General features: G+C 35.0%; 52 protein-coding genes and 1 pseudogene (1 of these 53 running past the window's edge). 33 read left to right on the forward strand and 20 right to left on the reverse strand.

The genetic code is table 11. The features are described from left to right. The 5 genes and pseudogenes from A8B35_RS12450 to A8B35_RS12465 form a co-directional block, all read right to left on the reverse strand. Nucleotides 1-6,435, reverse strand: partial view of a type I polyketide synthase gene (locus tag A8B35_RS12450; protein WP_075603095.1) — the 5' portion only. 792 nt of this gene lie to the left of the window's left edge; only the first 6,435 of its 7,227 coding nucleotides appear in the window; the start codon lies at nucleotides 6,433-6,435; its stop codon lies off the left edge, out of view. A 1,031-nt stretch (nucleotides 6,436-7,466) separates the two neighbouring features. Beyond that, entirely contained in the window at nucleotides 7,467-7,658 is a 192-nt protein-coding gene (locus tag A8B35_RS23895) for a helix-turn-helix domain-containing protein (protein WP_083634438.1), read from the reverse strand. A 389-nt stretch (nucleotides 7,659-8,047) separates the two neighbouring features. After that, nucleotides 8,048-8,221 (reverse strand): annotated as a pseudogene (locus A8B35_RS23900) (phage integrase SAM-like domain-containing protein); the annotation flags it as partial. A 174-nt stretch (nucleotides 8,222-8,395) separates the two neighbouring features. After that, the gene (locus A8B35_RS23015; RefSeq protein WP_317041864.1) at nucleotides 8,396-8,629 is read right to left on the reverse strand and encodes an Arm DNA-binding domain-containing protein; all 234 of its coding nucleotides are present in this window, start codon (nucleotides 8,627-8,629) and stop codon (nucleotides 8,396-8,398) included. Nucleotides 8,630-9,032: 403 nt separating this feature from the next. After that, nucleotides 9,033-9,380, reverse strand: coding sequence for a helix-turn-helix domain-containing protein (locus A8B35_RS12465; RefSeq protein WP_075603096.1), 348 nt, complete (start codon nucleotides 9,378-9,380; stop codon nucleotides 9,033-9,035). Nucleotides 9,381-9,785: 405 nt separating this feature from the next. Between A8B35_RS12465 and A8B35_RS12470 the strand changes: the two genes are divergently transcribed. The 7 genes from A8B35_RS12470 to A8B35_RS12505 all read left to right on the forward strand — a co-directional run bounded on the left by A8B35_RS12470 (nucleotide 9,786) and on the right by A8B35_RS12505 (nucleotide 13,932). Then, entirely contained in the window at nucleotides 9,786-9,998 is a 213-nt protein-coding gene (locus tag A8B35_RS12470) for a hypothetical protein (protein WP_139314884.1), read from the forward strand. Nucleotides 9,999-10,256: 258 nt separating this feature from the next. Beyond that, nucleotides 10,257-11,621, forward strand: coding sequence for a hypothetical protein (locus A8B35_RS12475; RefSeq protein ID WP_075603098.1), 1,365 nt, complete (start codon nucleotides 10,257-10,259; stop codon nucleotides 11,619-11,621). 12 nt (nucleotides 11,622-11,633) lie between these two features. Then, nucleotides 11,634-12,131, forward strand: a complete 498-nt coding sequence (locus A8B35_RS12480) for a hypothetical protein (protein ID WP_075603099.1) — start codon at nucleotides 11,634-11,636, stop codon at nucleotides 12,129-12,131. 115 nt (nucleotides 12,132-12,246) lie between these two features. Beyond that, nucleotides 12,247-12,639 (forward strand): hypothetical protein, encoded by a 393-nt coding sequence (locus tag A8B35_RS12485; RefSeq protein ID WP_075603100.1) that lies wholly within the window; start codon nucleotides 12,247-12,249, stop codon nucleotides 12,637-12,639. An 84-nt stretch (nucleotides 12,640-12,723) separates the two neighbouring features. After that, the gene (locus A8B35_RS12490; protein WP_075603101.1) at nucleotides 12,724-12,963 is read left to right on the forward strand and encodes a hypothetical protein; all 240 of its coding nucleotides are present in this window, start codon (nucleotides 12,724-12,726) and stop codon (nucleotides 12,961-12,963) included. Nucleotides 12,964-13,297: 334 nt separating this feature from the next. Then, on the forward strand, nucleotides 13,298-13,498 hold the full coding sequence (locus tag A8B35_RS12500) for a hypothetical protein (protein ID WP_075603103.1): 201 nt from the start codon (nucleotides 13,298-13,300) through the stop codon (nucleotides 13,496-13,498). A 2-nt stretch (nucleotides 13,499-13,500) separates the two neighbouring features. After that, nucleotides 13,501-13,932: a hypothetical protein gene (locus A8B35_RS12505; RefSeq protein ID WP_075603104.1), complete on the forward strand. Its 432-nt coding sequence runs from the start codon at nucleotides 13,501-13,503 to the stop codon at nucleotides 13,930-13,932. A gap of 193 nt (nucleotides 13,933-14,125) precedes the next feature. Here A8B35_RS12505 and A8B35_RS12510 read toward each other — a convergent pair whose 3' ends face one another. Further along, nucleotides 14,126-14,350, reverse strand: coding sequence for a hypothetical protein (locus A8B35_RS12510; protein ID WP_139314885.1), 225 nt, complete (start codon nucleotides 14,348-14,350; stop codon nucleotides 14,126-14,128). Nucleotides 14,351-14,570: 220 nt separating this feature from the next. On the opposite strand from A8B35_RS12510, the gene A8B35_RS12515 reads away from it, so the two are divergent. From A8B35_RS12515 to A8B35_RS12615, 22 genes are all read left to right on the forward strand, one after another. Further along, nucleotides 14,571-15,056 carry a hypothetical protein gene (locus tag A8B35_RS12515; RefSeq protein ID WP_075603106.1) on the forward strand — a complete coding sequence of 162 codons (486 nt, stop codon included), beginning with the start codon at nucleotides 14,571-14,573 and terminating at the stop codon, nucleotides 15,054-15,056. Further along, the gene (locus A8B35_RS12520) at nucleotides 15,043-16,446 is read left to right on the forward strand and encodes a hypothetical protein (protein ID WP_075603107.1); all 1,404 of its coding nucleotides are present in this window, start codon (nucleotides 15,043-15,045) and stop codon (nucleotides 16,444-16,446) included. Before A8B35_RS12515 ends, A8B35_RS12520 begins: the two co-directional genes overlap by 14 nt. 5 nt (nucleotides 16,447-16,451) lie before the next feature. Further along, the gene (locus A8B35_RS12525; RefSeq protein WP_075603108.1) at nucleotides 16,452-17,084 is read left to right on the forward strand and encodes a hypothetical protein; all 633 of its coding nucleotides are present in this window, start codon (nucleotides 16,452-16,454) and stop codon (nucleotides 17,082-17,084) included. Nucleotides 17,085-17,118: 34 nt separating this feature from the next. Continuing rightward, nucleotides 17,119-17,628, forward strand: a complete 510-nt coding sequence (locus A8B35_RS12530; protein WP_075603109.1) for a hypothetical protein — start codon at nucleotides 17,119-17,121, stop codon at nucleotides 17,626-17,628. Nucleotides 17,629-17,718: 90 nt separating this feature from the next. Then, nucleotides 17,719-18,318 carry a hypothetical protein gene (locus tag A8B35_RS12535; protein ID WP_075603110.1) on the forward strand — a complete coding sequence of 200 codons (600 nt, stop codon included), beginning with the start codon at nucleotides 17,719-17,721 and terminating at the stop codon, nucleotides 18,316-18,318. Nucleotides 18,319-18,405: 87 nt separating this feature from the next. After that, complete coding sequence (locus A8B35_RS12540) at nucleotides 18,406-18,792, forward strand: hypothetical protein (RefSeq protein WP_075603111.1); 387 nt, start codon at nucleotides 18,406-18,408, stop codon at nucleotides 18,790-18,792. A gap of 21 nt (nucleotides 18,793-18,813) precedes the next feature. Beyond that, on the forward strand, nucleotides 18,814-19,086 hold the full coding sequence (locus A8B35_RS12545; RefSeq protein ID WP_139314886.1) for a hypothetical protein: 273 nt from the start codon (nucleotides 18,814-18,816) through the stop codon (nucleotides 19,084-19,086). 1 nt (nucleotide 19,087) lies between these two features. Then, entirely contained in the window at nucleotides 19,088-20,368 is a 1,281-nt protein-coding gene (locus tag A8B35_RS12550) for a hypothetical protein (protein WP_075603113.1), read from the forward strand. Nucleotides 20,369-20,381: 13 nt separating this feature from the next. After that, nucleotides 20,382-21,494, forward strand: a complete 1,113-nt coding sequence (locus tag A8B35_RS12555; protein WP_075603114.1) for a hypothetical protein — start codon at nucleotides 20,382-20,384, stop codon at nucleotides 21,492-21,494. Between the two features lie 146 nt (nucleotides 21,495-21,640). After that, a complete protein-coding gene (locus A8B35_RS12560; protein WP_075603115.1) occupies nucleotides 21,641-22,234 on the forward strand; it encodes a hypothetical protein in 594 nt (197 codons plus the stop codon). Next, nucleotides 22,234-23,238: a hypothetical protein gene (locus tag A8B35_RS12565; protein ID WP_075603116.1), complete on the forward strand. Its 1,005-nt coding sequence runs from the start codon at nucleotides 22,234-22,236 to the stop codon at nucleotides 23,236-23,238. The genes A8B35_RS12560 and A8B35_RS12565 overlap by 1 nt, the downstream gene beginning before the upstream one ends. A gap of 36 nt (nucleotides 23,239-23,274) precedes the next feature. Further along, nucleotides 23,275-24,066, forward strand: a complete 792-nt coding sequence (locus A8B35_RS12570; protein WP_075603117.1) for a hypothetical protein — start codon at nucleotides 23,275-23,277, stop codon at nucleotides 24,064-24,066. Continuing rightward, complete coding sequence (locus A8B35_RS12575) at nucleotides 24,066-24,248, forward strand: hypothetical protein (protein ID WP_075603118.1); 183 nt, start codon at nucleotides 24,066-24,068, stop codon at nucleotides 24,246-24,248. Before A8B35_RS12570 ends, A8B35_RS12575 begins: the two co-directional genes overlap by 1 nt. Then, entirely contained in the window at nucleotides 24,248-24,745 is a 498-nt protein-coding gene (locus A8B35_RS12580; RefSeq protein WP_075603119.1) for a hypothetical protein, read from the forward strand. The genes A8B35_RS12575 and A8B35_RS12580 overlap by 1 nt, the downstream gene beginning before the upstream one ends. Before the next feature lie 4 nt (nucleotides 24,746-24,749). After that, nucleotides 24,750-25,391 carry a hypothetical protein gene (locus A8B35_RS12585; RefSeq protein ID WP_075603120.1) on the forward strand — a complete coding sequence of 214 codons (642 nt, stop codon included), beginning with the start codon at nucleotides 24,750-24,752 and terminating at the stop codon, nucleotides 25,389-25,391. Between the two features lie 4 nt (nucleotides 25,392-25,395). Continuing rightward, nucleotides 25,396-26,001: a glycoside hydrolase family 108 protein gene (locus tag A8B35_RS12590; protein ID WP_075603121.1), complete on the forward strand. Its 606-nt coding sequence runs from the start codon at nucleotides 25,396-25,398 to the stop codon at nucleotides 25,999-26,001. A gap of 18 nt (nucleotides 26,002-26,019) precedes the next feature. Then, a complete protein-coding gene (locus A8B35_RS12595; RefSeq protein ID WP_075603122.1) occupies nucleotides 26,020-26,460 on the forward strand; it encodes a 3TM-type holin in 441 nt (146 codons plus the stop codon). Further along, entirely contained in the window at nucleotides 26,444-26,599 is a 156-nt protein-coding gene (locus tag A8B35_RS23350) for a hypothetical protein (RefSeq protein WP_171973204.1), read from the forward strand. Before A8B35_RS12595 ends, A8B35_RS23350 begins: the two co-directional genes overlap by 17 nt. Continuing rightward, entirely contained in the window at nucleotides 26,596-26,787 is a 192-nt protein-coding gene (locus tag A8B35_RS12600; RefSeq protein WP_075603123.1) for a hypothetical protein, read from the forward strand. Before A8B35_RS23350 ends, A8B35_RS12600 begins: the two co-directional genes overlap by 4 nt. 60 nt (nucleotides 26,788-26,847) lie before the next feature. Continuing rightward, complete coding sequence (locus tag A8B35_RS12605) at nucleotides 26,848-27,927, forward strand: hypothetical protein (RefSeq protein ID WP_139314887.1); 1,080 nt, start codon at nucleotides 26,848-26,850, stop codon at nucleotides 27,925-27,927. Then, the gene (locus tag A8B35_RS12610) at nucleotides 27,927-32,291 is read left to right on the forward strand and encodes a strawberry notch-like NTP hydrolase domain-containing protein (protein WP_075603125.1); all 4,365 of its coding nucleotides are present in this window, start codon (nucleotides 27,927-27,929) and stop codon (nucleotides 32,289-32,291) included. The genes A8B35_RS12605 and A8B35_RS12610 overlap by 1 nt, the downstream gene beginning before the upstream one ends. Nucleotides 32,292-32,302: 11 nt before the next feature. Continuing rightward, the gene (locus A8B35_RS12615; RefSeq protein WP_075603126.1) at nucleotides 32,303-34,129 is read left to right on the forward strand and encodes a hypothetical protein; all 1,827 of its coding nucleotides are present in this window, start codon (nucleotides 32,303-32,305) and stop codon (nucleotides 34,127-34,129) included. A 15-nt stretch (nucleotides 34,130-34,144) separates the two neighbouring features. On the opposite strand, the gene A8B35_RS12620 is transcribed toward A8B35_RS12615, so the two are convergent. From A8B35_RS12620 to A8B35_RS12645, 6 genes are all read right to left on the reverse strand, one after another. Then, nucleotides 34,145-34,879: a DNA/RNA non-specific endonuclease gene (locus tag A8B35_RS12620; protein WP_083634440.1), complete on the reverse strand. Its 735-nt coding sequence runs from the start codon at nucleotides 34,877-34,879 to the stop codon at nucleotides 34,145-34,147. 275 nt (nucleotides 34,880-35,154) lie between these two features. Continuing rightward, nucleotides 35,155-35,538 (reverse strand): hypothetical protein, encoded by a 384-nt coding sequence (locus A8B35_RS12625; RefSeq protein WP_075603128.1) that lies wholly within the window; start codon nucleotides 35,536-35,538, stop codon nucleotides 35,155-35,157. Beyond that, nucleotides 35,516-37,033: a PIN domain-containing protein gene (locus tag A8B35_RS12630; protein ID WP_075603129.1), complete on the reverse strand. Its 1,518-nt coding sequence runs from the start codon at nucleotides 37,031-37,033 to the stop codon at nucleotides 35,516-35,518. Before A8B35_RS12630 ends, A8B35_RS12625 begins: the two co-directional genes overlap by 23 nt. Continuing rightward, a complete protein-coding gene (locus A8B35_RS12635) occupies nucleotides 37,030-38,097 on the reverse strand; it encodes a hypothetical protein (protein WP_075603130.1) in 1,068 nt (355 codons plus the stop codon). Before A8B35_RS12635 ends, A8B35_RS12630 begins: the two co-directional genes overlap by 4 nt. Before the next feature lie 117 nt (nucleotides 38,098-38,214). Beyond that, nucleotides 38,215-40,899, reverse strand: a complete 2,685-nt coding sequence (locus tag A8B35_RS12640) for an NB-ARC domain-containing protein (RefSeq protein ID WP_075603131.1) — start codon at nucleotides 40,897-40,899, stop codon at nucleotides 38,215-38,217. Between the two features lie 275 nt (nucleotides 40,900-41,174). After that, complete coding sequence (locus A8B35_RS12645; protein ID WP_075603132.1) at nucleotides 41,175-42,326, reverse strand: site-specific integrase; 1,152 nt, start codon at nucleotides 42,324-42,326, stop codon at nucleotides 41,175-41,177. A 654-nt stretch (nucleotides 42,327-42,980) separates the two neighbouring features. Between A8B35_RS12645 and A8B35_RS12650 the strand changes: the two genes are divergently transcribed. From A8B35_RS12650 to A8B35_RS12665, 4 genes are all read left to right on the forward strand, one after another. After that, nucleotides 42,981-44,453: a glycoside hydrolase family 130 protein gene (locus A8B35_RS12650; protein WP_075603133.1), complete on the forward strand. Its 1,473-nt coding sequence runs from the start codon at nucleotides 42,981-42,983 to the stop codon at nucleotides 44,451-44,453. 450 nt (nucleotides 44,454-44,903) lie between these two features. Then, the gene (locus A8B35_RS12655; RefSeq protein ID WP_075603134.1) at nucleotides 44,904-46,121 is read left to right on the forward strand and encodes a cation:proton antiporter; all 1,218 of its coding nucleotides are present in this window, start codon (nucleotides 44,904-44,906) and stop codon (nucleotides 46,119-46,121) included. Nucleotides 46,122-46,554: 433 nt separating this feature from the next. Beyond that, nucleotides 46,555-46,983 carry an Hsp20/alpha crystallin family protein gene (locus tag A8B35_RS12660; protein ID WP_075603135.1) on the forward strand — a complete coding sequence of 143 codons (429 nt, stop codon included), beginning with the start codon at nucleotides 46,555-46,557 and terminating at the stop codon, nucleotides 46,981-46,983. A gap of 122 nt (nucleotides 46,984-47,105) precedes the next feature. Continuing rightward, on the forward strand, nucleotides 47,106-48,092 hold the full coding sequence (locus A8B35_RS12665; protein ID WP_075603136.1) for a GTP pyrophosphokinase: 987 nt from the start codon (nucleotides 47,106-47,108) through the stop codon (nucleotides 48,090-48,092). A 29-nt stretch (nucleotides 48,093-48,121) separates the two neighbouring features. On the opposite strand, the gene A8B35_RS12670 is transcribed toward A8B35_RS12665, so the two are convergent. From A8B35_RS12670 to A8B35_RS12700, 8 genes are all read right to left on the reverse strand, one after another. After that, nucleotides 48,122-49,138, reverse strand: a complete 1,017-nt coding sequence (locus tag A8B35_RS12670) for a glycosyltransferase family 4 protein (protein ID WP_075603137.1) — start codon at nucleotides 49,136-49,138, stop codon at nucleotides 48,122-48,124. A gap of 152 nt (nucleotides 49,139-49,290) precedes the next feature. Further along, nucleotides 49,291-50,217 carry a glycoside hydrolase family 130 protein gene (locus tag A8B35_RS12675; protein ID WP_075603138.1) on the reverse strand — a complete coding sequence of 309 codons (927 nt, stop codon included), beginning with the start codon at nucleotides 50,215-50,217 and terminating at the stop codon, nucleotides 49,291-49,293. 12 nt (nucleotides 50,218-50,229) lie between these two features. Beyond that, nucleotides 50,230-52,512 carry a glycosyltransferase family 4 protein gene (locus A8B35_RS12680; protein ID WP_075603139.1) on the reverse strand — a complete coding sequence of 761 codons (2,283 nt, stop codon included), beginning with the start codon at nucleotides 52,510-52,512 and terminating at the stop codon, nucleotides 50,230-50,232. An 83-nt stretch (nucleotides 52,513-52,595) separates the two neighbouring features. After that, on the reverse strand, nucleotides 52,596-52,718 hold the full coding sequence (locus A8B35_RS23760; RefSeq protein WP_262506914.1) for a hypothetical protein: 123 nt from the start codon (nucleotides 52,716-52,718) through the stop codon (nucleotides 52,596-52,598). 30 nt (nucleotides 52,719-52,748) lie between these two features. Then, nucleotides 52,749-53,525: a sensor histidine kinase gene (locus A8B35_RS12685; protein ID WP_075603140.1), complete on the reverse strand. Its 777-nt coding sequence runs from the start codon at nucleotides 53,523-53,525 to the stop codon at nucleotides 52,749-52,751. Between the two features lie 46 nt (nucleotides 53,526-53,571). After that, nucleotides 53,572-53,916: a cupin domain-containing protein gene (locus A8B35_RS12690; protein ID WP_075603141.1), complete on the reverse strand. Its 345-nt coding sequence runs from the start codon at nucleotides 53,914-53,916 to the stop codon at nucleotides 53,572-53,574. A gap of 107 nt (nucleotides 53,917-54,023) precedes the next feature. Next, a complete protein-coding gene (locus tag A8B35_RS12695) occupies nucleotides 54,024-55,499 on the reverse strand; it encodes a B12-binding domain-containing radical SAM protein (protein ID WP_075603142.1) in 1,476 nt (491 codons plus the stop codon). A 90-nt stretch (nucleotides 55,500-55,589) separates the two neighbouring features. Beyond that, nucleotides 55,590-56,168, reverse strand: coding sequence for a helix-turn-helix domain-containing protein (locus tag A8B35_RS12700; protein WP_075603143.1), 579 nt, complete (start codon nucleotides 56,166-56,168; stop codon nucleotides 55,590-55,592). Between the last annotated feature and the right edge of the window lie 1,503 nt (nucleotides 56,169-57,671).

The raw sequence follows: 57,671 nt of genomic DNA on the forward strand, positions 1-57,671 counted from the left end.
GGCTACTTCTGGTACATTAGATGTTGACTCTTGTGCTTCATTAGCGAAACCTAAAAGTAAATCATTGGCTAATTCTATTAACGAAGGACCTTTTGCAATCTTCATTAACGGGTAGTTCACTTCTAATTTTTGTGAAATCCAGTTTCTAACCTGATTTTGCATTAACGAATCCAATCCCATTTTTGACATTGGTGTTGGTATATCAATTTTATCAGGAGAAGTTCCTAATATTTTTGCCAAAGCGTTACGCAATTGTTCTTGTAAAAATTCAGCTTGTGTATCAGCACTTGTTGCCAATACCTGATCTTTTAACGAACCACCTGCACCAGCGCTATCACTAGCATCAGAATTCATTAACTCAGCAAAGCGATTATCTGTTGCTAATTGTGGGAAGAAATCCTTAAAACGTTTAAAATCAAGATTAGCCACCATTCGTTGTGTACTTCTCTGAAGAATAATTTTAGAGAAGGTTTCTCTAATTTGTTTTAAGGTTAACATTGTCCAACCCTGTGCTTCTAACACGTCAATTACCTGACCACCATCTTTCGACATTCCTGCATATTCACCCAAAACACCTAAGTTTACTGAGTTACCAGCCATGCCTAATGATTGACGGTAAGTTGCTAATCGATCTAAGAAATTATTTGCCGATGAATAGTTTGCCTGTCCAGGTAAACCAAATACTGCAGATATTGAAGAGAACGATAAGAAGAAATCCATCTGATGATCTAACGATGCTTTATGAAGCGCCCAAGCACCCATTGCTTTAGGGTTATAAACACGCATAAACCTATCGGCATCTAAATTAGGCATTGTACAGTCATCTAAAACAGCAGCAGAATGTACCAAACCTTTTATAGGAAACTCAACGCTATCGAATATTGATTTTAGAGCCGTCTCGTCGGTAATATCTACTTTTGGTAGCTGAACTTTTACATTTAGCGATTCCATGTAAGCAATTACTTTACGGTCGTAATCTGATTTTGCTCCAGAACGGGATAATAAGATTAATTCTCCAGCCCCGTTTTCCGCCATCCATTTAGCTACTTGTAAGCCAAAACCAGAAGCACCTCCTGATATTACGTATGCTGCATTGTTCTTAAATTGCAACTCGTGAGAAGGCATAACATCTACCAACTCGTCGCCCATGGTTACAACTACTTTACCAATATGACCTACTTTTGATAGGTATTTTAATGCGGCACCAGCCTCAGCAACTGGGAATAACTGTAATGGGTGACCTGTTACTTTTTCCTCACTAAAAAGAGAAGTTACTTCAGCATATAAACGTTTCGCCAACTTTTTCTTTTGGGCCATTAAACGGTCTAAGTCGACTACGTGGAATGAGATATTCTCACCAAAGCGTTTTAATGGTAATTTGCTATTGTCGTAAATATCTGCTTTACCTACCTCAACAAAAGTTCCAAATGGTGCCAAACATTTAAACGATTGGGTAATGGCTTTACCCGTTAATGAGTTTAAGACGATATCAACACCTTCGCCATTGGTATCTGCCATTATTTGATCGGCAAATTCTAATGTTCGTGAGTTGTAAATATTTTTTATACCTAGTTCGCGTAAATATTCACGTTTCTCGTCGCTACCTGCTGTGGCATAAATCTCAGCCCCAGCTAACTGGGCCAGTTGAATGGCTGCAATTCCTAAGCCACCAGTTGCGGCATGAATTAAGACTTTATCGCCTTTTTCCATATGCGCTAAGTGATTTAATCCGTAGTGTGCAGTTAAGAAAACAACGGATAAACTTGAAGCCAATTCGTGTGAGATATTAGTTGGTTTCTTTACAACGCAATGTGCAGGAGCTGTTGTAAGACCTGCTAAACAATTCGCAGCCCAAGCAATAACCTCGTCGCCTACTTTTAGGTCAGTAACATTTTTGCCCAAAGCTGTAATAACACCCGAACATTCTAGGCCAAGTGCTGAACCAGCAACACCACCAGCTACCGCTTCTTCTGATAAAATGCCCATGCCATTTACTACATCCTTAAAGTTAAGGCCAGCAGCACGAACGGCAATTTGTACTTCACCTTCTTTAGGTGCTTCAGTATTAAATGCACGTAGTGCTAAACTATCCAACATTCCGTTTTCTTGCACTTCGGCACGATACGGTGTCCCGGATGCTTTTTGTTTTGTTGCAGCACGTGAATCTACAGTTTCACCATCTACAGCAACTAAACGACGCAATAATACGTCTTCGCCTCGGAATGCAAATTCTGTATCTTCTTCTTTGCTCTCTTGCGGTGTTAATATAGCAGAAACCAATTGCTTCGTTTCTTCAGATGTAGCATTTACACTTAAATCAGCAATGCGAACAGGTAAAAGAGGGAATTCATTTTTAGATACTCTTCCCATACCATAAATAGCAGCTTGTGCTAATTCAATACTTGTGTCGTTTGCTGTTACTTTTTCAGCACCACGTGTTACTAACCAAAGGTTATTGGTTAAATCGAGACCACCAGCAGTACGCAATAAATTTAAAGTACGCATGCAGAAGTCTTCTTGAGCCTTGCTAAATACTTCTAAACTATCAGAGGCATCAGTAGATAAATCGTTAGCCCATAAATATACTATTTGAGAGAAATCGCCTACGTGTTTAAATAACGTAGAGAAATCTTCTTGTAGTAAGGGGTTAATGCTGTAGTTATTGTTGTTCTGCTTTTCAAAAGAAGTACCTGCATGTACTTCTACAACCTCAGCTCCTGCAACTTCAAGTTGAGTTGCAATAGATTTGTACAATTCTGATTGATCAGCAAAAATAATGTACTTACCTGTAGCCTTTTCTGGTGCTACAAATGCTTCTTCAGGATTAATCCATTGATATTCGAAACATGGTTTGTAAATCTCATGTTTACTTTCGCCACGAGATCCTTCAATGTACTTACCTTTAAAGCCTTGAATTTCGGCTACTAATGTTCCATCTGTATTAAAAACTTGGAAATCGCCACACACATATGCATCCGATGCTTCTGTTACAGTAACATGTGTAAATACTTTTTTGCCAGGTTTGGCAAACACTTTAAAACGATCGATTCCTACAGGTAAGTAAATTCCTCGTTTGGCATCTTGTTCATTCTTTTTTGCTGCAAATATGGTATGTAAACAAGCATCCAATACAGCAGGATGAATATTATAGCGCTCTACGCCATACTCTATGGATTCGTGTAAAGTAACCTCTGAAAGAACTTCATCTTTACTGGTCCAAAGTCCGGTAATTGCACGGAAAGCATCACCGTATAATAAGCCTGCCCCTTTTAATTCATTATATAAAGGAACAATCGGCATACGACGATTTACACGAGCAATAACTTCTTCTAAGTTTGCTGTTTCAGAGTAGAATTGATCCCCTAAGGCATTTATCTTACCTCGCGAATGTTGTGTCCACTCAGCATCTTCTTGATTTCTAGGCTTAGTTGAAATAACGTAATCACCTTCTAATGAAGATATCTCTAAACGAACATGTGGCATCTCACCATCATCCGGAAGAAATAAGGCATTTTCAAAACGAATATCTTCTAGAAATCCAAAGTTATCAGCAAATGAAGCTTTACCTGCTGCTGTTGCAATTTCTAGGTGACCTGTTCCTGGAAAGATAATTACATCATCTACTTGATGATCTAAAATATAAGGTTCTTCATTTTTATCTAACTGTATATCCCAAATGAAATTCCCTTTGTCTACATTTGAGTCTACTACACCGTTTAACATTGGGTGTATTTTTGTGCCAATACGCTTTGCTTTGTGTTCTTCTGTTTCGAACCAGAAAACTTCTTTTTGCCAAGTATAAGTTGGAACTTCTACTTTATGAGTTGCACCAGGACAAGCTTTAGCCCAATTAATTGGGTAATTTAGTGTATACAGTAAACCTAAGTTTTGCATAAACACTTGTTTCTCGGCCTCTTTACGACGAATTGATGCTACCAAGGCGCCATCAACTTTTGCGTTCTTTAATAAATCAACAACACCAGAAGCTAATACCGGGTGAGGGGCAATTTCTACAAATGTGTTAAATCCATCTTGTATCATTGCACTAACAGCATCTGTAAAGTAAACAGACTCGCGAACATTGGAATACCAATACTCAGAAACAAGGTGAGTTCCATCTTCTTGTTTACCAGTTACAGTAGAGTATAACGATTTGTTTGCCTTTGATGGTACAATATGGCGTAAGTCTGAAATTAATTCATCTTTTAGCGGTTCCATGTAGTGCGAGTGGAAAGGTACGTTCACACGTAAGAATCGGTGAAATATATCACGACTATCCAAACGTGCTGCAATTTCTTCCAATGGAGCTACATCTCCTGAAAAGGTTAACATTGTAGGCCCATTTATTGCGGCTATAGAAACACAGTGCTCTACACCAACAATTTCTTTTCGGGCTTCTTCTACAGTTAAAGCTGCAGCTAACATTTTTCCTTTACCTGTTGCTTTATCTTGACCACGAGAGCGATTAAAAATAACATCTACAGCTTGCTCTAGCGTTAATGCGCCTGATGTGTATGCAGCTGCTACCTCACCAATTGAGTGACCAACTACTCCCTCAGGAACAACACCAACTGATTTCCAAAGCTCCATTAATCCTATTTGGATTGCCATAATTGCAGGCTGTGCAATACGTGTTTCCGAAATACGAGAATCCTCTTCTGATTTTGATATTTCCTCAAGTAAAGACCAATCGGCTAGTTTTGAAAGAATCTTATCGATTCTATTAATCACATCTTGAAAAATAGGCTCAGAGTTAATTAACTGACGCCCCATGGCAAACCACTGTGGTCCTTGACCTGAAAATATGAATCCTACTTTTGGCTTGATACCTTGATCTTCGGCAACAACCATTCCTGGACGACCTTCATCGTTTAAATAAGCCTCTAAAGCTTCAATTAAGTCTTCTTTACTTGCTACTGCAATGGTTAAACGATGCGTTAAGTTAGAACGTGTTTGTCCTAAGCTATAGCAAATATTCTGAAGGCTCTCCGTTGTTGCGTTTAAGAACTCAATATGCGCTTCTGCCATTTTGCGCAATGCTGAAGTATTCTGTGCAGAGATTGCGTATAATGAAATATCAGGCTCATGTGAAACAGATTCATCACGTTCTACCTTATTACTTTTTGGTTCATAGGCTTCAAGTACTGCATGGGCATTAGTTCCTCCAGCACCAAAAGAGTTTATTCCTCCTATTACTTTCTCCGATGGCCAATCCATAAGTTGTGTTGGCACTTTTAATTTCCATTCGTCAAACTTAATGGCCGGATTAGGATTGTTAAAGTGTAGGTTTTGTGGAATTTGACGGTTCTTAATTGATAAGGCCAACTTAATAATACCTGCAATACCTGCGGCAGCTTCTAAGTGACCCATGTTAGATTTTACAGAACCTATAATTAATGGGTTATTTGTATCGCGATTCTCAGCAAATACCTGACTGAATGCACTTGTTTCAATCGGATCGCCAACTTTTGTTCCTGTTCCGTGTGCTTCAACAAATCCTACGGTTGAAGGGTCTACACCTGCATTTTTATATGCTTGATGTAACATACTAGCCTGAGCAGTTGGGTTTGGAACTGTAAAGCCATCCTCTGTATATCCATCAGAATTAACAGCGGTACCTTTTATTGTTGCATAAACATCATCGCCATCAGCAATTGCTTTAGATAATGGTTTTAACATGATTACACCAACACCTTCGGAGCGTACATAGCCGTTACCGCTTGCATCAAATGATTTACAATAACCATCGGGGCATAAGAAGTTACCTTTTGACATCATTAACGATGATTCAGGACGAATTATTAAATTGACTCCTCCTGCTAAGGCATAGTCTGATTCTCCGTTCCAAATTGCATTACAAGCCAAATGTACACCTACTAATGACGAAGAACATGCTGTATCTAATGTCATTGAAGGCCCTTTTAAATCGTATTGCCATGATAGACGGTTCGCTATTGAGGTTAAGGAAACTCCCATAGGAACATGTGGGCTTACATGGTTACGTTGGGCCTGAGATGCCTGAATGTCCCAATAATCGTTCATAAATACACCCATGTAAACAGCGGTGTTTGATCCTTTGAAGTTTTCTAACTTCATTCCTGCATCTTCCATTGCATTATAAGTTGCTTCTAAAAGCAATCTTTGTTGAGGATCAATTCTCTCTGCAGTTTTAGGAAAGATATTGAAGAATTCAGCGTCGAACTTATCTATGTCTTTGATAAATCCTCCTTTTTTTTGTTTAATCTTACCTGCTTTATCAGGATTAGGATCGTAAAATTCTTCGTTACTCCAGCGATCAGATGGCACATCTACAATGCCATTAAATCCCGATTTTAAAGCTTCCCAGAATTCTTTTGGTGAATTTACATCGCCTGGCAAACGGCAACCGATACCAACAATTGCTATTGGTTCTTTTTTTTGATCAAAATGGTTCATTTAATTAATTAGTTAATGGTTTACTTTAATCTCTTTATTCAATATTATAGCAAGAATAAGACTATATAAACAAAGGTGCGTTTGTATAGTAAGAGAATTATGTTTTTAATTTTGAGTGATATTATGATATGCAGCCTAGTCGTGTTGACTTAGAGCCTAATATCTTTAAATTACTTTATGAATTGGCAAATTTGAATGAGAATTCTAAAGTAGGAATGATCCAATCTTCTTTGAATGTAAAAGATTCTGTTAAATAGTTGTGGATGTGTTAAGTCAAACATAGTATATAAAAGGTTGTGTTGTCAATAGATGACAGGTTTTAATTATGTTAATAATTTTTATTATAACACTATATGATATGGAAATGTAAAGTTATGTTTTTTTTATGATAATTATAGGATTATTAAATATAGAATGTATGAATGGTTGGTGTGTTATAACTAATGTTTTGATAATTATATTATTGGAAATACTATAAAATTGACATTTCCATTCAGTATAGCTTTAATACTATTGCCCCCTATAAGGCTATGGGGTTTGCTCATTACTTACCAGCGGTATCTACGCTGCGCTAAATTTGCGCGTTGGGAAGAAGATTTAGAAAGCAAAAAGTGATTAAAAGGGCTTAAGTAATAAGGCGAGCAAAGAAAATTTTAGTTGAGATAATAAATTCTTTTTCCAACCCTATTATTGATTAGGTTATGGTAGAGACTCATTCTTTTTTTTATGTTAAAAATCATCAATTATAGAATGGGTAGCAGAGGATTTTTTGAAACATTGAGATAAAGAAGAAAATAACATCTATTGTGGTAAAGAATTTACTATAAATAATTAGGTAAAGAGGGGCTTTATATAAAATTTGTATGTGAAGAAAAGAATTTCACTCTCGAACAGTTTCATTAATTGTGGTAAAGAATTTTGTAAAGTACTTTAAATAATTACCAACTGTTGTTTGAAAAGAGCAGGGCCTGCGAACCCACTGTTACACCAAGTAGTATATATGTAACATTGAGCAAGGTTTTAACCATAGTTTAATTTACACTCCGGTATTCAGCTGGAGTAAGCCCTGTTTTCTTTTTAAATAAGCGAGAAAAATATTGCGAGTATTCAAAGCCTAAATCGTAAGCAATTTCAGAATATCGTTCTCTAACATTACTGTGGTTGCAAACGTGTGTCTTGCAGAATGTGTAGATAGTTTTTTTTCTATGCGCAGGTATCTGCAATCTTTTTTAGATATTGCTTCATTTTTTGTTTGCTAATTACGGGAAGTAGCATTCCTTTTTCAGTAATGTCAGGATGGTTTTTATATTTTTCCAATAGTCGTATAGCAGGATCAAGTATTAGAATGGTAGTTAGATGTCTTGTTTTCTGTCTTTTTTTATTAATCCATGTGTTAACCTAACTATCAATGGAGAAATGTTCTGATCTCAATGTTTTAACGTCAGAGAAAGCTACGCCAGTAAAACAGCAGAACACAAAGACATCTCTTACATGTTCCATTCTGGGTATATCTATTTGTTTATTAATTAAGCGCATTAATTCCTCATTCGTCAGAAAACTGGATCTACTATTCTAGTGTAAATTTAAAGTTGGCAAAAGGATCCTTTTTCATTCAATCGTTACTCAATGCTGTGCGAATTATCTTTTTAAAGTTTTTGAGATATTTCATGGTTGTGTTGAGGGAGCAATGTCTAACCGTTTTAAAGTATAACTCGTAGTTACTTATAAACTGTTGGTTAATTTGATCTAACGGCATATCTTCTCGCTTATATTGCCATTTAATAAAGTTTTGGTGTGTATATAGCTGGTTTCATAGCGCTCAACTGTATCATTTGCGAAGTTCTTACCGATTAATTGCGCATTCTCAATATTTGTTTTTATAGATTTTAAGACTTGTGCGTTGATCTTCTTTTTTACTTACGATGTTTTCTTTGATCAATTCAGATGTTAATTCCACATCTTACATGGATAGGTAAGTTGTTGTTTCCGCAATTTTTTTGATGGTTTTCTCTATTGCAGCATTAATATCATCAGCAGATGCTGATTTTCCTTTAACGCGCTGTTCAGATTCATTCCAGAGTTTAGGGGCAATACTCTTTTTTAAGCCAAATTCGGCTCTTTCCTTGTTTACAGTAACAGTAATGCGCATAAAGATGGGTGCTTCACCATTTTTAAGATGTTTAATTTTTGTTATAAAACTATACCAATCAGTTCATCAAGAGGGAATCAAAAACTAAAACATAGCAGGCATTACAGCGCATTTAAAATTTTTAGAGGTGGACTAAAATTGTGAATTCTTAGTCCACCTGAAGTCCACCGCGAAATATGCTGTTATCTGCTTTTTATTGCACACTTTTGCGCATAAAAAAACCTTGTAAGTGTTGACTTACAGGGTTTTACTTTAAATTGCTTTCGCACTCAGCGGAGAGAGAGGGATTTGTAACCCTTTGTCTAATTCGCTTTAAGTAAACTCGTTACATTTCCTGAGAAATGTTAAGTAACCGAATCAGCAACCAATTTGCCATTTTGTATATTTCTTATTAGCGCTTTTTTCATCAATAATAATGCGGCTTATACTAGGTAACCTTTATAGTAACCTAAATGGCAGATTGAGTTATCTGAGAGTTAATTCGATTACTGGAGGGCTTTACTAAAGCCGATTCTACTTTCTTCTTCACTTGAGCTTTTACTTCAAGTTCTATCTGTCTTTCAATTTCGTCTTTTGAAAGCTGTGCTTTCCCAGTTAGTAACCATTTTAGATCAACATCAGGGATTAACACCGTTAATGTTACTAAAAACTCATACGATGGTTTAGTATGTCCTTTCCTAAGTCGAGATAAAGTTGCTGTAGAAATTTCAGCCTTTTCGCAAAACTCCTTACCTGTCTTATAATCAGATGTTTTTATAACATACTCTAAGCGATTTCCAAAATCATTCATTGCCATAAGTATTAATTTTATTAATAATATCTTGCATTTAATTGATATGTATGTTAATATTGCACTGTTGATAAATGAACATGTATATCAATTATTGATACAAATATATGCATACGTGATAACAAAAGCAAGTGCAATATTAACAAGTAGGTGAATTTATATGCAGTAATGATGTATGATAAACAACCAAGCAATGAACGAAGCAATACCAGACACAATTACGAGCAATGTACCATGCAATGACCATTGCACGTCCACTGTAACGTTAGATTAAAAAAACTTTCTGCAATTAACTGCGCAAAACTGCAGAAGACTGAAAGTGATATTAAGAGGTTTCTCATATTGCGAAACCAATTACATCGACCAAGTAACAATTGTAATTATATAAGTAATCATTTAATGCAAAGAATTATGGAAATATTAACAAAGAATGACCTAGTAAGATTAGTAAACGAAAAGATAAGTACTCAGGGAATTGTCACGACCATGGAAAACGACCAAGAAATAAGCGCAAAAAAGGTATCAGAAAAGGAATTTATGATGCTAGTTTATTCAAAAATTACACAAGATGTTGCAGTGTTTGCAATGGCGAGATATAGTAAAGAAGATTTTTTTCAAAGTTAGGGTTATAAGCGTATTGGATAGAGGTGTCCAGTGCGCTTTTTTTATTACACCTCACAACGGCAAAATGGTTAAACGTGGTTCGATTCCACATTGCTGACACCTCGAAGCAAGTAGGGTAGGTATGCATCACTAACATGGGCTACTTACCACTATAATTTTTGAAAAGATAAGTAAGTATGAAGAACAGGAGTTTAATACGAATAACGATTCGCTAAAATTTTGCAACTCCTGTTCTTTTAAACCTTAAAAGGAAAAGCAATGGCAACAATTCAGTTACCACGTATGGAAAACAAAGGAATGTTCAAGCGTTCACAAGTGCGTCTTCTAGAGAACTTCCAATTGCATTATAATGCGCAACAAGATTATAGTCGTGATAAATTAAAAGGCGAACACCTACGGGTATTAAGTGCACTCGTCTATTATGCATACCTCACAATAAATGATAGTACAGCAACACTTTGTCAATTAGACCCCAAAAATGCACAAATGGATTCCCAGGAGTGGGTAAAGGTGAAATTATCAAAGTATCTCGAAGCAAATAAAATTGAAAATAAAAGACACACAGATACCATAAAAAGGTATATGAATAGACTCGTTAGAGCAGGTGCAATTGTTAAGTCAGAAGAAGATTTTGAGGCCAAAAACAAGGTTAAAACACACAGAAACGAGGTGCTAATAAACCCTGATCTTTTGCTCATTTATGATGGTGCAGATGATGAATATTCACCTTTCACTCCATTTTTTACCGAGACTGATTATCAGCAAGTTTGGAACAAAAAGACAACAAATTGCAGGGGTGTATCTAGTAAGGTACCTTTACTTGATTCTAATAAAAATGAAATAATGAATGTTGAAACTGTTGATAAGGGTGTCTCCCCTGCGGTCGACGGTAAACAATTAAATTACTCGAACAAAACCAAACTCGATGCCACCCCTAAGCAAGCAGAAAATCAACACAATTCCAATAGCAGAAGAGGGAAAAATAGCGCAAAAGATGAAGAAATGCGCTCCGAAAACCCAAAAGACCCGAACAAAGGGCTAGCTCGGGCGGCGGCGGTCGAAATTCCTGAAGATGTGCGCTACCAAGCAGCTCAGATTAAGAAAAGAGAGCAAAAAGAAGACCGTTTGAGAGAAGTAGCCGTTGATCTGTATTGCCTTATGGTTCAAATGTTATTCAAACATCACAACATCTACCAGGCAGAAGCTACTATGAGTATCGAATACATTGCAAAAATGTACCTGGGAACTGCACAAAGTGAAGCAGAGCTTGCTGAGTTCGCCCGAATATTCAAATGGCGCATATCTAAAGCAGCTTCTTATTGGAATAGACATGGTTACGATACTTCAAATATTTACCCAATGAAGTACCTCAATGTGAGCAATAAAAAAGGGTTTGCAGCTACTAAAGCCTGGTATTACAAAGATGTGTCAGATCGCAAACGCAAAGCGGCTATTCGTCAGGCTGACATACAAAAGCGTGAAGAACAACAAATAATAGATAAACTCATGGGTATTTATGAAGATAGCAAGCAAAGTTTTGCTGTTTTCAACGACCACAAACACTGGTTAGGACAATACTATCCACACCTATTAAATGCCTATTTAACTCAGGTAATAGCTTAAAAATTAAGAATTATGACAATGCAAAAAACAAAAAAGAGAGCTTTTGACAACAAAGATAGTCGTGTTAAACTGGTTGTATACGATAATATGAATCAGCAAAAATCCTTTTACTCATTTCTTAGGGATGATAGAAAAGGTTACGAATACACCATGAAAGCGATGACTGAGCGCATATTAGGGAAATATTATGGTAATAAATTCCAAACCGCAATCTTCTATAATACCATCAGCGATACCGTAATTAAGCATATAAATACTAATGAAGTAGCGCAAAAAGTGAATAAAAGTAAGGTCAAGATGATTGTGTATGATAAAACCAATGCACGACAAGTATATTACAATCATGAATCAACGAATAAAATGAGTGTTGATTATCATCTAGGTGAAATGAGTTCCATGCTCTTTAATAAGTATGCCAATAGGTATAATGTTGCGATGTTATATGATATGGAAAAAGACCAGGAAATAATGCGCAGAACGCCATGGGGTATTGTCGAGAAAAAGGCATAAAAAAAGCGCATTCCCGACCAAAAGAATACGCCTTTCTAAGAATGAATTGAATCATTCAATGCAAAGCTCAAATGTAGTTAAATTCTTAGTAATAACCGTAGTAAATTTTAATTAAATGGAAAAGAACATGGAAGAAGTATCGAAAGAACAAGAACAAAAAGACCTTATTTGGTTTGGTCAATCGCAAATCTTAGGCGAACTGATAAATGCTGATCCAATTAAGGCCGAATTGGAGCCGAATTATACACGTAAAACTGCACTAAATCTAGCATTATTGTTAAAGGAATATATCGACAAACAGACCCAAGAGCAGAATGATGTTCCTGGTATTAGTGAAGTATATGTTTCATCAGTTCAACTGTTAGGGAAAAAGGTGAATGCTGATTACCAAAAAGCGATTAATAACCCTTATGAAACGATCAAGTATGTTTTTGGACAAGCAATAGCTTCAATTGCTGAGATTGATGCAGTCTTTGAAAAAAAAGAGAGTGAATTAACAGAAGCGTAATTAGTCAGTCAATCAAGCAATCACCCGCACGCCAATGAGGGGTTAATCCCCCTCTTTTTTTATCAATTTATAACATTAATAAAGATGAATCAACAACAAACGCAACAATTGTGCCTAATGGCCGAAAAAAGTGGACTATTCAATGATATTGAGACATATAAAGCACTTGTTGAACTCTCAGTTGAACAAGCTAAAGTTATTAATCCTCTAGCACCTAACATTGAACAAGTATTACAGTTCAATGCAGCTATGAGAACTGCAGAGTTATCCGAAGAGTTATTGCTGCTTGGTGATGATGAAGATGAAGAGCAGCCAGAAGAGTAATGCTTTATGATATCCAGGATAAGGCCATTTTTAAGCAAGAAAGAGGAAAATAATGAGCTACAAGAGGGTTTTTATACTGACGTTGGGATTTCTTCCAAACGTATTAAATCAATTATTCTTGGTCGGTGTGGTGCAACGTTAAAAGAAATAATCAACGTTGCACGGTATTTCAACATTCCATCATCTATGCTTATAGTTAGGGCCAATAAGTACCCAACAATAACCAAGCAATGTGGGCATTGCTTGGCTGATTACATACCAGGCAATGCACGTGCAATATATTGTAGCGATGCATGTAGAAACAAAGCTCATAGAGCTAAATAAATAGGAAGTCATGAATCAGAAACCAATAAAAGCAGGTCAAACATATCATTCAATGTACCTAGATGGTACAGTAGCAGATACATTCTATGTGAATAGTATCAAATCCGAGATAGCGCATTTGTGCTCAACGAATACGGGTAAGGAAGTTAAGGTTGGGCTTTCAAAAATGAATTTGGATATGCAACACGGACAATTGCAGTTAAAGCAATAATTATGAAAGAATCAACATACGAAGTATTGAAAGAATCATTAGTGGCACAAGCTATTGAATTAAAGCAAGACCAATACGAAACGTTCATCAACGGCTTCTTTTTATCATTCTCAGACAAGAAAAGTGTTCGTGATTTGTGTGGTTCTGCCATTCTAAATTGTACTGATGATTACATTGGTTTTGCTATGGATATGGGCAAAAAGGCAAGCGAACTTAAAGAACTTTTACAGTTTATAAATAAAGAAGAATACTTAAGGGAATTAGCCCCTGAATTCAAAGAAATGGTAAAGTGCTTAGCCATAATAGTTAGAGGAACTACAAAGCCAATTCAGAAGTGTTTAGATGCCAATAGACACATGAGTGATGAAGTATTTGAGAAGTTTGCAAGAGTTGCATACCCTTACAAGTTTAAGCGCATAAATCATGATAGTTAAAATCTTTATGTATTGCGCAATATTTTGGATTTGCGCATTTCTTCTAAAGTTTGGGATTGAGTTATATACTAAGTATTGCAATAAAGATAATTAGGGTGTCAAAAAATGCTTACCAGGGCACAGATAAATTAAAAGTTGACGCACAAAAAAGGAGTATCTCACCAGGGATACTCCTTTTTTGTTTCATCTCATTTCAACGAATCAATCGCTTTATGGGTACATCTTCTCTGGGAACACCATACTGGAGATAAAGAGCTGCAATCTCTTTAGGAAATAACTTTTGTCTTCTACCGGTTATCATCCCTGCATCCTTTAAATAATTAGCTAATGTTCTACCTGATATGTCAAATTCTTTCGCCATATCAGCTTTTGTTTTACCTTTTGTTCGTAAGGTTTCTTTATTTATACTTTTCTTCATTGCACAAATTCCAAATAAGTGCAACCAATCAATCACCAGGACAAATATACCAATTATATATCTTTTGTAAAACATGTCATCAATTGATAATGAATAGTGTTAACTGATAATAACTGCCAATAACTGAAGCAGACTGCGCATAACACCTACTTTATGTAAAATCAGGAAGGAAACTGCACGTAACTGAAAGTGATATTTCAAGGGGTAGCACCTTTGTTTCATGCAAAAATTATTAATCACATCATTAGCAGTTGCAGGGGGAGGTTATCTAGCTTATTTGGCTTTTAAGGATAAGTTTTCGGCAGCTACTAAAACCTTCATCAAGGAGAACTTTGCGCTACGAGTTTCGGGCTTTAGAGTTCATAAGCTTGACTTTAAGGGTGTGGATGTACGTGTAACACTCGACCTAATCAATCTTTCATCATTAACAGCCAAAGCTGAAAATATAAAGGCAGAGGTTTACTATCTGAAAAACGTTAGTCCATCACCATTGGCCACGTCAAGTATTAGTAAACCGTTTACCATTGCACCAAAAGACACCACAAGAATACCTGATTTGCGCATAGTCGCACCTTATCAGAATATACTCTATAACCTTAGTATGATTACAGATGCTAATGCTAGGTTTAGAGTCGTCGTTACTGCTACCGTTAACGGTCAGCCATTTTCAATCACCAAAGACTTTTCACGCTATGAATCCAATTAAGTACTTAAACGGCTTGGGAGTAGTAGCAAGCAATAAAAGAACCCTGAAGGATGGAACCAGATACAACAAGTATTTTGCACCTCCCAAAAGGCAAGATAAATACCTGACTTATGCAGGGAACACGAACGATACTATTGAGTTCATGTCCGAAATCATTAAGTCTACCTTGGCTGATACAAGAGCCATAGCCCCAGTGTTGAGAGGGCGAGATACTCGCTCGACTCTATCCAACATATTTTCCTTTGTATTTGACCATATTCAGTATAAACCTGACGACCCTCAAAATGAGGAATTGCGCAGACCAGTACGAGCATGGGGAGATAGAATCTCAGGTGTGGATTGCGATTGTTATTCAATACTCATTGGTTCTATTCTCAGCAATTTAAACATTCCTTTTGCACTACGCATGGTTAAAATTGGCGGTAAACCTTACTACCAACATGTGTATGTAGTCGTTCCAAAAAACGGCAAAAGAAATGCCTTGTCAAGTGCAGCCAATTATTTCACGGTTGACCCAGTGCTTGACACATTCAATGAGGAACATCCATTCACTGGTAAATACGATTTATTTATGCAACCAATTAAATACCTCAATGGTGTTCCTTCTGTATCCTTGAGTGGATTACAGGGGAATACCAACGAAGAAATTTTCTATTCAGAAGATGCAGCGCAAACACCTCAATCAAACGTAATATTTTTCGATGGAGTCAATTATTACGATCGAGCTGATGATGAAGACATTGAGCACCTTATTGGTCTTCAGGGGCTAGATGGATTAGGGTTCCTCAGAAAGATATGGGGAGCGGTTAAAACCGCAGGTAAATTCATTAAGAAGATAGGTGGGAAAGCACTTAAAAAAGTCACCCATAAGAAGAATGGTAGTAAGCGAGGAGTCTTTAAGCTACTATCTAAAAAAAGAACGCCTAGTGCTGCAATGCAGCCGATGGCATCCAAAGGATTAACGCCCATTAATGTAAGCGCTCCGAGTAGTCTTACACCAATTGGTACTCGTGGGGGAAATACCCAAGTAACTCCTAAAGATATGGTTGATATAGCCAGTTCTATGGACAAAAGTATGGGTGTGGATTCTATTCTTAATCTAACACGTTCATTACTTCCTGATAATACGATGGTTTCTAAATTGATTGATGCCAAAGCAGAAGCTTCAATTGCAAAAAGCCAAGGCATCAATCCTCTAGAAGCTCGTGTTCAGTCAGCAGATATAGCAAAGGCACAAACTGCCGAAGCTAAAGTTGATATGATGAAAACGATTTATGATATGAATCAAAATAAGTCGGGTTTTAGCATGAATCCCAATATGATAATGATGGGAATTATGGGAATCGGTTTGGTAGCGACGATTGTATTAACCCGACCAAAAACAGCATAGCCAATATGAATACTACTGTCTACTATGCACCCGATGCCGTTGGTTCACCTGCTTCTGTTTTCACCGATGGTGATTATTGGTACGAGCGAGTACATCAATTAGGTTCATTGGGTGCATTAGATGGTTGGCTAAAACGTATTGGGAAACGCATAAAAAAGGGCATAAAAAAGGTTGGGAAAGGCATTAAGAAAGTAGCTAAAAAAAGCTTCAAGATACTTAAAAAGGTATCGAAAGTAGCAGGTAAAGTTATCCGCAAAGCCTTACCAATTGTCAATACGGCCTTAACATTTATTCCTGGTGTTGGATGGGCAGCAAAAGCCGCTCTAACAGCTGTTGAAATTGGATTAAACGCTTATGACAAAGCCAAGGCAAGAAAGAAAGCCAAACGTGTAAAAGCAATGGTCAAAAAGATGAATGCCAAGACTACAAGACTAGCAAAGAAAGCTAAGCCTGTCAGTCGAGTTAATAAAGCTCCAATGACTCAAAATAAAAAGGTTTCAGTCACACCTGTAAGCCTACCACCACCGCAGTACTCTGCATTGGATTTTATGAAGATAAATGCTGTGGTAAATCGGGACAAAGTAGGTGTAGATGATGTGATTGCAATCGTGAATAAACAATTGAAATACAACTATTAAAGTTTAACTGGCAATAGCCGAAATAAGAATAATAATGAAAACAGAAATGAATCAAATTGGAGCCGTTGCTGGTGGAGCATTCGCAGGTGGCGTAGCTATGAAATTGACAAAAAAGTCTGATGGTACATCTAACCCAATCGGGTCAGTAGGAGCAACAGCATTGGGTATCTATTTAGCTACCAAAATGAAATCACCAGTACTTAAAAATATTGGTTTAGGTATGGCTGCAGTTGGTGTGGTTGGTATCGTCGGAAATGTAGCGCAAAAAGTTCCTGCAATCCAGAAATATGCACCTACCATTAATGGCTTAGGCGACTTGTACGAGGATGAAGATGGAAACATCATTGATATGGGTGGTGACATGAATGGTATCAACGGACCTCAATTAGTAACGGACGATGCAGGTAACACTTATATGGTGGATGGCCTAGCAGGTGACGAATTGGATGACTTAACTGGTCTAGCAGGTGATGATGAATTCTACGAAGATGAATTCGAGGACGACCTTGATGGAGTTGGAGACGAATTAGACGAATTAACCTAATCGCAGTCTCAAAAATCAATCGAATAAACAGTACCACCGCTAGAACAAGCGGTGGGTTTAAAATCAAATAAATATAAAAAGTACAGTAAAATGGCACAAAACAACAGAGGTCAAATAAAATTAGCGAAGTCAAAAGGTAAAATGACTAAGCAAATGCAAGCAGAGTTTAACGCAAAAAGAGTTCGTTTCATGGATTCTGATGTAAACCATATTGCAGAAATTTCAAAAGCAGGTGGTACTTATGACTTGTTAGAAACAATCAATGATAAAGTAGTTGGTATTTCTGACTTCCATAGTAACAAGCTTGAAGCAGGGGTTAATGTAGCTGTAGAGCGAATTAAATTAGGATATGGTAAAGCTGCAACAGCAGGTAACCCTGAAGTTAAGGATATTTCTTTCTCTTCATTAGCAAGTGCGTTCCCTGATGTATTAAAACGTGCAAAACTTATCCTTAAACAAGATAACAAAACCTTGTTAAGACTTCCAGTTGAAGCCTTTACTCATGGTGCTGCATCAACTAAAACTCAAGGTGAGGAAGATGCAAAAGAATTAGGTGTTATGCCAGTATTGATTGAGCAAAAACCAATTGAAATCCAATTGGAGTTTGGTTCAGGAACAGCCATGGAGAAAGGTGATGACGACCACTATTTACAAGTGCGTTTCTTAGGAACTGAAACTGCGGCCAAGTAGTCTTTTCCATATATCAAGTTTATTAATTAAGTAAGAAAAGGTGGTGCAATAGTCACCACCTTTTTTTATTTCAAAACAGCATTAAAAATGGAGAAAAAAGAATATTTCATCCAGTCGGAAACCATTTCATATAATTCAGGAAAAACAGCAGGTACAGTGTTTAAAGAGATAATCTTAAATTCTTCTTACGACCGCTGTATTGGTATTGCCGTTCTTGAATCGAAAGATGGAGGTATTCCTGCTTATCGAATTGGCTTAGATGACAAGGATAAGCAATACATTTCAGTGGTACATAAAGATATGTTACTCTCTGATAAAACAGCAGGTATGAGCATTAAACAACGCTTTTTACCGCAGAATATCAAAGCCGCAGGTCATAGAGTTAAAGTGGCTACGGCTATCCCTGTAAACTTAGTAGACGACTTAGAATACGACTTCGTATTTCTATTGGAGCGTGAACCACAAAAACAGTAATAGACTATGAATCTTTTGAAGATGCAAATAGTGGTGGACACCATCACTGAAACAAACGAAACATTTGATTTAGGACTTTGTGTTGGTTTTACCGTGATTAATAAAGGTCAAACTGATTGTTCGCTACATTATCAAGGTGGCCCTGCTCTTTTAGTTGTAGAAAAAGGTACAGCGCGTGAGTTCGCAGGTTTTAGTGGTTATACATACACTGGAACAATGCAATTAAAGTTCAAGGGTGGTTCAGCAGGCGATGTAGAAGTTATCAAAAGTTTAGCATCAACCGAAGAATCATAGTATGACAATAGGCAGAGTAGTACAGGCCAATTCAGGAACCATGGCCAAAGAACCGACCCAAGTATTTGTTTCGAATGGTACAAAAAAGTACCCCTTTGGCCACCCTGAATACTTTAGTAGCCTACAGCCTAGTGGCATGTTGTTACTGGACTTATTGAATAACGAATACATTGAATTTAGGGTAGATATCGATAGCGACTGTTCAGTTACCTTGTTCCAGGCAATGAATGGTGGACGTTACAAGCTATTTGTTTATCGCACTACAAACGAAGCAATTAATGTGCATTTTGGCAATAGGCAAACCTATGTTGTTAATGGTATTAAAGAGGGGGAAACCCAATCTTTATTAATATTGAATATTGAGGTAGCCATATTAAATGGTCAATTGATTAACCGTATTGGTGCTACTTCAGAAAAACTCGAAGAGTTTATAGGTAGTTTGACAACTAAGACTATTAGAGTAGGTGAAGACTTCACGTTTAATGGAGTTTCATTGGGTGGTTATAAAGATGGAGATTCAGTTGAAAAGGGAACTTTATTACATGATTACCTAAAGAAAACAGCACAAAAGACCTTATCCGTTTCTTACTCCAGTCCAAGTATTGGATTAAGTCCAAGTAACCAAAGTGTAGAAGCAGGTACATTAGTTACCCCTAATATCATAACATCGTTTTCGCAAGGAGATGCAGGGATATTAAAGCGTTACCTATTGCAATTGTCTACTGGTGGAGCAGCCAATGTAAGTTTAATTGATGCTGCAATATTACAAAGTTATAGCCAGGCTTCAATTGTTGTTGATGATGGTCAACACCTGAAATACACCAGTACTTTATATCATGACGAAGGTATAACCAAGATTAATAACGTTGGTGAAGAAGATCCAAAAGGTAAGATACTAGCAGGTAGTCTATCAAAAATGCTCATCTATTCAGGTTTTAGAAAGTTATTTTATGAGAGTGATATTCAATCTAAAAAACCAACTTCTTCATTAGAAATAAGGTCACTTACGAAGCATTTAAATAACCCTAAAAACGGAACCACTTTTTCACTTACCATACCCAAAGGAGCGAGCCGAGTATTGTTCGCATACCCTGCCTATTTAAGAGATGTCAACTCCGTTAAATATATCGAATTAGGAGGTGCCGAAGTTAGTGATACATTCGAGATGTACAGAGTGCAAGTCGAGGGTAATAATGGATTTAAACCTATTGAATACAAGGTCTACTTATACCTACCCTCAGTGTCAACAAAGAGTGAATTAACATATCAAGTAACAATTTAAAAACAAATTAATTATGGCATCAGGTCCAGAAAATCCAATCCCACAAAGACCCAATTCATTACCCTTACCTAAAGGGTATCAAAGATTAGGAGGTTATCCAATTGATGAATCAGATGTTTTCTATTCATTAGCAGATTTACAAGCCTATGCAGCTAGTCCTGCAAGTTACTCAGGTCATATTGTATCACATGCAGACCATGACAACAATAAGGTTCATGTGTATAAAATATTACCAGACAAAAGTCTTGAATTATTAGCATCAGGAGAAGCAAATGCAACTGCAGAAGGTACACTTTTAAGTGCTGATATAACCGTGAATGGTGGAGCAATTGGCTCATATCAAGAAGGTGATGTTATCACAGCAGGTACTTCTTTAGCAGAGATTGTACTTAAAATATTTCAAAAAGAAATTGCACCTAACTATACAGCACCAAGTTATTCAGTTGTAGCAACTGGTGTCAAAGAAGCGGAGATAGGTACAGCGTTTACAGCAACTTTTACACCCTCTTACAGCCAAAATGATGCAGGGCCAATTGTTAGTAATGGTTTTACTGTTGGAATTAAAAATGATGGGGGCTTAGTCTTCCAAAATTTATTAACATCTAACACACCTGAAAATTTCACAACCGTTGAATATGAGTTTTCTTATGATGCTAAAATTTTTGAGGTGAGCTTACAACATTCTCAAGGAGATACGAAGAACAATAATCTTGGTAATAGCGATGCAAGAGGAAGAATTACAAGTGGAACACTCAGAAAAGAATTTACTTATTCGGGATTTTACAAAGCATTCTTTGGCTCTAATTCCACCAATTCTGATCTAACACGTTCCTCTTCAGTAAGAGCTTTAAAAAGCAATAAGCTTAATCCAGTAAAAGGGGAAACGCTTACCATTAATATTGCCACAGGCTCCAAAGAGGTTGCCGTAGCAGTGCCAAGCGAGTCATTTTCTACACTCCAATCAATCAAATATGTGGAGTTAGGTAACGCAGAAGTATTCGACAACTTTATCAAGGAGCAATGTAATGTGGAACTACCCAACGGTAGCACCAAACCATACAATGTTTTCATCTACAGACCAGAGGTCGCTTTTGGTAGTGCGGCAACATTTAAAATTACTTTATAAGTAAACAAATAGAGGGCATTTCTGAAATACGGAAGCCCTCTAACTTATATAAAGACTACTAAATAACGAAGAAAACTGCACAGGACTGCACGGAACTGAAAGTGACAATTCAATAGCACATATATTGACAACCTAAATAAAGCAAAATGAAAGAATTATTTAAAAATGCATTAGTTAACAATGTCGGGCGATTAGTAGCAGGTCTACTATTTACAATAGTATTAGGAACGATTACATCCGTAGTAATTGAACCTGTGAAGAAGGTGGTTGAGATACCGAACCAAATATCAGAGTTGCAGGGTAATTTTGATAACAATATGCTAAGTTTTCAATCAAGCCAAAAGCAGTTTGTAGAATCCTTAGAAAAACAAGCACTAACGGATAGTGTGATACAAACTGAATTAGAAAAGATAAACCTCTCTCATAAATCACTTTCAAGAGAAGTGGCTATAGTTCAAACAAAATTGGGAACTATAAAGGATGAATTACCTGCATTGCATCAGCGGTTTAGTGATATAGAAAACACAGTAAAGCATGCCCAGGCAATCAATGAGTTTACAGCTAGTTTTAATTCCAATAAATTTAAGAGTGGGCGGTTTAATGCCTGGCGAAAAGGTATAACCATACCATTAAAAGTAAATGTTCAATATGATAATTATCCAATAGTAGTATATCAAGATACTTTGAATAATATCCAATTACAGGACATCGCCTATCAATCATTTAATTCCAGTTTATAATGAGTAAGCCACTAATCAATCAAGTTAGTGAGGGAATTCAGTTTGCGCTTGGTATCGAATCTGAAACCAAGGGTGAATATGTTCCTAAATTAAAGAAAGTACCTCGTGTTAAAATTCCTGCTACCAAAGAAGAGAAACGCAAAGCATACATAGCAAGGCGCAAAAAAGCAGGTTTTAACAGACGTTTTCGTAATGTAGAAAACGGTCAACGTAGAACTAATAAGCTAAATAAGAAGTTTCATCGAGGCCTTAGAATGCTGCATCATAAAAGTCGTGAGCATAAATCTTTAAAGCATCAAATCCGATCTAACAAAAAGGCCATTACTCAATTACGAAAGCAACTACGTAATCAAAAGCGTTTAGTGCAACGAATGATGAAGCTTTGGGAGAGAAAAAATAAAGCACAATTGCGTAAGATGAATGCTTCTTTTCGCAAACAACTTCGAATAAACCAGGCTAAAGCATTTAAGAGTTATGCCAGGCAATTATCAAAAAAAAAGCGCACATTATCCTTGGCGAACACTCGAAGAAACGCACTAGCAAGAAGACGAGCATTAAAGCGTCCAGGTACTTTGCGCAAAAAAAGGGCTATGCGTTACCGTGGCAGAAAATCCTCTACGGTAAAGAGAAGATTAACATCTAGGCGAAGAAGTGTAAGGCGACCTACCAGGCGTAGAATAATCAAACGCTCATCCAAGCTTAGAATGATTCGCAGACGACCTACTAGGCGTAGAATAATCAAACGCTCATCGAAGCGTAGAGTAATTCGCAGACGACCTACTAGGCGAAGAGTAATCAAACGCTCATCAAAGCGTAGAGTGATTAGCAGACGACCTACTAGGCGTAGAATAATCAAACGCTCATCAAGACGCAAAGTAAGTCGAAGAACCCTAAAGAGAAGCATGAGCAGACATATGTCTCATGTTCGTTCTAAAGCTAAGTCTCGCAGAAGAAAGAAACGCTCTTTATTGAAGCGAATATTTGGGCGAAGAAGACGCAGATGATAAGATTAACATTCATACATAAATCGCAATTGAAAGATGAATATTAAGAAAACAGCAGAGCATTTACAGAGGTTGGGGCAACCGTTCGATGTCATTCTAGTAAAGGATGGCGTTGAGCGGCAACTTTATACAAATGAGCAGCCAGGAGAAAAAACAGAAGCGTTGCTGCACGAAGTGATGGAGGATTGGAAACCTGATGGAATTATAATTCAGGAGAAAAAAAGAAATGGTTCATGCAATAGAAAAACAGAAAGATTCAATTTAGCACTCAACGGAATAGAAGAAATGCAGCCAAATAATGTAATGCCACAACAATCGAATGTTCCAAGTGAATTTAAGGATTATCTAATTACCGAACTAAAGGAGAAAAATGCCAAGCTAGAAAAAAAGCTTGACAAATTTGAAGTCGAAAACGATGAACTTAAGAAAGCCAACTTTGAATTGGAAAAAGAAAACCGATACAAAGACAAGGAATTTGAGCTTGATAAAAAAGGCATAGAAGTAGAAAGAAGTAACGGACTAGCAGGGGTAATGGAAACTGTAGGATCAAATCCTGCATTAGCAACTATTGCTGCCACAGCAATAGGACGTTTAATGGGTATTGATGTTCCTGCTATGGGATCAATTGAAGCTCCTGATACAGCTGCAGAAAGTACAGAAGCAAATGAGGGTGAAACCTTACAATTAAAAGTAGCTGATAATATTAAAAAATGGTTGGTAACCCAACCCGATGAAGTGGCATCAGAGTTATTTGCCTTGATGAATTTACTAGCTGTTGATATTTCTAAGATCAGTATTTGTACAACCTACCTAAATGAAATGCAATAATGAAGAATCTTAATATTCCAGTTCAGGCCAAAGTGAAAAATGCCATTGACGAAGTAGACATAACCACCAGTATTCAATTATTGGTTAAAAATGTAAGTCTTGAAAATCTTAAAGTACTGGCACAAAAGAGCAAGAAACCTGACATCAACAAAAAGATACAAACGTATAAAAAGTTTATGTAATGATGCCATTAATAGCAGCCGCCACAAAAGGCGACACCCTTAAAAAAGCAGGTATTGTAGTTGGAGGAATAGCTGTTCTAGGTTTATCGTACTGGGCATATAAAAGGTATGTTAAAGATGCGAATATTAAACAAGCAGCAAGTAAGTATGGTGATGGTTCAAAGGAGGGCCAAGCTGTAGAATATGCAGGTGTAATATACTCTGCCTTACATTCTGGATGGTTCAATATGACCGAAGATGAGAAAGCCATATACTCAACTGCATTAGCCATGCATAAAAATGGTGTTAGCATGAAAATGGTAGGGGATGCTTATCGCAAATTATACCAAAAGGAATTGGTTGTTGAGCTTAATCGCTTACTCGACCCCAAAGAACTAGCCGTGTTTAACAATGCACTCAATGGCAATTATAAAGCTGTTGGAAGTACAACATCAAGTGTACTAAAAACCAGTTCTAAGATTGCATTTCCAATACTAAATTTCATCCCAAATTACTAGATCAATGAATAAAGTTGTAGCAGTAGCAGGTTTAGCAGCATTGGGTTTATACTTAATGAAGAAGTACGAGAAACCGACTAATGAAGAAGTAAAGCCAACTGAAATTCCTAATATTTTCCCACTGAAAAAAGGGGACAATAATACATTGGTTAAAGATGTGCAGAAAGCTTTAATCAATAGAGGAGGTGAGGTTTCTCGCATGATATTAACCGATGGTGGAGCTTCGGGTGATTTTAACGAACAAACAGAGAAAGCCTTAATATCATTAGGTTATCCTGCGAAATTAGATAAGGCAACTTACGAGATGCTGATTAACCAGGAAAGCATATTACGCAATATCGCTTATGTGATTGATGTGGATGGTACAAACTTATTCACTGAAGTAGCCAATTCTAATACTCCAGAGTACGGCTATGGTCGTGATCCATTTACACAGGTTCCTGTTCGCACTTATTTAGGCACAAGCACTGGAAATTTTAAAAATGGAATGGCTGAAATCATTACCAATATTAACGTGAAACGTGTTAAGTTTTGGATTCCTACCGATAAGGTGGCCATGGTGAGTAAAGCCGAATATGAGATGATGAAAAGCTCTAAAATTCTTCCAAAGAGTGACCAAGTAAAAGCAAAACTACTAAAACTATAATCCAATGTTTGAACAGATTCTTAAAGAAATATTAAAGCATGAAGGCTATTATTCAAACCATTCTGCAGATGCAGGTGGAGAAACTTATAGAGGTATAGCTCGTAAGTTCCATCCATCATGGGCAGGTTGGTATTACATCGATGAAGCCAAACGCTCCAGAGGTTCTTTATCTCGCAACTATCGCATAGATAATCCTCAATTGGAAAAACTGATTGTTGATTTTTATAGATCGAAGTTCTGGACTAAAATACACCTTGATTCAGTTAAAGACAGCTCATTACAGCGCATCATATTCGATGCCTATGTAAACTCGGGAGGAAACGGAATCAAGGTGCTACAACGTACTTTAAACGAAAGCTTCGGTAAGAAATTGGGTGTTGATGGCGCACAAGGAAAAATGACTGTGGCAGCTATCAATAGTGTTAATCCGCAAGCCTTATTTGATGCTTACAAAGAAGCTCGTAAAAGATATTACCTGGCTATAGCTTCAGGTAAAAATGCAGTCTTTCTTAAAGGTTGGCTCAATAGGCTATCCTCATTCAATTATACAGCTGTTGGTTTATCCATAGCAGGTATAGCAGTAATTGGTGTAGCAGGTTTTTTTTTATAACGATGTTAAGCAAAAAGAATGAGCAAAGTAGTTGAATCCATAGGTACTGCAGTAGATAAAATAGGTGATGCATTTGATAAGAATTTCACCTCAAAAGAAGAGGTTTTAGAAAAAGTAAACGAAGCTAAGAAACACCTAGTTGAAGCACAAAAAAGTATTATCCTGGCAGAAGCAACAGGCAGTAAAATGCAGCGCAATTGGCGACCATTCCTAATGTACCTTTTTGGCTCTATCATAGCCTATAAATATACAGTAGCATCACTCTTATTTCACTTCTTTCAAATACCCGAACCAATATTGGTTCCTGACTTTTGGGAAACCATAAGGCTAGCCATGGGTGGTTATGTAATAGGTAGATCAGGAGAGAAGATACTACCACCAGTGGCCGAAATGGTTAAGAAAGCAGTCAAATCACGCAAAGAGCGTAGAGAAGAAAGACGAAATGAACGACAAAATTAAAGAAGCGGTTTATGTAGCTGCATGTGCAGCGGCCTTTTACACGGCAGCCAAGTATCTTAAAAAAGATACTACGGTTGCCGTGGTCTTAGGCTCAGCTGTTGGGCAAATATTCGCAACTCCTATAAATACAACAATATGATTACATCTCTTTTATTAGGTAACAAAAAGAACCTGATTATCGGTGGTGCAGTAGTTATTGGCTTAATCGCCTTGGTTACTGCATCTAGTGGTAGCTCTTCATCGCAACCTGCTTTAAATGGCTGCAATAAAAAGAAAACCACATCAAAAAAGACTGGAGGTAAAAAATCGGCAACACTTAAAGTGTGATTCATTACCAAACAGAATTATTGAATCAAGTTTCTACTGAACAGGTAGAAGCTTGGTTGCTTGAAAACCTTGTTCCAGACAACTGGCAGGGTAATAAATGGAGTTACGCATATTGGTACATGGAGAGAGAGTTCAATGACTAAAGAAGATAAATTTTACCACCACCTTGTTAAAACAATAACATCAGGAACTAGATACAATAAACATTCACTTGAAAAAGAGGGTGAGCGTTTTGGTATTGTTGATAAAACATGGGTTAAAGAATTATCGGAACTGGCATTAGTTAGTATTGGGCGACGAAGAATAGCAGATACAAAAGGTTTAAAGGTTACTTTTGATGCACTGGTTGACTTATACAATATTCAGCATAATTTATCATTGCGTACATCACACTCTATGATGTTGCAACAATACTCAACGCCTATACCACTTGCTTACTTGGCATCTAAGTATGTGATTGATGGCAAGAGCAATTCACGTTACTTTGAACCAAGTGCCGGTAACGGTCTATTAACCGTTGCATTTCCATACAATCAAACTTACGTTAACGAATTAGATTCTATTCGTTTATCCAACCTAAAAAGACAACCTTATAAAGTGGTGAGCAATCAAGATGCTACCTTACCATTTAAGAAGTATTACCAGTACTTTGATGGTATTGCTACTAATCCACCATTCGCTACATTGGACGAACCGATTAAAGCAGGTGGTTTCTTGATTAAGCACCTAGACCATGCAATGTCCATTACCGCTTTAGACACGATGAAAGATTCTGGTAAAGCAGCCATTATTGTAGGGGGGCATTCTTCTTATGATGCCAAAGGGAGACTAACAAGAGGTAAAAACCGCATTTTCCTGAATTATCTATACCACCACTATAATGTTGAAGATGTTATTTCTATCAATGGTAAAAAGCTTTATACAAAGCAAGGTACAGGGTTTGATGTTCGATTGATTCTGATTAATGGCCGCAAAGTTGAGCCCAATGGAGTTGCTCCACTTAAGAACTCTCAATTAACCGAAGTAATAAACTCTTATGAAGAGCTTTACGATCGTGTAGGCTTACGGGATATTGACATAAAAAAGAAACTCAAACTAAGAGCCAAAGCTTTAATAATATTACAAAAACAGGCACTATAATGAAAGGACTTATTACCATAGAAAATGGTGTATTATACATAGATCTAGCCCAAAAAGCGAGCGATCAATTGCAACAACGTTTGCGCGAGATGGGATTCAGGTCAAGAAATCATAAAACGTTCTTCCTTACCAAACCATTAAACGAAAGTAAGTGGGATTACCTTAATGGTATAATCCAATATGAGGGATTAGGGATGCCATACATACCCGCTGCAGAACAGGGCTTTATTTTAAATACCGTAGTTCCCGATTCTATGGGATATGAAATGCACATAGCCATTCGTAAGGTAAAAGCGGCCATTGGCAAACCATTGATTGATTACGTAAAAGAAAAGCTAAAATATAGCGACGAAGAGCTTTTGAAGTCACTTGCAGCCGAACAGGTTGATAGTGTAGCATTGGCTATCTACAATATTGAAGAAAAGAACCAGGGAATAATAATTGGTGACCAAACAGGTATTGGTAAAGGTAGACAAGCTGCAGCTATGATTCGTTATGGTATTATGCAGGGGATGAAACCTATCTTTCTATCCGAAAAGCCTAATTTATTTAGTGACCTGTATCGTGATTTGGTAGATATTCAATCAGACCAGTTTGACCCATTTATAGTAAACGCTAGGGATGCCAAAACCCATATCAAAGATAAGGATGGTAATATAGTGCATCAAGCATTACCAAAAGTACAGCACGATAAGGTGCTTGAATCGGGCAAATTAGGCAGTGATTATGATTTTGTATGTGCAACATACTCACAATTCAATCAACCCGAAAAAAAGCCTTTAAAACCGACCTTTCTACAGAAAGTGGCTAAAGGTAGCTTGATTGTAATGGATGAAGCGCATAATTCATCAGGCAGTAGTAATACTGGCTTGTTTATGCAAGAAGTATTAAGACTTACCAAAGGTGTTGTTTTTCTTTCTGCTACTTATGCAAAAAGACCTGATAATATGCCGATATACGCTCAAAAAACTGCCATGAGCGAAGCTAATATGACAAGTGATGATTTAGTAGAAGCTATTACCAACGGTGGAGTAGCATTACAAGAGGTTCTTTCTTCTCAATTGGTACTTGAGGGGCAATTAATCAGGCGTGAAAGAAGCTTCGAGGGTGTTGAAGTGAATTACTTCAATATGGATTCTCATACAAAAGAGCATACTAGAATTGCCGATGATGTAACAAGCATCATCCGTGATATTATTGCTTTTCAAGAAGTGCATATCGACCCTGTTGTAGATGAATTAGACGACATTGCAGCTGCAGAGGGTAAAGAGATTACTGAACGCATGGGAACTAAGAAAGCAGGTGTAGATAATATGCCGTATTTCTCAAAGGTTTTCAACGTTATTAATCAGCTCCTATTCTCTATTAAAGCAGAAGCCGTAGCAGATCATACCATTGAGTTGTTAAAGCAAGGATTTAAACCAGTGGTGGCCTTTGCATCTACCATGGGTGCATTTGTTGAAGATTTAGGAGAAATAGATGATATTGTGAAGTCCGATTTTTCAGGAGTACTGGAAAAAGCGTTGGATAGTGTTATGCAAATATCGGAACGTTTACCCGATGGTAAAACACAGAAAAAAAGCATTGAACTGGCAAGTTTACCACAACCATCGCAAAATGAGTACTACCGCATACTTGATAAAATAGATAGTATGAGCGTAGGCATTAGTGTAAGTCCTATTGACCTTATTGTTCAGAAAATTGAGGATGCAGGGTTTAAGGTAGGAGAGGTAACAGGCCGTAAAGTAGCATTGAAGTTTGGGGATTATAAAGTAACGCCTAAAGCTGACAAAAAATTAAAGCTTTCGGATATTCCTAAAAAGGTTAAACTGATTATGCCTGACTTCCAACAAAAGGCCATAGTAGGTAGTGAGGAACATTGGGATATACTAAAAGATTTTGAGGAAACCATTAAGCAAATGCCGAAAATAGGGCAAAGTACCAAAGCCTATAATGATGCCAAAAAGAAAACAGCCACGGTATTGCAATTGAATGACTTTGTATTTCCAAAGCTTCGCTATTTCTATGGTGAAAGCGAATGGTTTATAACAGAATGGGATGGTAAAGATACATTCTATGGCTACACTATTTTAAATGGTGATATGCAAATGGCAGAGTTTGGTTATATCTCACGTGAGGAAATTAAAACCTTATACAGAGGGCCACTAAAAGGGGGTATAGAACTTGACTTCTTTTTTGATGGTTCAAAACCATTAAGCTATTACCTGAACAGAAGATTAAACGGTCTTTCAATCAATACCAATGTGGCGCAGATAATGCGCAGAAAAAAGGAAAGCACTAACGACTTATTCCGTGAGTTTAATAACAACGAACTGGATTGTTTATTGATTAATCAAAGTGGTTCTACTGGCGCATCAGCTCATGCCATTGTTACCGATAAGGTAAAGGAAAGCGAAGTACGCAAACGTGTAATGGTTATTTTGCAAGCAGAGCTGAATATCAATACCGAAATACAAAAGCGTGGCCGTATTAATCGTACAGGCCAAATCATTAAACCAAGGTACGATTACTTAATATCATCCATACCTGCCGAAAAGCGTTTAATGATGATGTTAAAGAAGAAACTAAAGTCTTTAGATGCCAATACCACATCGAACCAAAAGAGTAGCGAAGAACAGCTTAAAAGTGATGATTTCCTTAATAAATATGGTTCAAAGGTTGTAACTGAATACCTGATCGAAAACCCGAAGCTAAACAAGGCATTGGGCGACCCTTTAAACCTTGGTGGTGACAAAGAAAAGACAAGCAGGGATGAAGAAAAACCACAAGACCATGCAGCACACAAAGTATCAGGGCGTGTGGCCATACTTCCAGTAAAAGAACAGGAACAATTTTACAAAGATATTATTGAGCGATACAACGAATACGTTGATTATTTGAAGCAAACCGATGAATACGACCTAGAGGTAGAAACGGTAAACTTACAGGCTGAAACACTTGATAAAAAGATTGTGAAAGCAGGTAAAGGAGGTACTTCAGCATTCAGTCAAGATACATTCTTGGAGCGATGCGAATGTAATGTGCTTAAAAAACCATTCAAACAGGCTGAGCTTGGTGTTGAATTAGCTAAACTAAGCGATGGTAGAACCAGTGAGGATATTAAAACTGAATTGATATTTGCTCTTGAAGACTTTGTTGCTGAACAAAAAACATCAGAGATAAATAACATTGAGGATAAGTACAATAATCTGATTAATAATGTATCGGAAGAACCTAAATTTAAGAAGTTAGCTAAATCAGAGCAATCAAATTATTTTCAGGTAAGAGGGAAAGAATTAGAAGATGCTCGTATTAAAGAACGTGAAGTAAAACTTCGTGCTTTAGATAATAAAAAGAACTTTATACAAAACATTATATCATTCTTTACATTAGGTCGTGGATTACAAGTTCCCTCACCTTTCTTTGATGGAGAAAGCACAAAAGCCATTTGTTTAGGAGTGGCCGTTGATATGAAAAAGAAGAACCCTTTTGCACCATCCGCAGTAAAGGTTCGTATTGCCATAGCCGATTCACGTAAACAGTTTATTTTAGCTTGCTCAGGAGATACAGGTAAAGAACTGGAACGCATACAGGCACGTTCTTACCGTTTGGATAACAATACAGCTAACAACATCTTAAATAATTGGGATGATTACACCAAAGCTTTTCAGGCATCAAGGCGTATTCGTTACATATTAACTGGTAACCTACTGCAAGCCGCAGGTGATAATGGGAAACTGGTATCTTATACAACTATCAATGGTGATGTAAAGAAAGGTGTGTTACTTCCTGAAAACTGGTCACCAAACAATAACAAAGGCAAAACCAATGAGGATGCGTATGTAATAGTTGCTGCCAAAGATGCTGCACATTACATAAAATCTATGAGTAATGGTAGTAGTATTTCAAGTGAGAATAACATTGGTATTTTCCGCAATCCGCAGGGCTTCAAATTCATTATACCCAAAGGTAGAGGTACACAGGCCATCTATAAGGATGCTGAAATAATTAAATTGGTAGAGGGTTCTCACGGTTTTGAAATGGTTTCAGGCTCAATGACTGGAATGGTTAGCGAAGAAAAGATAGCCAAGTTATTAGGCTTAATGAGTAACCGACACGGTGTATCATTTAAAGTGGGTAGACAGATATTTGAAAGCCAAATACAGCCACATCGCAGAGGGTACAGTGATAACGACCAATTAACCATTGATGCTAAAGAAACACTAGCAAAAGACAAGAAAACCTTTGATTCTAAGATTGAGAAACAAAGCTCAAAGAAGAAACCAAGTAACAAAGCTCGAAAGTTGAAATTGTTAAAGCTTCGTGCAAAAGCAATCATCATTAAACAAAAACAAGCAGCTTAAAATATATTCCTATGTTAACAATCAATAACTACAAAGAGAAAACAGCAAAAGTAAACTTTGCCAAACAGCCCGACTACATTAAAGATGCTCACAAAGACTTTGCCGATTACGCAGAGTTCTACGATGAAGATAAGGACATACAAGAAATGTTAGATAATCATATGAAGTTGGTTAATGATATTATAAAAAGAGAGTATGCTAATCAACAAAAACAACTTAAGTGTTCCAAAAGTGTTCCAAATCGTTCCAAAACGTCCCAAACCGTTCCAAAGCATTCTAAAACTTTAAAAACAACTGTTGCAAAAAAGGCTACTCCAACAAAAAAAATCAAAAAATGTAACAAGGAAGAAATTCCTAAATGCAAGGTTGAGCCAATTAAAACAGAGCATTATACCGAAGATGTACGTTTGATCCGCAGATTTGCAGGTTGCATAGGTAAAGAACGTCAACGTAGAACTATTCTTACTATTTATCGTGATTTTGAACGTAGAATAACAGAGCGAAAAGTAAGCCGTATAAGTAAACATGCTGGCTTAGTTGTTCAGTGTTCCAAGAAAATGGCGGCCTTACTGGATGCAATGACAAAGCAGAAGTTAACACATGCGACTATGGAGCTAGACGATAAGTTTAGTAAAGAAGTAACCGCAGCATCAAAAGAGCTTGCTATTCGTACATCGGTTAATTTGCTTAAACGCTTTGTTGGTATTGAGGGTGAAATAAAACCCGATAGAGATAAAGTAAAACGAATTGCAGATGCATTTACTAATGCAAACTTAAAAGGCAAATTAGAAAAAGGAGACTTCTATGAGAAAGAAATATATGCAGCTCATTTTGCAATGAAAAACTACCTAGAGGGTAAAACAGATATAGTGGCTATTGAACCAACGGCTTTAAGCGGTCTTGATAACGTGTTCTGTGTGGGAAAGCCTAAAGCCACTGCCAAAAAGAAGCCAAAGAAGAGCCTTGGTAGTGGTGAGCCTAGTAAAAAGAAATCAGTAAAGAAGAAAGCTAAAAGAACACAGTTAAATGGAGTTGAAGATAAATCAACTCCAGAAAAACTCAAGGAACAGGTTATGGAGCCAAAAGGATTCGAACCCTCGGTACAAGAAGAACCAATTGTTGTTAGTCGATTTTCAGTGGAGCTAAAACCTGAAGTTCCTGCTAGAGTAGATGGTGTTGAAGATAATGAAGAAGTAAAATCGGAGCTATTCACACCTATTACTGCAGAAGTAGCAGACAATGGCCAAAGTAAAATTGAACTACCAACCGATTTAGGTAAGTTTTTAGGGTATGTTGAGCGATATGAGTACTCAATATTGCTGCGAGGTGAAAAAGGGGCAGGGAAGAGCCGTATGACCTATCAAATGATGAATGTATTTGCTAAAGCAGGTTTCACAGTTGGTTGTTTTTCACTTGAGATTGGCAAGCAATCTAATATTGTAAAAGATATGCGTGACACTTACATATCTCCAACAATAGCTGATAAAGTACAAATAGCTGATGCAGCTCCAAATGGCCTTGATGATATTAGGGCAGCAGCAAAAATATTTGATGTAGTTTGTATTGATTCCTGGGGAAAGATACCTAACATTAAATCAACCGATTTTGATGACTTAAGAAAGGAGTTCCCAAAGACCATGTTTATCATCATTTTTCAGTCTACAACAAATGGTACTGCAAGGGGTGGTTCAGGTCCTGAATATGATGCAGGAATTGTTATCCAGGTACAAGCAGGGGGTAAAGCTATTTGTGAGAAGAATAGATATAGTGGTGAAGATTTGACTTATTTGGTGTTTGAAAGAAAATTATTAGACACAAATACTCAAAAAGTCAGTTAGTTTAACTGCCTTAAATCAAAGATCCCATTTTTTTAAATAGAATTGGGATTCAACTTTATTTTCTATTGTATTTGGTAAATCAGGATAAAAATCAATACCAGTTAGTGTTTCTATAGTATTTACAGGAACAGCATATTCCTTAAATTCTCCTGTTGCTCCGATATGGGGTAGAAGAAAACCAATTGAGTAGGCTTTCTCTCCTTCAAATCGTAAAAGCACCTTATAAAAATATCCTGGAATTGTAACGTTATTTTTACCAATCTTACCTAAGTTATTAATAAATACTGGACCTGTGGCAATGTATATCTGTTCATGTAAAATTGCTTGTTCTCTAACCCAAGATTCCAAATGTTCCCAAATACCTCTATTAAATGATGGTAATTGGGGGCTCATATTTGATAGTAAGAATGATTCTCTATTTGCTTTTTCGGAGGTGTTATTATCGCCTGCAGGAGAGAGGTGTCCCCTATCAAATCCGCTAGAGGTGTAATCTGCTAGAGTAGCACTACCTAGAATAACATTATGATCTTCTTTAAAGCAATCACACCTATTTAATTTTGATAGAGCTTCAATTCTAGTAAGGTCATAGGCAACCCAATCGGGTTGTTCATGAATATCATTGTACGATATTATGAATTGAGAATAGTTAATAATCTGATGGTTTCCTTTTGATCTAGGAATGCAATTAAAGTTCTGAGCATACAATTGTACTGAAATAATACCTAGCACTATGAAGAAAAAATATTTCATATTAATAACAACTTAACAGGGACAAAATAAGTTCATCTATTTTGTAAATTAGCCATTTTTCAATAAAGAATTAGGTGGCCACCAGTGAAATTTTAGGTCACTGGTGATTATTTAAATGTACCTTGGTTTTATTCATTATCAACTCACATTAAGCTAAAATATATAGGTTTTAAACAATGCTCATGAAATAAATAGTTTTTATGATTGGTAAAAGGATGGTGTAAAACATACAAATCCTTTCAGAGTTTTCGGTTGTTTCAAATGTCCAAGGTTATTTAAATTACACAATCCTTCAAATACATAAATGACTGTGGAGGCTTGGCGTTAAAATCTTCTTTAATACAAAGTGCTTCCTTATACATTTTAGTCTTTTTGATTTTTATTGCATAACCATTTTCTTTATTCGAAAAATAATCAAAAAAGAATCCCCTACTTATACCTGAAAAGTCTTTAGTCTTTTGCCACAATGAATCTAAACCTTCATTTAATATAGAGTCTATTTCAAATTCTCCAATTACTTTCTGAACTGGGGAGGATGCATATACTACAATCGTTTTTACATTTGTGTTTTTAAATAAAGTACGTCTAAATTCATATTTTTTTGAGCCATCAAATATTTTATATGCGTATTCAGGTTTAATCGACAATAATACTTTCATTAGTTTGTGTTTCCTTTAATAAAATTAAAAACTGTTCTCTTGTTATCCTTCTTAATCCCCTCAATTCATTTTCTTCTCCAGAAATAATCTTTAAATTTAATAGGCTCTTCCTATTTAATCGCGCACCGACTGCGAAAGAATATACATATAGGAACTTTATTATAAAGGGCCTGTAATTGCTATAATTCCAAAACTCTTTAAGATAATTGTCGGTAAATATACTACGTTTTCTGCATTTTAAAATAAAATCATTTTCATCCTTTATATTGTCGATCTTTTCTTCAACGATTCCAATTGTCGTTATTACGCTAGTATAATATGCGGACTTGCCAGGTGTTTTTGTTCGATAAAAAACAATAATATCTCCTTTCTTAATATCCCTTTCAATAGACCTACATATATATGACTTGCTTATCGCATTTCGATGTGGTTCATTTTCAATAAAGTCCTTAGGGGATTCATCATTTAAATAAGAATCTGGCAAGAGTTCTGTATGATATTTTGGATAAATAGGGACTAAAAATACATTTGTATTAGTCGAGATGTAAGGGTATGATATCTTAGGATTATTAGAGTTATATTCAGGAATGAAATCCTTTGTCAGAACCACTTCCCCACCTTTTTTTCCATGTCTTTTGAAGCCCCAATCTTCAAGCAAATTAATAAGCCTAATCTGTTCTTCTGTCTTTTCAAATATTGTTACATAAATCTCATCTACCTTATATTGAATTGCGTTATCCAAAATTATTTTTAAAAATCGTTCACCAAGGCGAACTCCATTACTTACGACTTTAAATGTCCCAATTTTCAATCTCTTTTTGGGTAGGAATTTTGGTTCAATATCACTGTAATTTTCATCCCTATTTTCTACTTTTAGATAAAGAAAAGATAAGACCTTCCCCATATTTCGTGTTACATATGCTGTCTCATCTGCTTTTTTATTAAACCATTTATCAAAGCCTGGATAATCTTCTCGAAATGAATCAAAAAATAAGTCGTTAATATCAATTTCTCCAAAAAGGTTCTTTGTTACACTTAATACTTTGTAATTAACTAATTCAGGGTTTTCTGAAACAACTTTTTCTAAAAAAGAGTCAATGGTAAATACTTTATCTGCTATATCTAAGAATGCAGCTTTTTTATGTATTTTCTTATCTTCAGTTACTAATATGTCAACTCTGTCGTTATAGACTTCATTTAATAAACTAGTATCATTTTTATCATTACTACCATTGTCTATTTTATTAGAAACATTTATAACTTCATCAGCAAGTGGGGCAATCGTTTTTAATAAGTAATAACTTTCCAGTTTCACTTTCAGACTATCGACCGTCTGCTTATTTTTATTTTTGCAGATCTCTTCAATAGTTATTGGATGAATACATTTAGTATATCGTCCTTTATCTAACCACTTAAATAATATGCCAATATCTTGATTTATAACACGTGGTGTCTCTCTATGGATAATAATATTTGTATCTAATAATGCTTTCATTTCGTACTGTTTTTTTTCTTTACATATGAGACTAATACTTGAATAATATAACTAATTCTTGGCCATATAAAATAGCTAACTATTATTAACCCAATAGCTATTGATAAGTAGACTTCGAATGGAAGGTTTTTCCAAAATGTTTTTGAAATAACTTCTACGTTAAGGTTTTGTCTAAACGAAGGAATAAATAAAAGAATTCCACATATTAAATTTACTAGCACAGCTAAGGCAAATTGACCTGCTCCAATGCGTTCCTTTGAAAATATTGAGAAGAATGCATAACTATCCTGCTTTTCTTTCTTGTTAAAAACGACAACAAGCTCATCTTTTTTCACCCTATTATCTCCTAAGTATTTCTTAAAAGAATCGAATTCTAATGTTCTTATATTCTTTAATGTACTAGAATCAAAAAAAGTTAAGTCATATGAATTAGGAAGTATATTAAAAGCAAAGCAAGCTTTTATATTGCAAAGTTTTAGTTCGTTAAAGTCGATCATAGAATCTTCAGGTAAATTTCGTCTTTCATTTACCTTCAAATCATAAATTATTGTTGATCGGCTTATTCCTGTTTTGCGAGTTGAAAGTAGATCAATTTTGGGTTCTATATAAAAACGGAAATATAAACTTGTTTTATCAATTCGTTCGATCGTTTTTAGATTTTTAATATTTATTGAGATGGAAACAATCTTAGTCGCACAATCAATTGACGATTCAATTGGAATCATGCATAGAGGATCCCTATTCTCAAATTTTTGTATTACTCCATTTTTCTTTTGTCCTCCATCCAAAAATTCATGACCAGATAGGGAGTCATTGAAAATGAACCTGCTATTTTCAGATTCTTTAAGCTTATCGTATAAGTCTACTATTAAGTGGTTACTTGAGATCCATGGTATATAAAACATCAAGGTAACTCTTTCGTCTACTATATCAAATGCATCTTTTATCTCTCCTCCAAATTCGATGAGTGCAGAATTGTCTTTAAACTCCCATGTGCAAATATGAAATCGTTCAAGCCCATTTTTATTTGTTTTTTCTGTAAATATGAAGTAATTGTTTTCCATAAATATAGTTGTATAACTATCGTTAGTCAGGTGTTGCTCAAATGGTGTATCAGTTTATACTGCATTCTTTACATTTAGTACCTGTTCTACCATAAATTGTATAAAAGTTATATGTCTTTATTTCTTTAGTAATGCATCTTTAAGCTTTAAACCAAATTCTGTTTCTACTTTTTTATATGGGTCAATCTTTCTTTTAGGGTTTTCTATGGCATCTATTTTTGATAGTTTAAAAATAAATGGTTTCTGAAAGTTTTGTGGAAGTACATCTATTACATATTGACATACTTCTTTTGCTAGGTCAATTCGTACATTTCGCATACAAATTTCAACAAAATGAAATAATCCCTCAAGGCAGCTATGTCTATGGCCTGAATTCATTGCTACTAAATTTTCTTCTTTAGCTAATCTATATAGCTTTAATCCTGGATATTTAAATAGTTCTTTGAATCGGTCTTTTTGGGTATTGTAGATTTTGTTATATTGCTTTCTTGATAAGTCACCATATCTTAACGTTTCTTTTAATTCTTCTCGCTCTCTTACTATTAAAACTGTTGAGTAAACCATTAAAAGCCCAAGTAATTCAATGTAAATATCATTATCAATTTTTGGTTTGGTTAAGAAGTAATGTTGTAATATTTCGACTGCTTTAGCTTTCATCTCGTCAGATCCTTCAGTCCAACAATACCTTGAATAATGTTTAACATACTCATTGTTTGTGTCGAATTGATGATAGTAGTCATCGTAAAGCTTAATTGCCTTTTCAATTTTATTTTTGTGAATTACTAAATAGGAAGAGAAGTTCACAACTGCTTTGATTTTTATTGCTTCTGGGCATTGCTCTCTATTTAATATATACCTGTATTTATTCTCAATCACCTCTTCAGAGCTAACAATTCTACTTGAGTCCGCATTTTCTAAAAGGGCCCATTCTGTATTTAATGACTTAGAATTAGAAATAAGTTGAAATCGGCTTGTTATATTACCCTCATATTCAGGTCCTTTGTTTTCGTAATACTTCTTCATTAACCTGTATATATCAGTAGAATATACTTTAAAGAAGTCTTTATCGATTAATTCAATTATTTTAAGCTTTATTAATTCATTTAGTGCACCTTGGAATTCCTCCTCTTTATCTTCCTTATTCAGAATGAAACGAAGTTTTTCAATTAAGTTTGTTAAATCATCTTCAGTTGTCAATAAACTGACAGCAACAAACATATTTTTGGCATCAGCAGATAAATAGTCATATATCCTATCATATAGAAAGTTTATAGCAGCTTTAGTCGATCTTATATCATAACTTAAAGTCTCTTTGATAGAGCCTTTTTGCCCTAATAAAACTACAAATTGAAAAATAAATAGCGGACGACCGCTTGTAATTTTATGTATCTTACCTAGGTTATCCTGGTCAAGAACCTCTTTCTCAAGGTGACTGATATTGTATCCTGGTAATTCAATTTGAGCAGCTTCAATTAAGAATTTTTTAGTCTCGTCAATGTTGAGTTCGTTTGTTTTTATTTCCTCCCCTGTTACGAAAGTGGCTGATCTTGTTGTTAATACTACTTTATGATGATTAATGTTTAGCTTTTTAATGAATTCAATAATAGCTTTATTCTCTTTTTTGGAGAAGGTTTCAAAGTCATCAATAATTAATAATAATTGGCCCTCAAAATCTAATATAGTAGAAGAGTCGTATTTCTCATTATTACAAATGATTTGATTTGTATAACTGATTAAGCCTTCTAAAGAATCTAAACTATTTTCAATATCATGTATTGCTCCTTTGTAATAGTTGTAGTATCTATCTTTTGCAGAAATAAAAATAATATAGTCAAAATATTTTGAGGTATCGTTAGATAAGTCTTCACATAAACTTTGAATTGTTGCGGTTTTTCCGACCCCACCATGCCCCCAAATTGTGGCAAAAACGGATGATTTATTTTTCAACAAAAATTGTTTAATCTGTGCTTTGATTCCAATATCTATGAATTTTTTGTAATTCTTGTCGAAATTATTAATTATGGTACCGCTTGCAGTTTTTCGTTTATGTTTATCGGTACTAATTAGTAATTTACCGAACTCTTCTTTATCTTTTAGAATTATGCCTGTCTTTAGTAATTGGTTGTATTTTGTTCTTCCTGTCAATTTCTCTTCTACGGAGGAAAATAAATATGGATCACCTTCTTCACTCAATTCAATAAAAGGTGATAATTTATGATACTCATTGTTTTTATTTAGTATATAGATACTATTGAGGTCAAAAAGATTTGAATTAATAGGGCATTTCCATGGTGCATAATTAAATCCATCGGGTTTGAAGTTGATTCCAAAATATCCATTTTCACTTTTCCCTTGTACTAGGATAAGATCATGAGGTTCATTAAATATAAAAAATGTTGATCTTTCAATACTTTCGATTAACTCTATTAGAGTAGAATTAATGTCATTTGTATTATCCTCAAAAGTGTAACCGTGTCCTATTTTTTCGTTTCTAATTTTAGGATATTTATCGATAGATCTATATAAGTCTTTCTCTTTTTTATTACCAAAGACTTCTTTATCCAGATCTAGTTTTCGAGCAGTAGCAGCAATACTTCCAATAGAAGGTCTTAATATACTTGATATACAATACTCTTTATCATCAGGGTTTAGCTTTTCCCAATTTTTATTCCAAAAATACGCCAATGTTATTATTAGTGAGTACTCAAGTTTCGATTGATAATGAATTTTTAAAGATTCGGTCTGATTAGTTCCTTCTAAAAAATTTATTTTTTGGTTTAATTTACTTAAGATGTTATTCATTTTATCAAAATTAGTTTTGGTTTCTAAGCAACAACATAAAAACAATCATCACTATCGATACCTTTGAGAAAGTTTTTATTGTATAAAAGTAAAATTATATATTAATAGATGTCAGTTATTCTCTAATATAAATTTATTCTTAATTAGAGTTAAGTTAATGACAATTTCCCATAACTATTTTGATAAATAATGCCGTCGTAAGTTATGTTCTTTAATCAATTTCCTTGCAAGTTGCATGTCTACTTTAATTCCCTAAAAAATACATTAGGGGTCATTTAAAATACAGATCTAATGTCTTTTGCTATTTTCATATGTAAGACCTTGGCATAGGCTTTTTGAGTAATAGAGATATTTGAATGTCCAAGTAATGCACTTACCGTTTCTATTGGTACATCTTTGTTTAGGAGATAAGTTGCATAAGTTTTGCGACCAACGTGTGAAGTTAGTTTTTTATTAATGCCCAGGAGTGAGGCAATCGTTTTTAGGTGTGTGTTGTACTTCTGGTTTGAAACTATGGGTAATTTGAAGTCATACTTTTGCAATATTTTAACTGCATTGGGAGCGAGCGGGATATTGCATTCAGCAGTCTTTACTTTTTGGCGAACTTTATTTATCCAAAGTCCGTCCTGTTCGAATAGGATATTCTCTTTATTTAGGTTTTTCATATCGATAAATGCTAAACCGGTATAGCATTGGATTAAAAAACAATCTCTTACATTATTTAGGGCTTCACTATCAAAGCGATAATTTGAAAGTCTTTTTATTTCAGCATCTGATAAATATATAATGTTCGTCCTTTCACGATAGTTTAACTTAGTAAAGTTGGGGAAGTGGGTACTATATTGTCTATTGTATGCGAATATAAGCGAGCTCTTGAAGAAGCTAATTGTTTTCTTGCAATAACCAATACTGTATTTGCGCTCATTTATTATTTCATGAGCTAATTTGTCAATTACATAATCATTGTATTCACTTAAGCTACAATTGAGAAATCCTATACTAGTTAAAGCTATTAACACAAGAGTGGCATATCTATTATCTTTCTTAAAAGCTTCAGTACTGTTAGTCGGGTGTTTGTTTGTGATATATTCCTTTATTATTGATTTTATGTGAGTGGTTCGTTTCTTTGTATTTTTCTTATACTCCTCCTTTATATGTTTAGCATTTGGTGCATAGTCGTCTAAAAATGCTGCATTATGATAAATCTTATTAAGCTTAGTTGTTATACTGAGAAGGGTTTTATTGTATGAGTCTGCCAGGATATCGCTGTGTCGAACTTTTTTGTATCTATTGTCGAAATCTTTCTCAAGTATCCAAATGTTGGTTGAGATCTCTGCTCGTTCACCGTTTGTAGTAATTCTGCAAAAAATGGGGATTTGCCCTCGTTTGTTGCGTTTGTTTTTTGCAAGCCAAAAAAGAATTTTCATGTCGTAAGTAAAATTAAGGTACAAAAAAACCCAATTACATTAACTGTAATTGGGTTGCTTAATTCTTACTTAAAAGAGTTTACCTGCGGAGAGAGAGGGAACTGAAAATTTGCTTCAGGTGCCCGTATATCAACGCTTTATGTTTTGTAATTTTAAAGTCCGCTGTAAGTCCACCAAAAATGGCTTGAAATTGCTGTTTCAAATGCTTTTTAATGAGCTTATTTCCCTCCAAAAGTACGAAAAAGGATTCGAACCTAAAAATGGCTTTTTGTCAAGTTTTTTGAGTAAGAAGGATAGGAAGTGATTCCGTCGATATACTATTACCAAAACCTATTATCAAATAACTATATTGTTTTGATTAGAAGGCTAATATTCGCAACAATAGTTAATTGTTTTAGGAGTAATTTTGTGGAGATAGTTATTGCCAATAACCTTTGATTATTTCAATGAAAAAGTAAGTTATAAAAAAAATGGAGGCTAGTAGCAATCTGTTTTAGCGGAAGAATAAATAATTCTAAGTACTTATGGATAGATCTAAATTGGCTAGATTGTTTTTATCCGTTGATGGAGTATTGGTATAAGCAATTAATTACCTGTAATAAAGCTTTTTGTTCAATTATAATCAGTACCTTCTATATCTAAAGAATACTCCAAATGAAGGTATCTGTAAATAGAAAAGACATCACTTTTAGTCCAGACCCTAGTAGGGTAATTGCACGTTTTATGTTTACAAGTGAAGAGCGAGCTATTAAGATCATACGTTATGTTTTAAATATGAATGAAAATGACGCTTCATTTGCCTTGCAACAGACCTTAAGGGATTACTCGATGCGACATAGAAATATTTCTAAAATATTTGAGAAACATTTTAATAGAGTTTTACACGTATTAACTTTCATGCAAATAGATCCTGATACAATTGAGTACGCTAGTAAAATATTAATTGGGTCTTTTTTTACAATGGAGTATTCCATAGAATCAGCAGCTTTTTTTAATCCATCTATGGTCGACCATCCCGACCAAACAGAAATAGCGCATGGTCATAAAAGAGTAATTCTTAGCTTTAGAGCTACAGGAGAAGGTCATATCTCGTCTATAGTATTTAGAACTGGGGTGCTGAGTGAAAACGACCATATTACGCTTGAGCCAACAGGTAATTTACTAGAGGAGGCCGAATCTATTTGGAGGTTCAATTATAACAAGGAAGATTTTGCCCGTAAAATTGAAGAAATGCAAGATTTTCATAGCATTATACCTCCTGAATTAATTTTAGACAAACTGAACAATCAATTTACTTACGGGGAATTGCATAAATGTATCAGAGAAACAAGGACATCTGTGCACTTGGCAAAAGATAAAGAACACCTTTACAATCAAATAATATGGTTGGCATCATCGCATTACGAACTTCAATTCTCGTTAGATACAAATATATCCGAAAGAGTAATATTTCCTGTATCAGCCAACGAAAAAAATGGAATTGAAGATGCACGATTTGTTAAATTTAAAGATGAAGATAATAAAGTAACCTACTATGCCACCTACACAGCATTTGATGGAACTACCATTTTACCTAAACTACTAGAAACCGAAGACTTTTATCATTTTAAGGTAAGTCCGCTGCATGGTGAAATTGCTCAAAATAAAGGTATGGCTTTGTTTCCTCGAAAAGTTAATGGAAAATATGCTATGCTTTGCAGAATAGATGGCGTTAATAATTACATTGCTTTTTCGGATAATATTACCATTTGGAGAGAAGCAGAAGTGTTACAACAACCCAAATACTCATGGGAACTAATTCAGATTGGGAATTGCGGTTCTCCTATTGAAACGGAAGAAGGATGGTTGGTAATAACCCATGGTGTTGGCCCAATGCGCGAGTATGTATTAGGTGCGGCATTGTATGATTTAAATAATCCTGAAATTGAAATAGGAAGATCTAAAACACCACTTTTAATACCAAATTCAGAAGAAAGAGAAGGTTATGTACCGAACGTAGTATATTCATGTGGTTCAATGGTGCACAATGGTGAATTAATTATACCATACGCCATGTCAGACTATTCGTCTACGTATGCAACAGTAAATCTTAAAGAACTTCTTGATGAGTTAAGTGGTTCTATGTAAGTGTACTGCCTTGGAAGTGTATTATGATATGGCCTGTATTAGGTTTAATATATATTATCCCTATATACATTCATCTAGTTTTGAGTTAACACATATTACGTATTTCTATAGAAAACCTAATGTTTTTGTATGTATTGATAGCAATATTAAAGTTCTCTGGCCGATATACTTATTAGTGTTTTTTAGTTAAAAATTAAGCATTTATGTTATGTTGCAAAGCCGTAACTTATTGAAATTGTTTAATGTTGTACTGGGGCGAGAGTGATAAATTGATTATCAGTGGCAAAGTTCAATTTCTTATTGCTTAGCCATAGCTACGGAATGAAAATTTGCAAAAGAACAATAAAATAAAGGTATTACTCACATATTTTGGATGTAACTTTAATCAAACTTCATTAAGTAAAATTAATAGATAATCTAATTTTCTATTCACCATTTAATTCGTATTTAATGAATGTATTACTTGATATTGGGGTATTACTTATTCTTGGGTATACAGCAGGATGGATGCTTAATAAAATTGGCCTTCCTAAAATTGTAGGTTATATTTTGGTTGGAGTGGCGTTAAGTCCTAATACATCACATTTAATAGGGCAAGATACAATAGAAACAACAAAACCTTTAATGGATATCTGTTTGGCTTTTATCGCATTTGAAGTTGGTGGAGCTTTAAAGTGGTCCAAGATAAAGATACACGAAAAGGAGATAGTTAATATTACCGTATTGGCTAGTATAATTCCATTTATATTGATTGCTCTAACTGTATTTATTTTCGGTGTAATTTTTCCTTCACTATTACCTTTTGGTTCAATAGGGAATTTATCATTAGCTTTATTATTAGGTGTGTTGGCCAGTCCTACAGCTCCTGCTGCAACTTTAGCTGTAATACATCAATATAAAGCTAAAGGAAAGGTAACAGATACAATTCTAGGTGTAGTGGCTTTAGATGATGCGGTGGGTATTATTTTATTTAGTATTGTAATCAGTATACTATCCATGTTTTTGGGTGACCATAAAATGGTTGAAAATGCTCATTTAAATGCCGTATACCGTATATCAATGGCTATGTTTTTGGGAGCAGGAATAGCCTTGTTAATGAATTTGCTTTCAAAAATGTTGCAAATTAAAACTGAAGGGCAATGGATTGTTATTATTACTTCAATGCTTATTCTATGTTTGGGAACTTCTAAGCTTCTGCAGGTGGATGAATTACTTGCGAATATGACTTTGGGGCTTATGATTGCGAATAGAAGTAATCAGCATACAAAAATATTTAAGGTTGTTGAGCGATATACTGAAGAATTGATATTTCTTATTTTTTTCCTATTAAGCGGTTTACACCTCAATTTTACAACTATACCGCAGTCTATATTTTTAATAAGTATTTTTGTGGGACTTCGAATTGTAGGTAAATATATTGGAGTAAATATAGGCGCACGTGCTGCTAAGGCCGATACCTCAATACGCAAGTACACTGCCGGTGGATTATTGCCTCAGGCAGGTGTTGTAATCGGATTAGTACTTAGTATTAGTCAGAACGAAATCTTTTCAGATATTTCTGAAGTACTTTTAACGACCATAATAGGTGCTACAATTATTAATGAATTAATTGGACCTATTATCACAAAGCTTACCTTAAAAAAAGCTGGAGAAATAAAAAATGAGTAATCACTTCAATTTTTAACTGCTAAAATAGATCTATGCTATAGTAAGCTTTAATACTCCTAATAATGAATTAAGATACATTAAATGTGTGAATTATATAACTTATTATCAGTTATATGTAATGAGATGGATCTTGATTAAGCTTAACTTTATAATGCATGAATTATTATTAAGTTCCCAGCAAGTAAGGCTAGCAGCTATTAAAGGCAAATAATTATTCTGTTTGTTAGGGATTGTGAAATAAATAAAACTATTAGTAGATGAAAAATTTATTATATATCATATCCATGTTACTTTTCGTTATCTGGGGAATATTATATTTTGGTTTCGAGACTTCCGAAAATGTGAATATTCTACTGGTGGTAGCGGGTATGGTTATACTTGCAAGAATAATTTTTGATAAAAAATTGTAGTATTAACTTTAAATATAGACGACATGTTTCCAAAATTGAAAAATGCAACATTACACCCAGGCTGGACTGATGATTATTTTTCAGGTTCGTTATGGGCAGATGACAAGTATAGTGTAGGTGTTTATATACCAGCTGTTAATGTTAAAGAAGATGAGAATAAGTTTGATATTGAAGTTGCCGCTCCTGGTATGGAGAAGAAAGATTTTAAGATTGAACTGAATCACAACGTACTGACTATTTCTTCAGAAAACATGAATAAAAAAGAGGATGATACTGAAAAAATAACCAGAAGAGAATTTTGCTACAGTTCATTTACTCGTTCATTCACATTGCCAAACAGTGTAAAAGATGATGGTATTAAAGCTTCCTATGTAAACGGTATTCTAGATATTAGTATCCCTAAGAAAGAAGAAGCCAAAGATAAAGGGCCAAAACGAATAGCAATAGCATAAAAAAAGTTCCTGAATAAGGAACTTTTTGCTGCAAGAATAGCTTAGTAATGATTTTTTAGGAATAAATTTCTTTTCTAAGCTCGAGAACTAGAATTTCTTATTGCAATTGAAAACACCAAAATATGAATATTTTAGAGGGTAAAATTATTGAGTTTAAGGAGCAATATGAAGCTAATAATGAATACTACCAGTCAGCATTAACATTTCTAATAGATCAAATAGGCTCCATTAAAGGTGTTGAGTCCATTTCAGGAAGAGTTAAGGATTACCAAGAAAGCATTACCAAATTTGAAAGAAAATACTTACCCAATATTACTTCAGAGAATACCACTTACAAAATAATCGACTATTTATCTGATTTTATAGGTATCAGAGTAATCTGTTATTATTTAGAAGATGTAGAAAAAATAAGAAAAGAGTTATACAAAACATTTCACGAGGTAGATATTACTGATAAAACTTTACTGTTAGAAAAAACCGAGGATAAATTTGGTTACAAAAGTCTTCATCTAGATTTAAAGTTAAAGAAGAATGGGAGCAGAGTTTCTGAAAGCAACATGTATTATAAGTTGCAATTTGAACTACAAATACGAACAATTATTCAGGATGCTTGGAGTGTTTTAGATCATAAAATTAAATACAAAAAGAGCATACCGCATAGCCTTAAAAGAAGGATTAACCGACTTTCGGCCTTGTTTGAAATAGCCGACGATGAATTTCTTCATATAAAAGATGAGATAGCCTTGGAAGAAGATAGAATATCTGAGCGTATTCAGAAAGGTGCACATGTAGAACAGAATAAACCTTTGGATGTATTTAGCTTTTTGTTTGTTGCTTTAAAATATTTTCCTGAGTATAATTTTATTGAGTTTAAAGTAGATGGATTCGTTCAGGAAATACTTAGTATGCATAGGTTTATAACTGAGAGCGAACTCAACGAGGCATTGCTTAATTATTTAGCTAAAACAGGTTTAATTGCAGAGAAAGAAAAGAGGGGCTTAAATCCTTATAATAAAATTAGGTATTGCTTATACTTGAGCAACGTTAAGCTATTTAATCATATACTATCTGCTTATCAAAAACAGATAGTGCATCATTTAATATTATAGAGACAGAATGGTCCTAATGGATCAGCACATCAATTTTCTCCATAGCATATTTGGTTATATACTTTTAAGTAGCCTTCTATCATTTTTTGTTGGCTAAACATAGATGCTACCCATTTAGTACAATCACCTCTGTTGATGTCGTGAATTTGTGCTGTGGCATCAACTGCTTCATCAATATTAGTAACAAGAAATCCGGTTTTCTCATGAAGTATTAACTCGGGCATAGAGCCTTTGTTAAAGGCAATAACGGGAGTGCCACAAGCCATGGCTTCTATCACACTTAGGCCAAAAGGTTCGTTAAAGCTTATGGGATGTAAGAGGGCACATGCTTGGCTTAATAATTCTAGGCGTTGCGTAGGACCCGAATTCCCTACGTACACTATATCTTCATTATTAATATACGGTTTTACCTTTTGGTTAAAGTACTCTTGATCTTGTATAAAACCAGCTATAATAAGTTTTCGTTTGGTTTTTTTTGCAATCTTAATAGCTTCGTAAGTACCTTTATCAGGATGGATTCTTCCAAAAAACAACAAGTAATCATCAGGCTCACCTTTAAAAATAAATTCGTTAATGTTTATTCCATTATATACAGTGGCTGTGTATTTAAGATCAGGATTACGATCAGAATCGCTTATTGAAATATAATGGCTCGAATTATTATATTTTTTGTACACCGGAATTATTTTTGGCGAAGAAAAACCATGGATAGTGGTAACAATTGGTGTTTTAATAAGGCGAGAATAACTCAAGGGTAAAAAGTCGAAATTATTATGAATAATATCAAACTGGTCGGCCTGTTCCATTAAATTACTAATGTGTAAACACTCTGCTACTTTAGGATCTACACTAGAATCCTCGGCATACGCATGTTCGCATACCGATAGCAATTTGCCTTTGGTTTGGGAGTTTCCCGTTGCAAATAAGCTTACATCCATACCTTTTTCAATTAAACCTTCTGCTATATTTGAAGCAACTTGTTCCCACGGTCCATATCTCAAAGGTGGTGTACGCCATGCTATTGGTGCTAGTATCGCTATTTTCATCTGATTATAATTTTAAGGTTAAATAGTAATTGAATCAACTTTTTACATAGAATCGCTTGTGTAAGAAATATGACTCTTGCTTTATTAATTAGTAGTAGGCCAATAATGATAATATATCAGCCTGATAGCTGTATTATTTAAGTTTATAGCGTTTACATTGCAGGTCTACTGCTTGTTAAGCAATGATCAACTAAAGATTCAATGTACGCAGTTCCTACACACATTACGCTATCGGCACCTCCCCAATATATTTTCACACTTCCATCATCTTCAGCAACTGCACCGCAACAGAACACTACATTATGCACATAACCTACCAACTCGTACTGCTCTTCTGGCTGCAAAATCCAGTCATCTCCAACAGCTATAATCTGAGACGGATCGTTTATGTCATGTAATGCTACCCCTAAGCGGTAAACACTTCCATCCATGGTAGGGAAAACACCATGATATATATTTAACCAGCCTCTAGGTGTTTTTATGGGAGTTGCCCCGGGACCTATTTTCATTTCATCCCAATGATATTGCAAGGGTTTCATAATTAGTTTCGATTCTCCCCAGAATTTTAAATCTGGAGAATAGGATATCCAGATCGACCATGGTGATATTTCAGAATGAGGACGATCGAGACGTGCATAAAGGCCATTAATTTTCTCAGGAAAAAGTACCACATTTCGGTAATCGGCCTCAGTTATTAGCGAGAACCTTTCAATTGTTTCAAAATCTTTGGTTTTGGCTAAGCCTATGCGTACACCATGTTTTGAATATGCGCTGTAGCTTATTAAGTATTCATCATCAATTAACGCGATTCGCGGATCTTCAATTCCATAGGCTTCGTATTCTTTAAATTCACCTTGAGTTGCAGGTGTCATAAAAGGAGCATTGTCTACCTTAAAAGTATACCCATCTGTGCTTGTGGCTTTACCTAAAATGCTTCTTCCATTAGGCTTGTGCGATCTAAATATCATAATATACAAACCCTGATGCTTTACCACAGCAGCATTATGTACTGTTGCTACTGGATAAGGAACATCATCTTTAGTAAGAATAGGATTGTTGTTATATCGTTTAACTAACATGATTATATATTATTAAGCATCTGTTGTTTCAAATGATGTTTTCTTGATATAAGAAATAGATTCGTCATGTTTATGAAACTCTTCATAAGCTTGCAAAACAGTTAAATGAGAAATAAGATAAGCTAGGGAACTTTCGGCACCTTGGTTACGATTAACGCCATAGCTTTCAAATCCATCGCAACAACCATTGGTTTCAAAATCGTACAAACTCATTCTAAGATCATTCTCCCCTAAGAACCATAAAAACGAAGTGTATAGCTTGTTAAGGTATTCTTTGTTTTTGGTAACTAAGTAAGCTTGATGATACATTAAAACCATGGCCATAGCATCCACAGGTTGTTGGGCATATACCGAACGATGCTCATCTTTTTTATACCATTTTTCGTTACCAATAACCGATAAGTAGCTTTCGGTGAGCGTATGCGAAGTCAGAAAATCCATACTACTAATGGCTACCTCCAATACACTATCATCATTTAAATATTTCGAAGCATGAAAAAGGGATAAAGGCAAAATACCATTGTCGTAGGTTAACAAAGGTTCAAACCAATCCCAGTTTTTCGATTTATTTTGTTTGTAGTGCATCATTAGCTTCTGCGTCATAGCTCTTAATCTTTCGATTAGTGCATCATCTCCGGGGTTTGTTTCGAGGTAATAGCACAACCCAATTATTGTATTTGCAATGCTTCGGATTGCTGTTAATTTGTCGAAATGAGGAGCTGCATTAAAAAATATTTCTCTGCCCGTTTGGTAATAGGCATCATTGGGCGCATTAGCCATTAAATAACCCAAAGCCCAAATAGTGCGTCCAAAAGAATCCTCAGACCCTACTTCGTCTAAATAATTTCTATTGAAGCTTAAAAAGTTCCTAAAAGTTCCATCATTGTTTTGCATATAATGGATATAGCTTAAGTAGATTGGGCACAATTCCAAAGCCTGTTCATCTTTTATTTGGCGATAACTCATTAATGCCATCAATAAAGCACGAGCATTATCATCTAAACAATACCCTTCTTTTAGGTTGGGGATACCAAATTTTGCATGCTGTATTATACCCGTATCATCCGTTAAACGATTAATGTGAGCAAGTGAAAAGGGTGGCATAATAAGCAGATCTAATATGGTATCTTTTTTTTCAACTTTGCCAGTATTATTTTTAATAGCTAGCTGTAAAAGGTTAATATATTTTATGCCCGTTAAGGGCCAGGTAATACTTTTCCCATATTCTGAGGCTTTACTTTTAAGTAGCTTGAGTTCTGAAGGATGATCAAACAAATCATTTGCCTGGATAGCCAAAGCTTCAGCGTCGTTAAAATCAAATAGTTTACCTCTGCCATTGGCTAATAATTCTTCGGCATGCCAATAAGGTGTTGAAATTACGGCAGATCCCACACCTACTGCATAAGAAAGGGTTCCGCTAGTAATCTGAGCCTTGTTTGTATAAGGTGTTATATAAATATCGGCAGCTGCTAAGTATTTAAAGAGATCATTTACATCTAAAAACTCATTTATAAATACTACATGTTCTTCTAAATGAAGGCTTTTAATAAGGCGCATTAAATATATTCGATATTCTTCGCCAGAATATTTTAATATATTGGGGTGAGTTTTTCCTAATACCATGTAAACAACATTGGCATGTTTTTTAATTATAGCTGGCAAAGCCTTAATTACGGTTTCTATACCTTTATTGCGACCAACGAAACCAAAAGTCATCAGCATTCTTTTGTTATCGAGTTTTAACTCCTTCTTAGACTGCTTTGCGTTGAATTTAATATCAGGCACCCCATGATCTATAAATTCAATTTTCTCTGCAGTAACATCATAAATACTGGTTAAGAAATCGATGGCCTTATGACTCATCACCACAATTTTTTGTGCCATCTTACATATGGCTGCTAAAATGGCCCTTTCGTTATAACTAGGTGTTTCTAAAATAGTATGTAGTGTTACAACTAGAGGAATCTCAAGTCGGTGCAGTAGGGGTAGAATGTAAACACCACTTTGTCCGCCAAATATACCAAATTCGTGCTCTAGCACACAAGCGTCGGCACCACTATGATTGATGAATTTTGCAGCTTGTAAATAATCTTCTTGGCGTTCTTGCCTAATAATTTGTTTAACCTCTTTGGGGTATTTGTAGGTGTTTGTATAATCATTCATTGCCACTACAAATCCTTCGTTTGTAAATTCAGATTTTTTATTATTGTTTACAATTGAATTATACAGGTCGTGTGTAAATGCACCAATACCACATTCGCGTGGTGGATAGGTGCCTATAAATGCAATTTTCATAACGTAAAAATTAGTACCATTACACAAATGCAATGGTTGTTTATTTTGGAGTATGTGTGGCCAAGTTTGATGCTTATTTATACTTATTGTACTTCAGTTTTATTTGCTTTTGCTTTTCGTTTGGCTTCCTTGGCAGCACGTTTCTCTTTTAAGTTTTTTGCAGGAGCCTTTTTGTTGTTTTTTTTACTTTCTTTATCTTTTGACATAACCTATGTATTAACATTATTAATTGTTTACTATTGAGGCGATACAGGTAGCGTGAATTTTATTTCACTGCCCTGATTCATATTATCAGCGTTCCATATTTTTCCCATGTGCAGTCCTATAAACTCTTTGCATAGCTTTAGTCCAAAGCCAGTGCCTGCTTCTCCATTGGTACCCAGCGACGATTCGTTGTTTTTAGTGCTGGTTAAGGTGCTCATCATTTCAGTATTAATCCCAACTCCATAATCTTTTATGGTAACCTCTAAAAAATCATCATTCTTTGCCGACATAATTTCAATATGCCCATATTCAAAAGAGAATTTGATGGCATTATTTATTAGGTTACGCAGTATGCTTTTAACCATGTTTTTATCAGCATAAATTTCTACTTCTTCAGAAACCTTAGAGTTTATACCTATGTGCTTTTGGGAGGCATATAATTTAATGTTCTTCATTTCATCAACTAAAATGTCATTAAAAACAAAATATTCGGGTTGGTATGATTTGCCTATATTTTTAGAGTTAGCCCATTCAAGGAGATTGTCGAGCATGGATGCTGTATTATCGGCCGCCTGTAATGAGAAAGTGATGTATTGTTTAATTTTGATTGTATCTAAATCAAGTATTTCGTCCTTTAAGAGACTCAAAAAACTGATAGTTGTGCTCATCTGATTTTTCAAGTCATGCCCAATTATTGCCAAAAGCTTTTTATTTCGAGCTATTAGTTCATTCTGTTTTTGCTTATGCTGTTTTTTAAGCTGAAAAATTATTGATTTTTCAGATGTTTTTATGGTGTTCTGGTTTTTCATCTGTCTATTATTAGCTGTATTAATTGATCAGATTCTTACTACTTTGTCATATTGATTCGTAACCGCTTTTAATTACAGTAGAAATCATTTTAAATCGCCCCTTGGCTATTATGTTATTAGAAGTGTGGGCCGGAATTATTATTCCCTCACCCGTATTAAGCATGTTCGATTTTTTATCAATAATAATTTCTGCAGTACCTTCGATAATTTGAATAAAGGTATCGAAGGGAGAAGTTTTTTCGGCCAATGCTTCGCCTGTATCAATAGCAACTACATTTACATTCCCCGTTGTTTTACGAATAATAGTTTTGCTCACCACCGAATTTGAAATGTATTCGATAATTTCAATTAAAATGTGAGATTTCGCTTTTTCAATTTCTGGAGTTTGCATAGATGCCTATTTAAGTAATTAAAGGTATCTTATTGTAAAAGCCAATGTATTATACAATTGAATGTTTTATTTACATCATTCACACATTTTTTAATAGAGGCATTTATTTATAGTCCATAAACAATTCTAAAATGGTAACCATACACTGCAAAGGTAATTGCATCTATAAGTAGCGTCGGTTTTTTAAACAAGGTCCATGCCAGTAGTTTCCAATACTCCATTCTTCCCTTGTCGATAATACCAATTAAATAAACAGATTTAAAGAACGCACCTAATAGCGAAAAATTAATTCTTTTTTGATTGTAATTATTATGCTTATAGGTTGCAAATAATTGCCTTACCCTTTTGTAATAGGGTTTAGATGCATAAATGGAACGGATAATTTTTTTGTACCCTAATATTAATTCATCATAGTCCATATTTGGGATAAAATTAATGGAAGAATCAGTATTGTTTCCAGTTGACTCATTTGTTAATCTGTTTTCTGCGTATAAACGATGATACAATAGTGTGTTTTTAGGGGCATTTAATAAACCTACCATTGCCGAAACAATGCCGCTTTTTTGAATAAAGTCTATTTGTCGCTCAAAAATACTAGGGGTATCGCTGTCGAATCCTACAATAAAACCTCCTGAAACTTGTAGTCCGGCTTTTTGAATGGCCTGTATGGATTGTATTAAGTCTCTATTTTTATTTTGTGTTTTATTACAATGATGCAGCGATACTTCATCAGGCGTTTCTATACCTATAAAGGTAGATGTAAAACCACTTGCCGCCATAAGAGCGAGCATTTCTTTATCATCGGCCAAGTTTATGGTGCTTTGTATGTTAAAAACAAATGGATACTTTCGCTTGTGCATCCATTGTTTTATCTTGGGTAGATACGCCAATTTTATTTCCTTTTTATTACCAATAAAATTATCATCAACAATAGAGACAGAACCACGCCAGTTAAGCTTATATAGCGTTTCAAGTTCTTTGAGGAACTGAATTGGACTTTTCATTCTAACCTGATGCCCTAATAGAGAGGTTATTTCGCAAAAATCGCACGAAAAAGGACAGCCTCTCGAAATTTGCACATTCATAAAGGCGTATTTTTTCATATCTAATAAATGATAATCTGGTATTGGTGTTAAATTAAGGTTTGCATGTTTATCGGTTTGGTATACTGGTTTAAGGTTCCCAATGGATAAATCGGCCATAAAAATAGGTAAGGTAATCTCGGCTTCATTCAGCACAAAATAATCTATATGCGGATAGTTTTTATATTCTTGGGTAAAGAGAGGACCCCCTGCTACCATGGGTTTATTTAGTTTTTTACATTTTTCTATTATGTAATTAACCGATTGTTTTTGAATGTACATTGCACTGATAAAAACATAATCGGCCCACAAAATGTCTTCGTCTTTTAACGAAGTTACATTCATATCAATCAACTTTTTTTGCCATGTGGATGGGAGTAATGCCGAAACGGTAATTAAGCCAAGCGGTGGAACTGCTGCTTTTTTTGAAATAAACTTAAGTGCATGCTTAAAGCTCCAGAAGGAATCTGGATATTGGGGGTAAATTAATAATATATTCATACAATCTATCTGTTGTTTAACTACATTTAGATGTAGTTAAAATTGGATAGAAAAGTTCGTAACATAGTACTTAAATAGTATTATAATATTCTATGAAATATTTACATCATTCACATCTTCAAGTGTGTCGCGCCTTTTGTTTTTCATAATTTTAAAGCTCGATGGGGTGAGACCAGTAATTTTTTTAAATTGATTAGATAAGTGAGCCACACTGCTATAATGCATTTTATAAGCTATTTCTGACAAATTAAGCTCATCATAAACAATGAGTTCTTTTACCCTTTCAATTTTGTGGGCGAGATAGAATTTTTCGATGGTTATACCGTTTACTTCTGAGAATAGATTAGCCATATAGGTATAGTTGTGATTAAGTTTTTGGCTTAAATAATTAGATAGGTTAACCTTTATCTGATCATCGGTATAATGCACCAATGCTATTATGGCATTTTTTATACTTTCAATCAGAATGCTTCTTTTATCATCCATCACAAGGAGTCCAGATTTTCTTAATTCTACATCTAGTTCCTTAATTTGATTGGCAGATAATTTGCCAATAATTTTTGCCTCTCCAATTTTTACATAAACATGCTGCAGACCTAATTTATCAAGCACCGATTTTACTACTATTTGGCAGCGTATACAAACCATATTTTTAATGTAAATCTTCAATCTGTTGTAGCTTTGATGTATATTTTAAATGACTCATATAAAGGTACAACTAAAAAGACTATACTTTACCTAAAAACAAATGTTTATATAGTCCAAGTATAATAACATCGTGCAATTTGTTTAGTATTTTTTCTGCATTTTTTCTGCACACTTTTCTGCATAGAAAAAAACTATAAGTACTGACTTCTCTCCAAACCTAGTAAAAAGGATTGGAACCTAAAAATGGCTTTTTGTCAAGTTTTTTGAATAGAAAACTTGACGTTTGGAATTGAGAAGATTTAACGAGAGTAAATATTCGCAATATTACTCTCGTTATGTTTTGAAATGGAAGAACTACTCACTTTAGGAGAGTTAAACCTGATGTTTAAAAGAAATAAAATTTAGCTTATAAAGATCTCTTTATAATTATTCTCAATAATAAAAACTTCTTCTTTTGTAAGTTCTTCAAAATGATTTTCTCTCTTTTTATTTGATAATTTTCCTTTGCTTTGATTTAATAATTTAATAAGAAGGTCAACTTTTGTGTCCGGTAAATTAATAAAGGAATTTATTCTGTTAGTTAACATGAAAAACAATTACTTTCCATGAAAAACAATTATTAATTAAATGTTTTTATGAAAAGTAATTACAGAAGTGTTGGGTATCCTTTAAAGAGTAAGACTTAGAATAAGTGTTATTTATATTGTATTCCTTTGAAATATAGTTGTATACTATAATTTACCACATCCCTAGATACTAAATATTCAACAGGATTTGTCTGGCGTGCTCATATATTACGACAGCATTCTTAATATGAGGAGCAGATGAAATCAATAAACTATACCCTTGCAGGTATAATTAGCCTTGCATTGTGCTGAATTATACCCGAAAGGGTATTGCAAAGGAATTTATAGCCGCTCAAACTCCTCTTGACTAATGCAAAAGAGTTCTAATATAACCTCCAGTTCTTTATGTGTATAATAATGAGCACGTTTATTTTTGGTATGAAGACAAATTCAACTTTTTGGTTTTGAAGGCATAAAAAGATCATTCTTTAGCTTGGGTGATCAAAAGGCTTTAGATATTATTCTGCAATACTTTTATTTCTTTTCACAGAACTTAATTACTCCACTTACTACTTAAAATTTATTGTATAAAGACTGAATATACTCTTGGCACTTAACAATGTTATCGGTGAGCATGTCTTATATAAGCTAATTTACTATTGATACAAGGAGGATTTGCAAAAAGCACGCTCAGTTAAGCAAAAAGCAGTCTCAAAGTTCGATAAATATTAGCTGCAGTTTTTACTAAGTACTCTAAATATTATCTACAAAAAAGACAAAGTACTATAAAGCAAGTATGATATAGTCTGTATAATATCTAATTATACTCTACAAACGCTAAAAAGCATGAAAAAGCACTCAAAAGCAGTCTGATTATTGTATCAGATATTGCTTTTGAGCTTAATTTCGTGGCTTTTGAGGCTTTTTTTGTACCAAGGGGCTTATAGTTTTTCAAATT

The sequence above is a fragment of the Saccharicrinis aurantiacus genome, assembly GCF_001660705.2.
Classification (GTDB): Bacteria; Bacteroidota; Bacteroidia; order Bacteroidales; family Marinilabiliaceae; genus Saccharicrinis; species Saccharicrinis aurantiacus.

Excerpts from the sequence above, each read along its gene's own strand:
- A8B35_RS12465 (WP_075603096.1), bottom strand. The coding sequence starts at position 9,380 with ATGGCAATGAATGATTTTGGAAATCGCTTAGAGTATGTTATAAAAACA.
- A8B35_RS12470 (WP_139314884.1), top strand. The coding sequence starts at position 9,786 with ATGGAAATATTAACAAAGAATGACCTAGTAAGATTAGTAAACGAAAAG.
- A8B35_RS12475 (WP_075603098.1), top strand. The coding sequence starts at position 10,257 with ATGGCAACAATTCAGTTACCACGTATGGAAAACAAAGGAATGTTCAAG.
- A8B35_RS12480 (WP_075603099.1), top strand. The coding sequence starts at position 11,634 with ATGACAATGCAAAAAACAAAAAAGAGAGCTTTTGACAACAAAGATAGT.
- A8B35_RS12485 (WP_075603100.1), top strand. The coding sequence starts at position 12,247 with ATGGAAAAGAACATGGAAGAAGTATCGAAAGAACAAGAACAAAAAGAC.
- A8B35_RS12490 (WP_075603101.1), top strand. The coding sequence starts at position 12,724 with ATGAATCAACAACAAACGCAACAATTGTGCCTAATGGCCGAAAAAAGT.
- A8B35_RS12500 (WP_075603103.1), top strand. The coding sequence starts at position 13,298 with ATGAATCAGAAACCAATAAAAGCAGGTCAAACATATCATTCAATGTAC.
- A8B35_RS12505 (WP_075603104.1), top strand. The coding sequence starts at position 13,501 with ATGAAAGAATCAACATACGAAGTATTGAAAGAATCATTAGTGGCACAA.
- A8B35_RS12510 (WP_139314885.1), bottom strand. The coding sequence starts at position 14,350 with ATGAAGAAAAGTATAAATAAAGAAACCTTACGAACAAAAGGTAAAACA.
- A8B35_RS12515 (WP_075603106.1), top strand. The coding sequence starts at position 14,571 with ATGCAAAAATTATTAATCACATCATTAGCAGTTGCAGGGGGAGGTTAT.
- A8B35_RS12520 (WP_075603107.1), top strand. The coding sequence starts at position 15,043 with ATGAATCCAATTAAGTACTTAAACGGCTTGGGAGTAGTAGCAAGCAAT.
- A8B35_RS12525 (WP_075603108.1), top strand. The coding sequence starts at position 16,452 with ATGAATACTACTGTCTACTATGCACCCGATGCCGTTGGTTCACCTGCT.
- A8B35_RS12530 (WP_075603109.1), top strand. The coding sequence starts at position 17,119 with ATGAAAACAGAAATGAATCAAATTGGAGCCGTTGCTGGTGGAGCATTC.
- A8B35_RS12535 (WP_075603110.1), top strand. The coding sequence starts at position 17,719 with ATGGCACAAAACAACAGAGGTCAAATAAAATTAGCGAAGTCAAAAGGT.
- A8B35_RS12540 (WP_075603111.1), top strand. The coding sequence starts at position 18,406 with ATGGAGAAAAAAGAATATTTCATCCAGTCGGAAACCATTTCATATAAT.
- A8B35_RS12545 (WP_139314886.1), top strand. The coding sequence starts at position 18,814 with ATGCAAATAGTGGTGGACACCATCACTGAAACAAACGAAACATTTGAT.
- A8B35_RS12550 (WP_075603113.1), top strand. The coding sequence starts at position 19,088 with ATGACAATAGGCAGAGTAGTACAGGCCAATTCAGGAACCATGGCCAAA.
- A8B35_RS12555 (WP_075603114.1), top strand. The coding sequence starts at position 20,382 with ATGGCATCAGGTCCAGAAAATCCAATCCCACAAAGACCCAATTCATTA.
- A8B35_RS12560 (WP_075603115.1), top strand. The coding sequence starts at position 21,641 with ATGAAAGAATTATTTAAAAATGCATTAGTTAACAATGTCGGGCGATTA.
- A8B35_RS12565 (WP_075603116.1), top strand. The coding sequence starts at position 22,234 with ATGAGTAAGCCACTAATCAATCAAGTTAGTGAGGGAATTCAGTTTGCG.
- A8B35_RS12570 (WP_075603117.1), top strand. The coding sequence starts at position 23,275 with ATGAATATTAAGAAAACAGCAGAGCATTTACAGAGGTTGGGGCAACCG.
- A8B35_RS12575 (WP_075603118.1), top strand. The coding sequence starts at position 24,066 with ATGAAGAATCTTAATATTCCAGTTCAGGCCAAAGTGAAAAATGCCATT.
- A8B35_RS12580 (WP_075603119.1), top strand. The coding sequence starts at position 24,248 with ATGATGCCATTAATAGCAGCCGCCACAAAAGGCGACACCCTTAAAAAA.
- A8B35_RS12585 (WP_075603120.1), top strand. The coding sequence starts at position 24,750 with ATGAATAAAGTTGTAGCAGTAGCAGGTTTAGCAGCATTGGGTTTATAC.
- A8B35_RS12590 (WP_075603121.1), top strand. The coding sequence starts at position 25,396 with ATGTTTGAACAGATTCTTAAAGAAATATTAAAGCATGAAGGCTATTAT.
- A8B35_RS12595 (WP_075603122.1), top strand. The coding sequence starts at position 26,020 with ATGAGCAAAGTAGTTGAATCCATAGGTACTGCAGTAGATAAAATAGGT.
- A8B35_RS23350 (WP_171973204.1), top strand. The coding sequence starts at position 26,444 with ATGAACGACAAAATTAAAGAAGCGGTTTATGTAGCTGCATGTGCAGCG.
- A8B35_RS12600 (WP_075603123.1), top strand. The coding sequence starts at position 26,596 with ATGATTACATCTCTTTTATTAGGTAACAAAAAGAACCTGATTATCGGT.
- A8B35_RS12610 (WP_075603125.1), top strand. The coding sequence starts at position 27,927 with ATGAAAGGACTTATTACCATAGAAAATGGTGTATTATACATAGATCTA.
- A8B35_RS12615 (WP_075603126.1), top strand. The coding sequence starts at position 32,303 with ATGTTAACAATCAATAACTACAAAGAGAAAACAGCAAAAGTAAACTTT.
- A8B35_RS12620 (WP_083634440.1), bottom strand. The coding sequence starts at position 34,879 with ATGAAATATTTTTTCTTCATAGTGCTAGGTATTATTTCAGTACAATTG.
- A8B35_RS12625 (WP_075603128.1), bottom strand. The coding sequence starts at position 35,538 with ATGAAAGTATTATTGTCGATTAAACCTGAATACGCATATAAAATATTT.
- A8B35_RS12630 (WP_075603129.1), bottom strand. The coding sequence starts at position 37,033 with ATGAAAGCATTATTAGATACAAATATTATTATCCATAGAGAGACACCA.
- A8B35_RS12635 (WP_075603130.1), bottom strand. The coding sequence starts at position 38,097 with ATGGAAAACAATTACTTCATATTTACAGAAAAAACAAATAAAAATGGG.
- A8B35_RS12640 (WP_075603131.1), bottom strand. The coding sequence starts at position 40,899 with ATGAATAACATCTTAAGTAAATTAAACCAAAAAATAAATTTTTTAGAA.
- A8B35_RS12645 (WP_075603132.1), bottom strand. The coding sequence starts at position 42,326 with ATGAAAATTCTTTTTTGGCTTGCAAAAAACAAACGCAACAAACGAGGG.
- A8B35_RS12650 (WP_075603133.1), top strand. The coding sequence starts at position 42,981 with ATGAAGGTATCTGTAAATAGAAAAGACATCACTTTTAGTCCAGACCCT.
- A8B35_RS12655 (WP_075603134.1), top strand. The coding sequence starts at position 44,904 with ATGAATGTATTACTTGATATTGGGGTATTACTTATTCTTGGGTATACA.
- A8B35_RS12660 (WP_075603135.1), top strand. The coding sequence starts at position 46,555 with ATGTTTCCAAAATTGAAAAATGCAACATTACACCCAGGCTGGACTGAT.
- A8B35_RS12665 (WP_075603136.1), top strand. The coding sequence starts at position 47,106 with ATGAATATTTTAGAGGGTAAAATTATTGAGTTTAAGGAGCAATATGAA.
- A8B35_RS12670 (WP_075603137.1), bottom strand. The coding sequence starts at position 49,138 with ATGAAAATAGCGATACTAGCACCAATAGCATGGCGTACACCACCTTTG.
- A8B35_RS12675 (WP_075603138.1), bottom strand. The coding sequence starts at position 50,217 with ATGTTAGTTAAACGATATAACAACAATCCTATTCTTACTAAAGATGAT.
- A8B35_RS12680 (WP_075603139.1), bottom strand. The coding sequence starts at position 52,512 with ATGAAAATTGCATTTATAGGCACCTATCCACCACGCGAATGTGGTATT.
- A8B35_RS23760 (WP_262506914.1), bottom strand. The coding sequence starts at position 52,718 with ATGTCAAAAGATAAAGAAAGTAAAAAAAACAACAAAAAGGCTCCTGCA.
- A8B35_RS12685 (WP_075603140.1), bottom strand. The coding sequence starts at position 53,525 with ATGAAAAACCAGAACACCATAAAAACATCTGAAAAATCAATAATTTTT.
- A8B35_RS12690 (WP_075603141.1), bottom strand. The coding sequence starts at position 53,916 with ATGCAAACTCCAGAAATTGAAAAAGCGAAATCTCACATTTTAATTGAA.
- A8B35_RS12695 (WP_075603142.1), bottom strand. The coding sequence starts at position 55,499 with ATGAATATATTATTAATTTACCCCCAATATCCAGATTCCTTCTGGAGC.